The sequence below is a fragment of the Xenorhabdus sp. SGI 60 genome, assembly GCF_056632175.1.
The window spans coordinates 2,469,201-2,526,303 of the sequence record NZ_CP196860.1; the positions used below are offsets into that span (position 1 = coordinate 2,469,201).

58 protein-coding genes, 4 tRNA genes and 6 pseudogenes (1 of these 68 running past the window's edge) are annotated in these 57,103 nt (G+C 43.9%); 22 read left to right on the forward strand and 46 right to left on the reverse strand.

The window, feature by feature from the left end:
• From mgtA to cspE, 3 genes and pseudogenes are all read right to left on the reverse strand, one after another.
• Positions 1–858: pseudogene (gene mgtA, locus ACSJJG_RS11290) on the reverse strand (magnesium-translocating P-type ATPase) (it extends 1,779 nt beyond the left edge of the window).
• Positions 859–1,063: 205 nt separating this feature from the next.
• Complete coding sequence (locus ACSJJG_RS11295; protein ID WP_481089419.1) at positions 1,064–1,762, reverse strand: MgtC family protein; 699 nt, start codon at positions 1,760–1,762, stop codon at positions 1,064–1,066.
• Positions 1,763–2,578: 816 nt separating this feature from the next.
• A complete protein-coding gene (gene cspE / locus ACSJJG_RS11300; RefSeq protein WP_047766586.1) occupies positions 2,579–2,791 on the reverse strand; it encodes a transcription antiterminator/RNA stability regulator CspE in 213 nt (70 codons plus the stop codon).
• A 507-nt stretch (positions 2,792–3,298) separates the two neighbouring features.
• Between cspE and ACSJJG_RS11305 the strand changes: the two genes are divergently transcribed.
• The 9 genes and pseudogenes from ACSJJG_RS11305 to ACSJJG_RS11345 form a co-directional block, all read left to right on the forward strand.
• The gene (locus tag ACSJJG_RS11305; RefSeq protein WP_481089420.1) at positions 3,299–3,808 is read left to right on the forward strand and encodes a YlaC family protein; all 510 of its coding nucleotides are present in this window, start codon (positions 3,299–3,301) and stop codon (positions 3,806–3,808) included.
• Between the two features lie 140 nt (positions 3,809–3,948).
• Positions 3,949–4,024, forward strand: a tRNA-Asn gene (locus ACSJJG_RS11310).
• Between the two features lie 438 nt (positions 4,025–4,462).
• Positions 4,463–4,538, forward strand: a tRNA-Asn gene (locus tag ACSJJG_RS11315).
• On the forward strand, positions 4,506–4,778 hold the full coding sequence (locus ACSJJG_RS11320) for a hypothetical protein (RefSeq protein ID WP_481089421.1): 273 nt from the start codon (positions 4,506–4,508) through the stop codon (positions 4,776–4,778). Before ACSJJG_RS11315 ends, ACSJJG_RS11320 begins: the two co-directional genes overlap by 33 nt.
• Before the next feature lie 23 nt (positions 4,779–4,801).
• Positions 4,802–4,877, forward strand: a tRNA-Asn gene (locus ACSJJG_RS11325).
• 293 nt (positions 4,878–5,170) lie between these two features.
• Positions 5,171–5,246, forward strand: a tRNA-Asn gene (locus tag ACSJJG_RS11330).
• A 231-nt stretch (positions 5,247–5,477) separates the two neighbouring features.
• Positions 5,478–6,530 (forward strand): dihydroorotase, encoded by a 1,053-nt coding sequence (gene pyrC / locus ACSJJG_RS11335; protein WP_481089422.1) that lies wholly within the window; start codon positions 5,478–5,480, stop codon positions 6,528–6,530.
• 235 nt (positions 6,531–6,765) lie between these two features.
• Entirely contained in the window at positions 6,766–7,020 is a 255-nt protein-coding gene (gene bssS, locus ACSJJG_RS11340; protein ID WP_099131256.1) for a biofilm formation regulator BssS, read from the forward strand.
• A 465-nt stretch (positions 7,021–7,485) separates the two neighbouring features.
• A pseudogene (locus ACSJJG_RS11345) lies at positions 7,486–7,682 on the forward strand (helix-turn-helix transcriptional regulator); the annotation flags it as partial.
• A gap of 129 nt (positions 7,683–7,811) precedes the next feature.
• Here ACSJJG_RS11345 and trhO read toward each other — a convergent pair.
• Entirely contained in the window at positions 7,812–8,870 is a 1,059-nt protein-coding gene (gene trhO, locus ACSJJG_RS11350; RefSeq protein WP_481089423.1) for an oxygen-dependent tRNA uridine(34) hydroxylase TrhO, read from the reverse strand.
• A 347-nt stretch (positions 8,871–9,217) separates the two neighbouring features.
• Here trhO and ACSJJG_RS11355 point away from each other — a divergent pair, with 347 nt between their 5' ends.
• From ACSJJG_RS11355 to ACSJJG_RS11365, 3 genes are all read left to right on the forward strand, one after another.
• Positions 9,218–10,159 carry a Kdo(2)-lipid IV(A) acyltransferase gene (locus ACSJJG_RS11355; RefSeq protein ID WP_481089424.1) on the forward strand — a complete coding sequence of 314 codons (942 nt, stop codon included), beginning with the start codon at positions 9,218–9,220 and terminating at the stop codon, positions 10,157–10,159.
• A gap of 229 nt (positions 10,160–10,388) precedes the next feature.
• The gene (locus ACSJJG_RS11360) at positions 10,389–11,324 is read left to right on the forward strand and encodes a LysR family transcriptional regulator (protein ID WP_481089425.1); all 936 of its coding nucleotides are present in this window, start codon (positions 10,389–10,391) and stop codon (positions 11,322–11,324) included.
• A gap of 102 nt (positions 11,325–11,426) precedes the next feature.
• A complete protein-coding gene (locus tag ACSJJG_RS11365) occupies positions 11,427–11,960 on the forward strand; it encodes a LysE family translocator (protein WP_481089426.1) in 534 nt (177 codons plus the stop codon).
• 298 nt (positions 11,961–12,258) lie between these two features.
• On the opposite strand, the gene ACSJJG_RS11370 is transcribed toward ACSJJG_RS11365, so the two are convergent.
• From ACSJJG_RS11370 to ACSJJG_RS11380, 3 genes are all read right to left on the reverse strand, one after another.
• Positions 12,259–12,720 carry a hypothetical protein gene (locus ACSJJG_RS11370; protein WP_481089427.1) on the reverse strand — a complete coding sequence of 154 codons (462 nt, stop codon included), beginning with the start codon at positions 12,718–12,720 and terminating at the stop codon, positions 12,259–12,261.
• A gap of 114 nt (positions 12,721–12,834) precedes the next feature.
• Positions 12,835–13,092 (reverse strand): hypothetical protein, encoded by a 258-nt coding sequence (locus tag ACSJJG_RS11375; RefSeq protein ID WP_481089428.1) that lies wholly within the window; start codon positions 13,090–13,092, stop codon positions 12,835–12,837.
• 81 nt (positions 13,093–13,173) lie between these two features.
• The gene (locus tag ACSJJG_RS11380) at positions 13,174–13,500 is read right to left on the reverse strand and encodes a hypothetical protein (RefSeq protein WP_481089429.1); all 327 of its coding nucleotides are present in this window, start codon (positions 13,498–13,500) and stop codon (positions 13,174–13,176) included.
• 174 nt (positions 13,501–13,674) lie between these two features.
• On the opposite strand from ACSJJG_RS11380, the gene ACSJJG_RS11385 reads away from it, so the two are divergent.
• Positions 13,675–14,463, forward strand: a complete 789-nt coding sequence (locus tag ACSJJG_RS11385) for a PhzF family phenazine biosynthesis protein (RefSeq protein ID WP_481089430.1) — start codon at positions 13,675–13,677, stop codon at positions 14,461–14,463.
• 175 nt (positions 14,464–14,638) lie between these two features.
• Here the strand turns inward: ACSJJG_RS11385 and lldD are convergent, their stop codons facing one another.
• From lldD to ACSJJG_RS11415, 6 genes are all read right to left on the reverse strand, one after another.
• Entirely contained in the window at positions 14,639–15,781 is a 1,143-nt protein-coding gene (gene lldD, locus ACSJJG_RS11390) for an FMN-dependent L-lactate dehydrogenase LldD (RefSeq protein WP_481089431.1), read from the reverse strand.
• Between the two features lie 340 nt (positions 15,782–16,121).
• Positions 16,122–16,724: an RBBP9/YdeN family alpha/beta hydrolase gene (locus ACSJJG_RS11395; protein ID WP_481089432.1), complete on the reverse strand. Its 603-nt coding sequence runs from the start codon at positions 16,722–16,724 to the stop codon at positions 16,122–16,124.
• Positions 16,725–16,828: 104 nt separating this feature from the next.
• Positions 16,829–17,074 (reverse strand): hypothetical protein, encoded by a 246-nt coding sequence (locus ACSJJG_RS11400; RefSeq protein WP_481089433.1) that lies wholly within the window; start codon positions 17,072–17,074, stop codon positions 16,829–16,831.
• A gap of 311 nt (positions 17,075–17,385) precedes the next feature.
• A complete protein-coding gene (locus ACSJJG_RS11405; RefSeq protein WP_481089434.1) occupies positions 17,386–17,928 on the reverse strand; it encodes an NADAR family protein in 543 nt (180 codons plus the stop codon).
• 205 nt (positions 17,929–18,133) lie between these two features.
• Positions 18,134–18,586, reverse strand: coding sequence for a DUF2335 domain-containing protein (locus ACSJJG_RS11410; RefSeq protein ID WP_481089435.1), 453 nt, complete (start codon positions 18,584–18,586; stop codon positions 18,134–18,136).
• Between the two features lie 110 nt (positions 18,587–18,696).
• The gene (locus tag ACSJJG_RS11415; RefSeq protein ID WP_481089436.1) at positions 18,697–18,894 is read right to left on the reverse strand and encodes a Cro/CI family transcriptional regulator; all 198 of its coding nucleotides are present in this window, start codon (positions 18,892–18,894) and stop codon (positions 18,697–18,699) included.
• Between the two features lie 98 nt (positions 18,895–18,992).
• Here ACSJJG_RS11415 and ACSJJG_RS11420 point away from each other — a divergent pair, with 98 nt between their 5' ends.
• Both ACSJJG_RS11420 and ACSJJG_RS11425 read left to right on the forward strand, forming a co-directional pair.
• A complete protein-coding gene (locus ACSJJG_RS11420; RefSeq protein WP_481089437.1) occupies positions 18,993–19,706 on the forward strand; it encodes a LexA family protein in 714 nt (237 codons plus the stop codon).
• Between the two features lie 96 nt (positions 19,707–19,802).
• Positions 19,803–20,003: pseudogene (locus tag ACSJJG_RS11425) on the forward strand (Rnf-Nqr domain containing protein); the annotation flags it as partial.
• Here the strand turns inward: ACSJJG_RS11425 and ACSJJG_RS11430 are convergent.
• Positions 19,968–21,065 (reverse strand): ISAs1 family transposase, encoded by a 1,098-nt coding sequence (locus ACSJJG_RS11430; protein WP_282885621.1) that lies wholly within the window; start codon positions 21,063–21,065, stop codon positions 19,968–19,970. The pseudogene ACSJJG_RS11425 and the gene ACSJJG_RS11430 overlap by 36 nt on opposite strands.
• A gap of 289 nt (positions 21,066–21,354) precedes the next feature.
• Here ACSJJG_RS11430 and ACSJJG_RS11435 point away from each other — a divergent pair, with 289 nt between their 5' ends.
• On the forward strand, positions 21,355–22,737 hold the full coding sequence (locus ACSJJG_RS11435; RefSeq protein ID WP_282885658.1) for an IS4 family transposase: 1,383 nt from the start codon (positions 21,355–21,357) through the stop codon (positions 22,735–22,737).
• 103 nt (positions 22,738–22,840) lie between these two features.
• On the opposite strand, the pseudogene cml reads toward ACSJJG_RS11435, so the two are convergent.
• The 7 genes and pseudogenes from cml to ACSJJG_RS11470 all read right to left on the reverse strand — a co-directional run.
• Positions 22,841–24,013, reverse strand: a pseudogene (cml, locus tag ACSJJG_RS11440) (CmlA/FloR family chloramphenicol efflux MFS transporter); the annotation flags it as partial.
• A 412-nt stretch (positions 24,014–24,425) separates the two neighbouring features.
• A complete protein-coding gene (locus ACSJJG_RS11445) occupies positions 24,426–24,848 on the reverse strand; it encodes a YybH family protein (protein WP_189761280.1) in 423 nt (140 codons plus the stop codon).
• Positions 24,849–25,139: 291 nt separating this feature from the next.
• The gene (locus ACSJJG_RS11450; RefSeq protein ID WP_189761281.1) at positions 25,140–25,562 is read right to left on the reverse strand and encodes a fascin domain-containing protein; all 423 of its coding nucleotides are present in this window, start codon (positions 25,560–25,562) and stop codon (positions 25,140–25,142) included.
• Between the two features lie 399 nt (positions 25,563–25,961).
• Positions 25,962–26,656, reverse strand: a protein-coding gene (locus ACSJJG_RS11455; RefSeq protein ID WP_189761441.1) for an IS1 family transposase whose coding sequence is annotated in 2 segments (ribosomal slippage) — positions 25,962–26,407 and positions 26,407–26,656 — 696 coding nt in all. Because the reading frame shifts where the segments join, the coding sequence is not laid out codon by codon here.
• A gap of 63 nt (positions 26,657–26,719) precedes the next feature.
• Positions 26,720–27,757, reverse strand: coding sequence for a DNA-methyltransferase (locus ACSJJG_RS11460; protein WP_481089438.1), 1,038 nt, complete (start codon positions 27,755–27,757; stop codon positions 26,720–26,722).
• Positions 27,758–27,764: 7 nt separating this feature from the next.
• Positions 27,765–28,759: pseudogene (locus ACSJJG_RS11465) on the reverse strand (tyrosine-type recombinase/integrase); the annotation flags it as partial.
• Between the two features lie 238 nt (positions 28,760–28,997).
• Positions 28,998–29,336, reverse strand: a complete 339-nt coding sequence (locus tag ACSJJG_RS11470; protein WP_189761220.1) for a hypothetical protein — start codon at positions 29,334–29,336, stop codon at positions 28,998–29,000.
• A 503-nt stretch (positions 29,337–29,839) separates the two neighbouring features.
• On the opposite strand from ACSJJG_RS11470, the gene ACSJJG_RS11475 reads away from it, so the two are divergent.
• Positions 29,840–30,064 (forward strand): hypothetical protein, encoded by a 225-nt coding sequence (locus ACSJJG_RS11475; protein WP_189761221.1) that lies wholly within the window; start codon positions 29,840–29,842, stop codon positions 30,062–30,064.
• Between the two features lie 272 nt (positions 30,065–30,336).
• Positions 30,337–30,672 (forward strand): annotated as a pseudogene (locus ACSJJG_RS11480) (ORF6N domain-containing protein); the annotation flags it as partial.
• Between the two features lie 552 nt (positions 30,673–31,224).
• On the opposite strand, the gene ACSJJG_RS11485 reads toward ACSJJG_RS11480, so the two are convergent.
• The gene (locus ACSJJG_RS11485; RefSeq protein WP_282885620.1) at positions 31,225–32,043 is read right to left on the reverse strand and encodes a DUF2829 domain-containing protein; all 819 of its coding nucleotides are present in this window, start codon (positions 32,041–32,043) and stop codon (positions 31,225–31,227) included.
• A gap of 252 nt (positions 32,044–32,295) precedes the next feature.
• Between ACSJJG_RS11485 and ACSJJG_RS11490 the strand changes: the two genes are divergently transcribed.
• From ACSJJG_RS11490 to ACSJJG_RS11505, 4 genes are all read left to right on the forward strand, one after another.
• Positions 32,296–32,538, forward strand: a complete 243-nt coding sequence (locus ACSJJG_RS11490) for a hypothetical protein (protein WP_481089439.1) — start codon at positions 32,296–32,298, stop codon at positions 32,536–32,538.
• A gap of 375 nt (positions 32,539–32,913) precedes the next feature.
• A complete protein-coding gene (locus tag ACSJJG_RS11495; RefSeq protein WP_189761399.1) occupies positions 32,914–34,011 on the forward strand; it encodes an ISAs1 family transposase in 1,098 nt (365 codons plus the stop codon).
• Positions 34,004–34,639: a hypothetical protein gene (locus ACSJJG_RS11500; RefSeq protein ID WP_481089440.1), complete on the forward strand. Its 636-nt coding sequence runs from the start codon at positions 34,004–34,006 to the stop codon at positions 34,637–34,639. Before ACSJJG_RS11495 ends, ACSJJG_RS11500 begins: the two co-directional genes overlap by 8 nt.
• On the forward strand, positions 34,611–35,000 hold the full coding sequence (locus ACSJJG_RS11505; RefSeq protein WP_481089441.1) for an ASCH domain-containing protein: 390 nt from the start codon (positions 34,611–34,613) through the stop codon (positions 34,998–35,000). Before ACSJJG_RS11500 ends, ACSJJG_RS11505 begins: the two co-directional genes overlap by 29 nt.
• Here the strand turns inward: ACSJJG_RS11505 and ACSJJG_RS11510 are convergent.
• The 24 genes from ACSJJG_RS11510 to ACSJJG_RS11625 all read right to left on the reverse strand — a co-directional run bounded on the left by ACSJJG_RS11510 (position 34,963) and on the right by ACSJJG_RS11625 (position 57,028).
• On the reverse strand, positions 34,963–36,345 hold the full coding sequence (locus tag ACSJJG_RS11510) for a phage tail fiber protein (protein ID WP_481089442.1): 1,383 nt from the start codon (positions 36,343–36,345) through the stop codon (positions 34,963–34,965). The genes ACSJJG_RS11505 and ACSJJG_RS11510 overlap by 38 nt on opposite strands.
• Before the next feature lie 27 nt (positions 36,346–36,372).
• On the reverse strand, positions 36,373–39,978 hold the full coding sequence (locus ACSJJG_RS11515; protein ID WP_193836419.1) for a TipJ family phage tail tip protein: 3,606 nt from the start codon (positions 39,976–39,978) through the stop codon (positions 36,373–36,375).
• Positions 39,979–39,999: 21 nt separating this feature from the next.
• Positions 40,000–40,608, reverse strand: coding sequence for a tail assembly protein (locus tag ACSJJG_RS11520; RefSeq protein WP_189761097.1), 609 nt, complete (start codon positions 40,606–40,608; stop codon positions 40,000–40,002).
• Positions 40,609–40,661: 53 nt separating this feature from the next.
• Positions 40,662–40,997, reverse strand: a complete 336-nt coding sequence (locus tag ACSJJG_RS11525) for a hypothetical protein (RefSeq protein WP_189761098.1) — start codon at positions 40,995–40,997, stop codon at positions 40,662–40,664.
• 44 nt (positions 40,998–41,041) lie between these two features.
• Positions 41,042–41,749, reverse strand: a complete 708-nt coding sequence (locus tag ACSJJG_RS11530) for a C40 family peptidase (protein ID WP_189761099.1) — start codon at positions 41,747–41,749, stop codon at positions 41,042–41,044.
• A gap of 2 nt (positions 41,750–41,751) precedes the next feature.
• Positions 41,752–42,510, reverse strand: a complete 759-nt coding sequence (locus ACSJJG_RS11535) for a phage minor tail protein L (protein WP_189761100.1) — start codon at positions 42,508–42,510, stop codon at positions 41,752–41,754.
• Positions 42,507–42,842, reverse strand: coding sequence for a phage tail protein (locus ACSJJG_RS11540; RefSeq protein ID WP_189761101.1), 336 nt, complete (start codon positions 42,840–42,842; stop codon positions 42,507–42,509). The genes ACSJJG_RS11535 and ACSJJG_RS11540 overlap by 4 nt, the downstream gene beginning before the upstream one ends.
• Positions 42,839–46,225 carry a tape measure protein gene (locus ACSJJG_RS11545; protein WP_282892753.1) on the reverse strand — a complete coding sequence of 1,129 codons (3,387 nt, stop codon included), beginning with the start codon at positions 46,223–46,225 and terminating at the stop codon, positions 42,839–42,841. The genes ACSJJG_RS11540 and ACSJJG_RS11545 overlap by 4 nt, the downstream gene beginning before the upstream one ends.
• 10 nt (positions 46,226–46,235) lie before the next feature.
• Positions 46,236–46,508, reverse strand: a complete 273-nt coding sequence (locus ACSJJG_RS11550; protein ID WP_189760966.1) for a phage tail assembly protein T — start codon at positions 46,506–46,508, stop codon at positions 46,236–46,238.
• Complete coding sequence (locus ACSJJG_RS11555) at positions 46,508–46,915, reverse strand: phage tail assembly chaperone (protein ID WP_189760963.1); 408 nt, start codon at positions 46,913–46,915, stop codon at positions 46,508–46,510. Before ACSJJG_RS11555 ends, ACSJJG_RS11550 begins: the two co-directional genes overlap by 1 nt.
• Positions 46,916–46,918: 3 nt before the next feature.
• Complete coding sequence (locus ACSJJG_RS11560; RefSeq protein WP_189760962.1) at positions 46,919–47,392, reverse strand: phage tail tube protein; 474 nt, start codon at positions 47,390–47,392, stop codon at positions 46,919–46,921.
• 59 nt (positions 47,393–47,451) lie between these two features.
• On the reverse strand, positions 47,452–47,787 hold the full coding sequence (gene gp17 / locus ACSJJG_RS11565) for a tail completion protein gp17 (protein ID WP_189760961.1): 336 nt from the start codon (positions 47,785–47,787) through the stop codon (positions 47,452–47,454).
• Positions 47,784–48,233: an HK97-gp10 family putative phage morphogenesis protein gene (locus tag ACSJJG_RS11570; protein WP_282885617.1), complete on the reverse strand. Its 450-nt coding sequence runs from the start codon at positions 48,231–48,233 to the stop codon at positions 47,784–47,786. Before ACSJJG_RS11570 ends, gp17 begins: the two co-directional genes overlap by 4 nt.
• A complete protein-coding gene (locus tag ACSJJG_RS11575; protein ID WP_189760960.1) occupies positions 48,230–48,550 on the reverse strand; it encodes a phage head closure protein in 321 nt (106 codons plus the stop codon). Before ACSJJG_RS11575 ends, ACSJJG_RS11570 begins: the two co-directional genes overlap by 4 nt.
• 9 nt (positions 48,551–48,559) lie before the next feature.
• Positions 48,560–48,862 (reverse strand): head-tail connector protein, encoded by a 303-nt coding sequence (locus ACSJJG_RS11580; protein WP_189760959.1) that lies wholly within the window; start codon positions 48,860–48,862, stop codon positions 48,560–48,562.
• 84 nt (positions 48,863–48,946) lie between these two features.
• A complete protein-coding gene (locus tag ACSJJG_RS11585) occupies positions 48,947–50,170 on the reverse strand; it encodes a phage major capsid protein (RefSeq protein ID WP_189760958.1) in 1,224 nt (407 codons plus the stop codon).
• Between the two features lie 9 nt (positions 50,171–50,179).
• A complete protein-coding gene (locus ACSJJG_RS11590; RefSeq protein WP_189760957.1) occupies positions 50,180–50,779 on the reverse strand; it encodes an HK97 family phage prohead protease in 600 nt (199 codons plus the stop codon).
• Positions 50,772–51,992: a phage portal protein gene (locus tag ACSJJG_RS11595; protein ID WP_189760956.1), complete on the reverse strand. Its 1,221-nt coding sequence runs from the start codon at positions 51,990–51,992 to the stop codon at positions 50,772–50,774. The genes ACSJJG_RS11590 and ACSJJG_RS11595 overlap by 8 nt, the downstream gene beginning before the upstream one ends.
• Positions 51,982–52,143, reverse strand: coding sequence for a hypothetical protein (locus ACSJJG_RS11600; protein ID WP_189760955.1), 162 nt, complete (start codon positions 52,141–52,143; stop codon positions 51,982–51,984). The genes ACSJJG_RS11595 and ACSJJG_RS11600 overlap by 11 nt, the downstream gene beginning before the upstream one ends.
• Complete coding sequence (locus ACSJJG_RS11605) at positions 52,140–53,870, reverse strand: terminase large subunit (RefSeq protein ID WP_189760954.1); 1,731 nt, start codon at positions 53,868–53,870, stop codon at positions 52,140–52,142. Before ACSJJG_RS11605 ends, ACSJJG_RS11600 begins: the two co-directional genes overlap by 4 nt.
• Positions 53,867–54,361: a phage terminase small subunit P27 family gene (locus tag ACSJJG_RS11610; protein WP_189760953.1), complete on the reverse strand. Its 495-nt coding sequence runs from the start codon at positions 54,359–54,361 to the stop codon at positions 53,867–53,869. The genes ACSJJG_RS11605 and ACSJJG_RS11610 overlap by 4 nt, the downstream gene beginning before the upstream one ends.
• 866 nt (positions 54,362–55,227) lie before the next feature.
• Positions 55,228–55,584 carry an HNH endonuclease gene (locus ACSJJG_RS11615; protein ID WP_189761315.1) on the reverse strand — a complete coding sequence of 119 codons (357 nt, stop codon included), beginning with the start codon at positions 55,582–55,584 and terminating at the stop codon, positions 55,228–55,230.
• A 4-nt stretch (positions 55,585–55,588) separates the two neighbouring features.
• Positions 55,589–55,891, reverse strand: coding sequence for a hypothetical protein (locus ACSJJG_RS11620; RefSeq protein WP_189761314.1), 303 nt, complete (start codon positions 55,889–55,891; stop codon positions 55,589–55,591).
• Positions 55,892–56,242: 351 nt separating this feature from the next.
• Entirely contained in the window at positions 56,243–57,028 is a 786-nt protein-coding gene (locus tag ACSJJG_RS11625; RefSeq protein ID WP_189761313.1) for a KilA-N domain-containing protein, read from the reverse strand.
• Between the last annotated feature and the right edge of the window lie 75 nt (positions 57,029–57,103).

Genomic DNA, 57,103 nt, shown 5'->3' on the forward strand with positions numbered 1-57,103 from the left:
CATTGATTAACAATACAATCGGCACCATAACCAACATAAAACGGATCAATAGCCAGCTAACACTATTAACACCGTAATCAAATGCGGTTTGTGCTCGTGTTCCTACGATAGCTTTTGCCAATGAACCAAAGTAAGTTTGCTTTCCTGTCGCTACAACCACCGCAGTCGCAGTACCACTGGTTACATTGGTTCCCATTAAGCTGACATTAAAAAATTCAAGTAACGCTGTTTCAGATACATTATCAGGACGAGCTGTCTTGGCTCTCACATGAGCCATCGTGTCATATTTTTCGACAGGGATCGCTTCCCCCGTCAAAATTGCCTGGCTGATAAATAAACAATATCTCCCGGAACCAGATGCCTGGTTGGAATTTCTTTTTTCTGTGATTTAGTATTATCCGAAGGGCGTCTCAAAACGGTTGCTGTTGTATTCACCATCGATGTCAAGGCTTCCGATGCCTTATTTGTTCGATATTCCTGCTAAAACCGAAGTAATCCACTTAATGTAACCATTATTAGAATAATAATGACACCCGTAAGCTCTGTTTCTTCTCCGTTGAGTGAGGGCAACAAATATTCAGTACAAAAACTGATAGCAGTTAATAATAGCAATACATAGATAAATGGATTGTGGAAAGCGGTAATAAGTTGTATCAAGGCACGAGGTGTTTTTTCATGTGCAACTTCATTAATACCATACTGTCCTAAACGTTCTACGGCATCATCATCAGTTAAACCCAATGTACTGCCGTTGAGATCAGTAAGAATATGTTCAAGGCTTTGATTAGCTCGTTTCGCGACGATAAATGCTTTTTCCTTGAAAAAATTGGCGGGTTTATTGGTGTATTTCTCAGTCATAACGCTTTCTCTATATTCAATTTACAATAGCTATCATTCCTTTTCGCAAGGGATAATTTCCATATAAAGCTTTTATGCGTTGCCTATCTGAGAAACAAAATGACTTACTCCATAGGCAACATCTCATTTAGTGTAGGGGGAGGGGCATCGTCCATATTGACTCCTTATTGATATAATATTATGGAATTAAAAATAAAAAAATATTCTAAGCTGGCAATTCAGCCGCAATTTTCCAATTAACTGAAGTGACGCTTTTCTCCAAACTTACTCGACAAACAATCGATTCGATTTCTTTTTGCTCCGCAGGTGTTGCTAATATTTCCGCACAAACCTCAAGCCTGTCAGGCTGAATAGCATCCGCACTGCTCAATGACTGCAATCTGACATCTAAGCCATTGAGGGCTTGTAAAATCAAAGTTCTTACCAGAATTTCATCATTTATGTCGCAAATAATATGGATCTTATAACGCTGTTCTAAATCTAAAGCGTGCTGGTGAGGCTGAGTATTAATTCGTTGTGCGATCTCCCGCAATAAAATGTTCGCACAGAGAATAATTGCTGTAGCAATCCCAGCTGCCCAGTATAGCCCCATACCACATAACTCCCCTATTCCCGCTGAACACCATAATGTCGCTGCTGTATTTAAACCACGAATGCTCATTCCCTGACGCATAATCACACCAGCACCAAGAAAACCAACTCCAGAGATAATTTGTGCAGCAATACGATCAGGATTTCCCTCAGAAGCGTTCATTGCAGTAACCATGAAAAGTGCAGCACCTGTTGATACCAAAGCGTTGGTTCTTAATCCCGCCATACGTTGACGCCATTGGCGTTCGGCCCCAATCAAAGCCCCAAAACACAGCGCAGATAATAAGTGCATTGCAATAGATGTTAACAACATGGCATTCTCCATAACATCAAATGGATAAAAATACTCTAAGTCTCTCAAGTTGTTGATTGTGAACTTGATTGATTAGTGCAAACTTGAAACCTGTTAGGTGCAGAAAATCATGTACATAAAGGCTGGCTCATTTAATTTTATTTGCTGAGCTTTTTATTGGTTGAGTTTTTTAATTCGTTTAAAACTAATACGCAAAAAATAGCCTGAAGAGATCATCTCTTCATCGTACATAGAATATTCTGACAACAAGTCTTTAATCGATTATTCGAATGTTCCCGGAGGGAATAAGGAGTGAATATATGACCACATCATGTATACCCCGATATACCTTCAGTTAATACCTTACTAAGAATTCCAACTCAGTAGATCCTTAATATCGGATGATTTTTCTTCAGGTGGGTACAACTCATGAAGTTAAAGTAGCACCGCCCACCATTCACAGGTAAGCAGCAAATCGAAAGGATATGAACAACTTACCAGATTATTTTTTATTTAACCAAAAACTTTGACTGTCCAATTAATTGTTCTCCAATAGGATTTTCGGGGGAGTATAAACAGTTAAAATTAACAAGTAAAGGCCTTAAACAAGCAGATTGTTCTACAAGACAGAAATGGCTTCTTGTTTTTCCCCCAAGTTACTTTCATTATGTGATTTTTTATCAACTAAACAAATAAACCGCGGAAATTTTAGGATTGAACATATAAAATGAGATTCGTGAAATAAATTTTATGGTATAGAAAACACAGGTGCAGGAAAACAAAAAGCCCGCCACGGCATTTGCACTGGCGAGCTTAAATAAGGCATAAAGGCAGAAATTAGATAGCAGTCACGTTTGCTGCTGCTGGGCCTTTGGCACCATTTTCAATGGTGAATTCTACGTTCTGGCCTTCTGTTAAGGTTTTGAAACCGTTACCTTGAATGGCAGAGAAATGTACGAATACGTCTTTGCTACCATCAGCTGGAGTGATGAAACCAAAGCCTTTAGATTCGTTGAACCACTTCACTTGACCTTTCATTTTGTCAGACATTTGACTTTCCTATATATCAAAAAAAACTCGCCACCTCGGGCATGTGTTGGCCAGTATCAGCTATTACTTATGGAGGCACTAAGAAGGAAACGGTCAACAAAGGCTACCAGAGGGATAGCACTTACACATAACGCATTAACTCAATATGTCGTACATAAAGTAGGTCTGTTAATCAGGCCAAACGCATTAACGCATGACCGCACACGAATATCAACCTTTTTATGTATTATCGTTTTAAAAAAAACTCAGGCGCTCAATATTAGAACAGAATAATATAATAAACAGGTTTTTTTATAATTTTATTTGATTTATTCAACTTTTTCTTAGCAAGAAAAATACAAGATATTGCTTACCAACAATAACAATTTGCCAAATAAATTAAAGCAATTGCTATACAGATATCGGTTCAGGACATGCTAACCTTGAAAATGCCATAACTTTCAATTCGATCACGATTTTTACAGCATTTTTTACGACACAATTTCTACAAATGAGTGGGTTAGTATTATGAAAATCATAAAACAGATATTGATTCAGGATCTTGAGCGGATCAATCTTAAAGAGCATCGTGATGGTAAAGTACATTTCAACAGCATTTTTATTCGCCATCATCCCTACTTGTGTCTGGCGATGGTCATTGCCTATGCTTTTCTTGCTGTGCTCATGTGGTACGCACCCTATTTCGGCATCTGGTCTCTTTTTGCATTTACTCTAGCCTTTATTGCTATGGCAGGCGTTTTGCTGTTTGATATCAAGCCAGTCTATCATTTCGAAGATATTGACGTACTTGATTTACGGGTATGCTATAACGGTGAATGGTTTGTCAACGAGCAAGTTTCTAAGAAAGCGATCAATAAGATACTTACTCATCCCCAAGTGCCAAATATAATCAAAGATGACATCAAATATATCATGCAGAAGAAACAGGGGGTTTGTTTTTATGATGTGTTTATGCTCGCTTGTTCGGAACAATCACCCTATGCTCAATCTATTAACATGGTTAATAAAAGTGCATAAATCTAATAGATTCAATAAAATAGTACAATGATAAACCAAGAAGTTCATATGATGAGCAAACAGTAAGAAAAAAGAATTTTTGCGTTGACACTATTCCAGTTCATCGCTAACATTCGCCCCGTTCTCAAGAACAACCCGATTCCTCCATAGTTCAGTCGGTAGAACGGCGGACTGTTAATCCGTATGTCGCTGGTTCGAGTCCAGCTGGAGGAGCCAGATTCAAATATCTCGCTAGACAAGTCGGCGTGATGTTAAGGTTGAGAAAAGTAACTTAGCCTAAGCCTTTTCAAGCGGCTTCCCAATCGGGGAGCCGTTTTTTTTACCCTGCCGTCTGCACTTGTTGCCAGCATCTATTAAAAACCAATCCAGCACATATCTACTTTGTAATATCTTGTATTTTCTACTTAGAATTCAATAAAACAGAGATAAAAGCAACGAATATAAAGTAAGTTGAATTTTTCCAAGATAAACAAAAAACAATAAAGATATTAAAATCAATAAAAACTCAAATTATTAGATATTTTTTAAGCAAAAAACAGCAAAAAAAGCCATTTTGGCGAAAAACAAATCAATTGGTTTTATTTTTAATTTTTTTACTTTACAACATTAAACCATTCACTGTATTATCCGCTCCGTTCTCAGGAACAACTCAATTCCTCCATAGTTCAGTCGGTAGAACGGCGGACTGTTAATCCGTATGTCGCTGGTTCGAGTCCAGCTGGAGGAGCCAAATTTCTGGAAATCCCGATTAGCTTTGCTGGTCGGGATTTTTACTTTTGAGCACACTGTTATCCATCCCCTTTTATCTCCATCTCTTTATTTCCCGTTTCTTCTCTCAAATAGCCTTGCCGACGTGATTACCTATGCTAAAAACACCAAAAGATCAAAAACAGCCCAACAAGCGCATATTACGAGCAATCAAACACTTATTGTTATTTTCTGCTTTGACAAACGCAAAAAATGCCGTTAATATTCGCCCCGTCTTGAAGGAGTTCCTCCATAGTTCAGTCGGTAGAACGGCGGACTGTTAATCCGTATGTCACTGGTTCGAGTCCAGTTGGAGGAGCCAAATATTTTGAAGAACCTGATTAGTTAAACTAATCAGGTTTTTTGCTTTCTGGTCTCCTGTTTTTTATCCTTCTTCTCTTTAGTATCTCCATTTTTCAGGGATCCTTCTTCTTGTTTTCCTCTTCGGTTACTTACTCCTATGCCCCATTTCTGCTCCCGATTTACTATCACCCGTCAGTTTTAGTCAAAAAACACACATAACGCACAGATTCTCAGCAATCAAACAGTTGTTACTATTTTCTGCTTTGACAAACGCAAAAAATGCCGTTAATATTCGCCCCGTCTTGAAGGAGTTCCTCCATAGTTCAGTCGGTAGAACGGCGGACTGTTAATCCGTATGTCGCTGGTTCGAGTCCAGCTGGAGGAGCCAAATTCAATTCACCCTCGTGTTGTTACTTCTATTTTTTCCTTTTTTGATATGATAATTTCCTCTACGTACCCTCATCCCGAATAAACTTAAAATTCTAATTTTTCAAAATTTAGAGAATATTATCATTCAATAATAGCTATTTAGCTATTTTCACTTTATCATTCTCCTCCGGCTTAAGGATTGCTGAATCAGCATCCATCATTTTTCACTTATTATTCTGGAGCCGGTTCCATGACCACTAAATCATATACAATTAAAATCCGCCGCCCTGACGACTGGCATGTTCATTTTCGTGATGGTGATATGCTAAAAACCATTGTACCCCATACCAGCCGTTTTTTTGGCCGAGCTATCGTCATGCCAAACCTCGTCCCTCCAGTGACAGATGTTGCCAGCGCCAAAGCCTATAAAGAGAGAATAATTGCAGCAACACCGTCAGATCATCATTTCCAACCTCTTATGACTTGTTATCTGACAGATTCAACAGACAGCAATCAAATTGAGGTTGGCCATAAAGAAGGCATCTTTACCGCCTGCAAACTTTACCCCGCCAACGCAACAACAAATTCTAGCCATGGTGTTTCCGATATCAAAAAGATTTACCCATTATTGGAAACCATGGAAAAAATAGGTATGCCATTGCTGATCCACGGGGAAGTTACCGCTTCTCATATTGATATTTTTGACCGTGAAGCGCGCTTTATCGAACAGGTAATGGAACCATTACGTCAGCAATTTCCTGAATTAAAAATTGTTTTCGAGCATATTACAACCAAAGAAGCCGCAGAATATGTTCTAGAAGGCAACGATAAATTAGGCGCGACATTGACACCACAGCACTTAATGTTCAATCGCAACCATATGCTGGTTGGTGGTATTCGTCCTCACCTTTACTGCTTGCCTGTACTAAAACGCAACATTCATCAAGAAGCCCTCCGAGCAGCAGTTGCCAGTGGTTGTAACCGCTTTTTCTTAGGCACGGATTCCGCTCCTCATGTACTGCACCGCAAAGAATCTTCTTGTGGCTGTGCGGGCGTTTTCAATGCTCCAACCGCCCTGGCGGCTTATGCTACTGTTTTTGAAGAAATGGGTGCAATGGAATATTTTGAGTCCTTCTGCTCCCTGAATGGCCCTGCATTTTACGGTTTGCCAGCTAATGATGGCTTTATCGAACTCACCCGCAAACCAACCCCCGTTGTTGAATACATTGAGTGTGGTGACGAAAAGTTAATTCCATTCCTTGCAGGGGAAGATGCAAGATGGGATGTAAGGGTATGTGAGTAACTTTAGCACGCTCTTTCGTGCGGAAATTGTTCTTTATTTCCGCACAATTCTGTGCCTGATAAAAAGCAGAAATAACTCATCATGGTTCTTCTCAGTGCTGATGCAAAAAATCCTGCTTTTTTCACTTCTTAGATTGCCAAAAAGGTTTATACTGCTAAAGGCTTGTCTTAGACGAGGCCTTCTGCTCTTAGTCAATTATATCAATAATGATTCTGTAGTCTGATTAGGAGGTTATATGGGAAAAGAAAATGAAATAATTCAAACACATCCTGTTGTAGGCTGGGATATCAGCATTGTCGATGCCTATGACGCCATGATGATACGCCTTCATTACTCATCCACCCAAGATCAAACAACAGAAAATGTCAGTGTTGACAAAACGTTATGGTTAACAACAGGCGTAGCCAAACAGCTTATCCTCATTTTACAAGCCGGGATTGAAAAAATAGAATCCTCAGAATACAGCCAACTTGATCATATTAAACATTAACAATAACTAAATTTAACACCTCCAACACATTGGGACACTCAATATATTGAGTGTCCCAAATGAACAACTGAACACATATCAACCAATAAAATTATCCATATGGTTTATTATCCTTCAAATATTGTCTTATACGCCCGTGTTCACCCGCCTAATGTTTAGCTATTAAACTGATTATTTAAATATAACCACAGCAGAACAAGGATGTTCAAGTAATGAAACTGTTAGTCATTGATGAATGCTATTATACACGTCTGGGAATTATTGAACCCCTAAAAGAAAATACAGATATCCTCTCTTTAGACACTGCATCAATACGTGATACCATAAATATTTCACCCTCCTTCTATCTAGTTGAAAAATAATAATTTTATACTATCAAAGAAAGATCTACTGATATTATTTGAACACCTAAAAGAAATGGCATCATATGATATTCAATGTTATTTCTCTAATTTTAATACTCATGGTTCTATTTTTAGTCATCAGGAAGATCGTATCATCTATTATTGGATGTTAGAAATGGATACTCATAAAATTGCCAAAAAATTAAAAATTAGCATTAGTACAGTTTATTCCCATAAGAGGCATATTATAAAAAAATAGGCGTATCCAACAAAATAGAGTTACTTTTTATTTACAATATCTTCAAGTATTTTTGTTAGCTTTTTGAAAAACCTATTTTAGTATAAAATTCCCATTCACATAACAAATTAAATTATGTGAATGGGATAAGTAAGCACAGAGAATAAAGCTACAATTTGAAAGGGTGGGAACAACGACTTAAAGTACGACTATTTAATAGATTGCAGTGATGTAATATTCAAACCATCATTTAATCGATAGCGGGACTTATTAAAAATCTTAGCGCCATTCTCTCTTCCTGCACGACGGGTACGCTGCTCTTCTTCTGGTAGTTTCATCTCTTCACGGCAAGCATCGCTGCAACAGCCTTCGAAACGTGCTGCACAAGATGGGCACTGGATAAATAACAAATGGCAACCATCGTTCTTACAGTTGGTATGGCTATCACACGTCGCTCCGCATTGGTGACAGTGAGCAATAACATCTTCAGTAATACGCTCACCCATACGCTCATCAAAGACAAAGTTCTTACCAACAAAACGCACTGGCAATTCTTGTTCTTTCGCTTTGCGGGCATACTCAATAATGCCACCTTCTACGTGGTAAACTTTGCTAAAACCGTTATGCAACATATAAGCACTTGCTTTTTCGCAACGAATTCCGCCAGTACAGTACATAACAATATTTTTATCTTTATTATCCTTCAGCATTTCTACAGCCATTGGCAGCTGTTCACGAAACGTATCTGATGGAACTTCAATCGCGTTTTCGAAATGCCCAACTTCATATTCGTAATGGTTACGCATATCGACAAAGACGGTATCAGGATCATCCAGCATTTGGTTAACCTGCTCCGCTTTCAGATATTCGCCTGTTTTAGATGAATCAAAAGTTTCATCTTCAATACCATCTGCAACAACGCGCTCACGCACTTTCATGCGCAGGACCCAGAATGATTTACCATCATCTTCTAAGGCAATGTTAAGACGCAGATTATATAATACCGGATCGGTTTCATCCAATAATGCCTTCAACGCATCGACATTCTTGGAAGGCACACTAATTTGTGCATTGATACCTTCTTTGGCGATATAAACCCGCCCAAAGACAGATAACTCGGTAAACTTTTGATACAGGCTATCGCGAAAAGTCTGTGGTGCGGAAATGGTGAAATATTTATAAAAAGAGATAGTAGTGCGCGGCTCAATTTCAGCCAACATGCGCTCTTTCAACTCTTTATTAGAAATACGGTTATGTAACACTGGCATGGTGTACTTTCCTGAATTTCGATTAAAAAATGAAAACTTCAATGGTCGTTCCATTGATGGCGGGATATCATAACGAAAATGGCCGTTAGCGGATAGTGATTTATGCTTTTCCATCACGCCGATACAATGAGATGGTGGCTACGATGATCAGAGGCAGCAAAACCTTGCCAGACAGTAAATCTGGCAAACGAGTTATTACCAGATTCAATATTTAGTGCCGCAAAATTTCGATATTCCACTAAAAAATGTCACAATACACCAATACGATTTTTAGAGTCTATCTTAGGCATCTATAATTCAGACAAATTGAAACCGATTCAAAATAACAAATAACATACAGAAAACACATGATACAAGCACCTCCTTTTTGTCGTTCGCTTTTACATCCCCGTTACTGGCTGACTTGGCTAGGTATTGGCATACTTTATTTACTGGTTTTGCTACCTTATCCAGCGATTTATTGGATGGGAACCCGGCTTGGACGACTTTCACTACGTTTCTTAAAAAAACGAGCCAACGTTGCAGAGCGCAATCTGGCACTCTGTTTCCCTGATATGCCAGCAGAGAAACGACAGGAATGGCTAGTCAGAAATTTCGAATCTGTTGGCATGGGCCTGTTTGAGACAGGAATGGCCTGGTTTTGGCCTGACTGGCGCATCAAGCGTTGGTTCAAGGTCACCGGAAAGGAGCATATCCAACAAGTGCAATCCACAGGACAGGGGATTATTGTCATTGGTATCCATTTTTTAACACTGGAATTGGGAGCACGTATTTTTGGTATGCTGAACCCAGGTATTGGTGTTTATCGTCCAAATGACAATTTTGTCATGGATTGGCTACAAACTTGGGGGCGTCTCCGTTCCAATAAATACATGCTGGACAGAAAAGATGTTAAGGGCATGATCCGATGCCTAAAAAATGGTGAAATTGTCTGGTACGCCCCTGATCACGATTATGGCCCCCGTAACAGTGTATTTGCCCCATTATTCGCTGTTGAACACGCTGCAACTACGACCGGAACCTCCATTCTTGTCCGTTTGGCCAAACCTGCGCTAATCCCTTTTACTCCGCGAAGGTTACCCAATGGAAAGGGTTATGAGTTAATTATTCAGCCCGCGATAGAAAATTTTCCTCTGCAAGATGAAACAGAAGCAGCAACATTCATGAATAAGGTGATCGAAAAGGAAATTATGCAGGCACCCGATCAATATATGTGGTTGCATCGCCGTTTCAAAACTCGCCCTAAAGGTATGCCATCTTTGTATGGTGACAACGATAATATTCACTGATAAACATCATCTGGCTGTTATTTCCTAAGTAACAGCCAATATCTTCCCCTTGTCTGAGTCAGGAATATTTAGTGGTATTTTGTCCAGGATTCACATTAGTGACACAAAATTATTATATACTCGATAAACTTCAAGTTGCAACCTGCAAGACGACGTGGGGAAATATAACACGCATTTTGAAATTGGATTGGTATAATCATTGGATGATTCATTCCATGGAAAACACATCTTGAATAATTACAAGTTATTACCAGCTTTAGTATCAATATTGCAAACCCTTAACCTAACTGAGTCTTCAAAGCAATTAGGTGTTACACAATCAGCAATGAGTAAAATATTACATCAGCTGCGTGAAGATTTTCATGACAAAATTATTGTGAGAGAGACAAATCAATTTATGCTCACCCCAAAAGGTGAAAAACTGAAAGAAAAGCTTCCAGCATTGATGCAACAATTAGATAACCTCTATACACCAGAAATAATGGAACCAGACCTTTGTAAGAGAAAATTCACCTTAGCATCCAGTGATTATGTCGCCCAGGCCATCTTGCCATCTATAATTTATAATATTGAAGTTGATGCTCCTAATGTGAGTATTGAATATAAATTGTGGCATAAAGACAATTTGAATAAGTTTGCTGAACAAAATATTGATTTAGTCGCAACCATTGCCGATACGATACCTGATAACTTATACGGTAAAATGATGGCTGAAGATCAACTTGCCGTTGCATTTAGAAATATACATGCCAAAGCTAATAGCGATATGACTCTTAACGACTATATAGAAGGCCGACATATTTTGATTAGTGGCGGCGGAGATAAAGACAGTTTTGTCGATCACATGTTGGCAAAGATGAACCTAAATCGTCACATTTACACTACTGTTCCCTTTTTCCAGGCGGCCATTGAGTTATTGTTAAAAACAGACACCATGCTAACTATACCACTGCATATTGCTGCTGATTTTGCTCAAGACTATGATTTACAAATAAGACGCTTACCTATTGATATTAAAGCACAACAATACTACTTGCTATGGCATGCGAAACATCACCAAGATCCAGAACATAGATGGTTTAGGGATATCTGTTTTCCTCTGATCAAAGCTCATCTTGAAAGAACTATCGAACATGGTATGAAATTAATTCATACCTACAAGTAGATTTTTCGTCTTTTATAGATGACCTTGTTACATTAATATAATCAACACTTTTTCATATAGATGGTAACATCGGTTATTTTAAATTTTATAATGGTAATAAATATGCTTTCTATAGAAACACTTGTTACATTTATCAGTATTTCAACTTTCCTATGTTTCTTACCAGGCCCTGATAATCTTTTAGTTTTAAGTCAGTCTGCAATAAATGGATGCAAATCAGGCATATTAATTACCATTGGCCTATGTATTGGATTAGTAATGCATACCTCTTTAGTTTCATTAGGCATTGCAGCAATAATACAAGCTAATACGGTGGCCTTTGAAATTATCAGGTTATTTGGTGTGTGTTATTTAAGCTATCTGGCTTGGGGAGCCTTTAAGGCAAAACCTATTCATCTCAAAAACAATACCAACAGTTTTAATGATGCAAAAAAACTCATTAAAAAAGGTTTGTTTATGAATTTATCAAATCCAAAAGTAATTATTTTCTTTTTGGCTTTTCTGCCTCAGTTTACTACTGACAATACAATCGCTATTCCAGTATCTCTTCAATTATTATATCTAGGTTTAATATTTGTCGTAATTGCTTTTATTGTATTTACGATCATATCCTATTTGTCCGGCTTTTTAAAATAAAATGATATCCAGTAAACCATCAGTACAAACTATTCTTAATAGAATTACCAGTTTGATATTTATAGCATTAGCCATTAATTTATGTATTGATCAGCATCTACCCATCGTTTAATACCTTTTGTGTCAGCCTCACATTCTTGATGATATGTTGGTTAATATCAGTTGCTGCTAAATTTGCGAATCCTTTCGCTATTTTTAGCATCCTTGCACACTATTTCGCAGCTTTTGTTACATTTATGAGGCAGTTTTAAACCTGTGTTAACTGGCAGTTAACTCAATTAATTTCAATTAATCTCAATTAATAGTAAGAACGACAGGCATCGGCAATATCAGCATAGGAATAACCATTCCCCTGCTCTTTCTCTAATTTCTGCTTTGTTTCCCTATAGCAACGACGTTTATTCTGCTCTCTGAAATGATGCATAAAGTTGTCTTGTGGCTTATGAGAGAACTTAAGCTGTTGCTCACTCCAATCATAAGAAAGCTTCCAGCTCTCTTTATCAAGTCCATTGTGATGCTTGTTAACTCTATCATTATATTCTTTAAGTTCATTTTCCTGCTTCTCGACTAACGCATTGTCTTTAGCCAGTTTTTCCGTGTTCCAATTCCCACGATCCAGTGTGTCCCTCTTTTTCAGGTACTCTTCTGAAGGTTTATTATCCGCGGGGATACCACTTTGGTAGTTTAAATCCAATGCCAGAGCTTGAAAAAACCACACTGACAAAATTAAAAATAGGCAATGGGATCCTTTGATTTTCATATCTTTCCTTAATGGGAATATAACAATGACGTTTAGTTTGCTCTCTGAAAACGTTCAGACTGCATCCTGAAGCGTTGTATCTCTCGCTAAAGGTCTTGTGCATTGGGAGGATAATCATAAATGGGAAAGTGTTGTTGTAAATACATTATATTCTTTAAGTTCATTTTCCTGCTTCTCGACTAAGGCATTGTCTTTAGCCAGTTTTTCCGTGTTCCAATTCCCATCATGCAGTGTGTCCCTCTTTTTCAGGTACTCTTCTGAAGGTTTATTATCCGCGGGGATACCACTTTGGTAGTTTAAATCCAATGCCAGAGCTTGAAAAAACCACACTGACAAAATTAAAAATAGGCAATGGGATCCTTTGATTTTCATATCTTTCCTTAATGGGAATATAACAATGACGTTTAGTTCTGAAAACGTCAGCACTGCATCCTGAAGCGTTGTATCTCTCGACTAAAGGTCTGCTGCTGCATATGGGAGAATATAAGAACCCTGCGGATACCAATCATGAGGAAAGCTCAGGTTCTTTGTCCCAAATCTATCATTGTATTCTTTCAGTTCCTTCTCCCTCTTCTCAGCTAAGGTATTACCTTTAGCTAGTTCCTTAATGTCCCAATTTCCGTAGCCCGAATTGCCCAGGTTGAGCCTCTTTTTCAGGTATTCTTCTGAAAGTCTGTTATCTGCGGGGATATCATTTTGGTAGCTTAAATCCAAAGCCAGTGCTTGAGAAAACCACACCGACAAAAGTAAAAATAGGCAATAGGATCCTTTGATTTTCATATCTGTCCTTATTGGGACTATAACAACGAATCATTATTTAATAACCATTATCACCTAAGGTCAACACTACAATTTCTGTGTATTTTGCAATCAAACAAAATAACTATTTACAAATCAATGAGTTTTCAACATTCTATATTTTTCTTTTTATTATAAAAATTAAGTGAGCTTCTGATGCATTCATACCCTATTTATCATGTCGATGCCTTTACGGAAAAATTATTTTCTGGCAATCCCGCTGCGGTTGTATTGCTGGATAAATGGCCAACAGATGAAACGCTGATTGCTATCGCTGCTGAAATTGGCCTGCCGGAGACCGCTTTTTTAGTAAAAAATCATCTACGCTGGTTTACACCTAAAGTCGAAGTCGATTTATGTGGACATGCAACGCTGGCGACCGCGTTTGTCCTCATAACCCACCGCAACATCCAAGAGAAATTACTCACATTCAAAAGTCGCTCCGGTGAACTCCGAGTTTTTCATCAAGATGGTGTTTTTACATTGGATTTCCCTGTCGCCGATTGCCATGAAGAAAATGACCTCATCCCTGTCATACAAGACGCCCTGGGACAAAATGTTTCCGCAGTATTAGCTTCACATGATCGTTATATTTGTGTTTTAGATTCCGTAGAACAAATCATCAATACCCACCCCGATTTTAATAAGATTGCGGCCCTGCCCTTGCCAGGACTTACCATTACCGCTCGCGGTGATTCGTCCGCTGATTTCGTTTCTCGTTATTTTGCACCAGCTAAAGGTGTCAATGAAGATCCTGTTACAGGCTCCAGCCATTGTGTTCTTGCTCCTTTTTGGGGAAAGCGGCTCAATAAAACTGAGCTTCATGCCCGTCAATTATCAGAACGAGGCGGGGAGCTGTTTTGTCGAATAGATGGAGATCGTATTTATCTGACAGGTAAAGCAAGACTCTTTTCACACGGTGAGATACTGCTTGAGAATATATAATCCTTTATTTTTGATAAATAGGAAAAAATGCCTCAATTATACATGTTAGCTGAAAATCCTCACGGTCAGCCGGATAAACCTGCATGGCAGGGATATCATCCTATTGGTATTTAAAAGATTAACTAAATATGGTCAGCAGGATTAATTCTGCTGACCAACATAGCGCCATCTACCACTAACCTTGATTAAGTGCCAACAAATCTGAATTAATCTCCGAGATTGATCTCGCTCCGGTCAAGGTCATCGCTACCCGCATCTCTTTCTCAATCAGATCCAGCAAATTAGAAACGCCCGCTTCACCTGCCGCTGCCAACGCATAAACAAACGCTCGCCCCAGTAAAACACTATCTGCGCCCAAGGCAAGCATTCTCACCACATCTAATCCTGTCCTGATACCGGAATCAGTAAGAATGGTAATGTCGTTTTTGACTGCATCTGCAATCGCAGGTAAAGCTCGTGCCGTTGATAAAACACCATCAAGCTGACGGCCGCCATGATTTGAAACCACAATACCATCAGCGCCAAAACGGACAGCATCTTTAGCATCTTCTGGATCAAGGATGCCTTTGATAATCATCGGCCCTTTCCAGAAATCACGGATCCATTCCAAATCTTTCCATGAAATGGATGGATCAAAATTACTTCCCAACCAGCCAATATAGTCTCCCAATTTAGTCGGTTTGCCACGATACACAGAAATATTGCCCAGATCGTGTGGCTTACCCCATAATCCTACATCCCATGCCCATTGAGGATGAGTCATCGCCTGCAAAACACGGCGCATGGCCGCATTCGGACCACTCATACCGGAACGGGCATCACGATAACGCGCTCCAGGAACCGGCATATCAACGGTAAATACCAGATTTTTGACTCCCGCAGCCTGTGCCCTTTCCAATACATTGCGCATAAAACCACGATCTTTTAGCACATAGAGCTGAAACCAGATTGGGCGATCGATTGCAGGAGCGACTTCTTCAATCGGACATACTGATACCGTCGACAAAGTAAATGAGATCCCCTTTTTAGCTGCGGCACGTGCAGCTTGCACTTCACCACGGCGCGCATACATTCCTGTCAGTCCAACAGGACCAAGTGCTACCGGCATTGACATTTTCTCGCCAAATAAGCGGGTTTCCAGACTTAACTCAGACATATCCTTCAACACACGCTGGCGTAACTCAATATTGGATAAATCGGCAGTATTACGTTTAAGGGTATGCTCTGCGTAGGCTCCACCATCAATATAGTGGAACAGAAAAGGCGGTAACTTAGCTTGAGCTGCATCCCGATAATCAGTTGAAGCGGAAATAATCATAATACCTACCCTAATGTTGAAAAGTTATTCGCACATTTTTAAGATACCAGAATCAAGGCCATGACAGCCGCAACCCCACAGCCTAGCATTGGTAAAATTGTCTTTTTCATAATCTGGCCTTCTGCGTTGGTGATCCCAAAAAAAAGGCATTCAACCCGGAAAGAGTATTTTATCCCCCAAAAGTTAAAAGGGAAACCGTTTTAGGGCCTGAGAAAAATGATAGTCAACCCTAATAACGGACAAATAAAATTTAAAAAACCCACCGGGCCTTTTTAAATAAAAATTTCCCCCCAGAAAAAAAAGAAAAAAATGGGGGGTTAAAAAAAACCATTTTCTATATTCATTCTGATAGCATATTTTCCAGAATATCATAAACAGGTAACAAACGATTGAAGCCATCCCTATCAAGGAAATGTCCACCATTATCAATATTAATCACTTCCGTTTGCAAAGAATGAGCCAGAGCCAGGGAGAACTGTGGAGAAACAATTTCATCATTAGATGAAATAAGTGAAAAACGGTGTTCGGTTACCTCACGCAAGAAAGCATAATCTAACGGCTCAACAGTAAAAGAATCCAATTCTGGTAAAGTAATTTGAGGAGAGCCAAATCCAGAAACCAAAATATATCCACCAATACGAAGATGCTGAGAACGCATCAATGCTAAATGTCGCAATAACGTGATACAACCGAGACTATGACCAACAAAAATTGAGTCTTTATCTGCCTCAGGCACGATATCCATCAACATCTTAGCCCAGGCTTCTGGTTTAGGAGATGATGTATCAGGCATTGTAGGTATGATAACTTCCGCACCCTGTGCAATAAGTTTCTCTTTTAACCAAGGGAACCAATGTGATGAAGGCGAAGCTGTATATCCATGAACAATAATTATTTTTTTGCCAGAAAACCGCCCCTGACCACTTATTCTTTCTGATATCACTCATTTCCTCCTATTTAATAATTTATCTATTTATGGAGTCAACCATCTAATCATTAAGAGCTTGAAACTGAGATAAGTCAATAATAGTGTACATGACCTTAGTCTTATCCTGCCAGCTCTCTGGCCTGTTTTTCGAGCCAAGAAACCACCGCATGATTATTGAACATGTAAAAATGCCCTCCTGTGAAAATTTGTTGTTCTATTGGCGCAGTTAACACTCGCCACCATTCCGCCAAACGAGAAACAGGAACTCTATTATCCCGATCTCCTCCTATCACATAAGCGGGGATATTCAACTTTACTTTCGGTAATAAAGACAAAGAATTCAATAAAATGAGATCATTTTTCATTGAGCAGATTAAGAAATATCCCATGAATTCTTCAAGCTGTTGCTTTGTTGTTTACAACTGTAACTTAAAATCGATTGATTATAAATAACTTTGAAAAATATTCATTAGGGAAAGAATAATAACTATTTATTTCTTTTTCTATAACAGAAAAAATTGATTATTTTATAATTATTAATTAACTCATAATGTTAGATTTGATGCGATTACGTACAAAGCAAAAGAAAATCAGTAAATGCCTAAGACATAGATAACGTGATGATTACAATAGAAAGTTAGTATAGAACCTATCAGATTAGACTCTATACTTAAATTTATATCTTTAATTTATCGCGCACAGCCATTAATGCAAACCCGAGTAAGTTGAGGCCATCCCACATCAAAGGATTATTAATGTTAGCAGTGTCTTCTGATAATCCAATCCCCCAAATCCGGTCAACGGGACTAGCCTCAACTAATATTTTATCCCCAGTATTCAATAAAAACTCGGCCAAGGACTTGTTTTGAGAAAACTTAGCTAAGTTTCCTTTAACCACTATATTTAACCGATGTTCATCCCAAATCGACTGATTAAACCCACATATTTCACGCCCATATGCTTTTGCCGCCCCTGGGTTTTTAGCATTGATAATTTTTTTCAGCACTTCGTGATCATTAAACAAACGAGCTTTACCTGCCATCATATAATGTTCCGCACTGACATAGTTTATGTTATCAACAATAAATGGAGCTGGATACCACTGACTTAAACAAGCTTTAGTTATGTGGTTGGAATGATTGGTTTTATGCCCCCAGAAATAAAGATATTTCAGTTTTTTTCCTGTCTGGTGCAAATCACATAAGGTTTTAATATCCATATTAACTCTCTATAACATGCTAATTTAGCTTTAATACATAAATATTCCCTATCATACAAGTTATTTTATGTTTGTCGATGCATATCACATTAGTTTAACTAATGTAACATAAAAAAAACTAAAAAAATAAAAAATAACTAATGTAAAAGATAGAAAGTAAGAATAATCACATATTTTTTGAATAAACCTTCATATTATTCTGAAATTATTTAATATTCAATTTACGACCAATGGCAAATACAGAAACCAATCCCACCAAATCTATAGTGATTAAAGTACCAGCAAATAATATTTCGCCTCTAAAAGCAAAAACAGTCGCAATGATTAAGATAAATATGGTAATGAAAAAGCCCATCCATTGCCCTCGTCGATCTCTGTTTATCACCCCATTCAATGCTTTATTCTGCTTTTCATGTTGAAAAACCTGCTCTTTTTCTCTGAGAGTAAATACTCTTTCGGCGTAACCTGGTAAAATTGTTTCATAACTCTTCAATACTTCAGGGGATGGAAACGAATCAAGACAATGAGATATCTCTTTATTTTCGAGTAAATATTCATCTGACGAATCAGCATCTAAAGCGTTGTGGTAATCATTTACGGGCATAATATCAAGAATGCTCCCTATCGCTCTGAAGTAATGACCAATGTTAAAGTTCACGTTTTCTCCCCCGACAATATACACAAAAAACACTTTAATAAAATCAGTGAGATAATTAAGTTCAACCTATAATAAAGATGAATTAATCGTACTTCTGATATCTTCGTTATTCACAATACACCTTGCTTTTGGCTAGGGAACGGACGGCATTCTTCAGCTTTGTAGGTTCCATCTTCTTGACGAATCAAAAATATTTTCCGGCCTGAACGCAATGCCTTACTGATCGCTGTTTGATGAACACCGACTAAACGTGCTGCTTTAACTTGGCCATTCAACTTTACATACTCTGATAATGGGATTTTTTTCATAACGATTTCTCCTTCTCTCAAAATAATATCTAAAGTACTAAATATTTCAATACTTTTAGTACTTATCATTTCAATAGCGTTGGTATTAAAATGAGTCCATGAAAAAGAAACTTACAGCAGAACAAGTTGCAGATTCAGCACGTTTAAAAGAGATATTTGAATCCAAGAAAAAGCAGCTCGGCATCTCTCAGGAAACGCTTGCAGAAGACATCGACAAGACACAAAGTGCAATTTCACACTATCTCAACGGGATAAACGCCCTTAACTTGGAGATGGCGGCCTATTTTGCCCAAAAACTGGAAGTCAAAATTGCAGATTTCAGTCCATCGCTGGATAAACAAGCAAGAAAACTTGTCTCTGTTCTCTATGGTGATAATGCTGCATTTGCCGGTCATCTGCTCCTGCATAGGCAATATCCATTACTCGACTGGGTAAATGCAGGTCATTGGTGCGAAGATCCCGCACCAAAATACCAAACAAGCCGCACTGCAAAGGCATATGAAACCTGCATTGAATGTTCACAACATGCTTTTTGGCTGGAAGTAAAAGGTGATTCAATGGTATCGCCGAATGGACTAAGCATACCGCAAGGCATGATCATTTTAGTTGATCCAGAAGTTAAGCCGACTCCGAACAATTTAGTCGTAGCAAAACTCGATGGAGAGAAGGAACTGACTTTCAAGCAACTGATTACAGAAGGATATGATACATTTTTAAAGCCATTAAATCCCCAATACAATATGATTTCTCTTAGTAATCAAGTACATATTATTGGCGTGGTTGTGGAAGCGAGGGTTGGGAAATTACCTTAAAAATAATGAACTAGACTTACCCGTTATCAAATGACACGACCAGTTATAAAAACAGCATTGGCCATAATGAACAGGGTATTATTTTTTAATTTATGTGGTATTGGCTGGATGCTCGCGATTATTGCCCTAGCCGGGTTACGAGAAAAAATGAAATATTCCAATATACCCAAAGGATTAAAGGGATTAGGCATTACTTTTATCACTGTCGGCCTTATGTCACTTGGATTTATGTCCAGGGCGGGATTCCACTTTGTATTTAATTTAATCAAAGATAAGCTGACTACGGAATTCTGCTGACCACGTTGCTCTTCGACGTTTAGCCACTTGACTATCTTTTATACTGGTATTTTGTTTAATCACATTGAGTGCTATACGATTAAAAAGCGCCATTTGTGCCGCACCATCAGGATCTTTAAGCGAAATAGCATCTTCCCTAAAGGTGACATCCAAAACCCAATGCAGCTCATTTTCCACCGACCAGTGTCTTCTTATTGCTGTGGCCGCCAGTTCCGCATCTAAAGGCAATGAACTGACATACCAGCGTGAGTCACGATGGGGGGCTTGGCCTTTCACTTTGCGTTCACTGACTACTTCTATAACCGATTGTATTGAAGGCCATTTTTCCTGAAGCCCTTCGGGTAATGCCACAGGAATTTGCATAACATGACGGAGTTCTTCTCGCCCATGACCTCTACTTTTCTCTGTAAATTCAACAAGCTCATGACTTTCATAATGCGCAGCAAAATGGGATTTAACAAACTCAGCCAGACTTTTCTGATTACCTTTAACGGCAACAATAAAGTCGCCCCCCCGCTGAGTAATTAACTCAAGCGTTTCTTTCTGGCAATGCAGCGCATCCATCGTGACGATCGTATCATCAAGCGCCAATAATTCAATCAGTTGTCTTGCAACCGGACCTTCTTTGCCTTTACTTTCGGCTGTCCGATGATACAGGGCAACACCGGAGTCCACATCATAAGCACTGACTATATGCAGGGCTTCAAACAGAGTCCCTTTACACGTCCCTTTCATCGTTTTTCCATCAATAGCGATAAGGCTTTTTCCTGCTTTGAGCCGGCGCTGATTTACCCAGCTATAAAAGGCTTCAACCAGGGCATCTTGTTCTATCATTTTGATAATATTGGCAATACAGTGACGACGAGGAATACCATGAGTAAAGCGCGTATATTTTTTAAGCCACTCGATTTGTATCTCACCAAATTCTTGAATCGATTTCCAACCTGATGCACCACATAACACGGCTGCAAAAGCCAAAAAAATCACATCCATCAATTCATGTTTTTTATTGATGTCAGAACGTGGGTCATCTATCTTGCTGATAAAATAAAAAATACTCATTGTTATGATCGCTATTTTTATGGAATAGCGTGATCTTAGCGTTTTCATGGGAGAAATAGCTATAAAAAGTCATATTCTGGTCTTTATTTAACCTCAATAACCTTGCTAAAAATGTGAGATCTCGCCCTGGATTTATGTCATTCTCTGGGATATCAATTTAATAAAATTAAAAAGCCCCGCAAACGCCTGTCTCTTCTACACAAATCCCTCGATTGAATCGAGGGATTTTTTTGAACCTTTTTCTACCTAGCTGATCTCAATAAGAAATACGACGTTGAGGTAACGTATGATGTTTTCAACAGATGCTGAGCAATGGGCAAAAGAAACTTTTCAATATGCTGATTTAGGGGATAGTCGCCGCACTAAGCGCCTGATCAAACTGACTTCTTCTCTTGCAAATCATTTAGGACTGTCTCTCGTGCAATCTTTAAAATCACCTGCGGATATCGAAGCTGCTTATCGTTTCGCTCGCAATCAAGCCATTAATCCTCGCGCTATCGCAGAAGCTGGCTTTGTCGCCACCGCTGAGCAGGTTAAGCACTATGATTGCCTCCTCGCGCTTGAAGATACGACCTCGCTGGAATTTACCCACCCTACGGTTCGAGATGAGATGGGGCACACCACATCCAATAAGCGTTCCAGAGGTATGCATGCGCATTCCGTTCTGCTCTTTGCTCCTGATAAGCAACAGGTCGTTGGGCTGATTGAGCAGACTCGTTGGACCAGAGACCTCCAAGCTTACGGGCAAAATCAACATCATGCGAGCAGAGCTTACAAAGACAAAGAAAGCTATAAATGGGAACGGGCTTCACGCGCAATGGAAACCCGCCTCGGTGCTGACATGCGGAAAGTTATCTCTGTCTGTGACCGAGAAGCGGATATTATTGAGTATCTGACCTACAAGGTCTCAAATCATCAGCGCTTTGTCGTTCGCTCTATGCAAAGCCGTTGCATAGAAGAAAGTCCCGACAAGCTTTATCATTACAGTGGCGCCTTGGTGTATGCGGATACGAGAACGGTTCAAGTGAAGCAAAAAGGTGGGCGAAAAGCACGTGATGCCCACTGCGAAGTTCGTTATGCGGCGGTGACCGTAAAAATCCCGGCAAATAAAACCGGTGACGCCGTCCCACTGTACTATGTCGGTTGTCAAGAAACGGGAAATCATGGTGGCTTGAGCTGGCACATTCTGACCTCAGAGCCAGTGAAAACAAAAGAAGATGCTAAGCGTATTCTCGATTACTACGAAAAACGGTGGCTGATCGAAGAATTTCACAAAGCATGGAAAAGCGGCGGAACTCAGGTTGAAGAGTTACGCATGCAGAGCAAAGAGAACCTGGAACGCATGGTGGTGATACTCGCGTTTATTGCAGTCCGTCTTCATCAACTGCGTTACCTGGGGCTCAATAAAGAGGAAGCAGAAAAGCAGAGCTGTGAAATGCTCCTGAGTCCGCTAGCGTGGAAATTACTGTGGTCAAAGCAAAACAAATCGAAGCCACCGAAGAAAGCCCCAAGCCTCTACTGGGCCTATATTAACCTCGGCAAGCTTGCAGGTTGGTACGATTCAAAACGTAATGGTCGAGTAGGATGGGAAAGATTATGGGAAGGATGGTTCATATTACAAACCATCCTGGAAGGTTACCTGCTTGTACAGTCTCTTGAGCTAGAGATGTGATCAAGAGACAGCGCAAACGCGAGGCTTATAATCCTGTCACGGTATTCGCAAGTCAATCCACTTAACAACTTTGATCCAACTGTTTTTGCCTTCCATGGTCAATAAAGCAGGACAGGCAAAGTACGACTATTGCCAGAACCAGACAATAAGCAATAATCGGCCAGGTAGTAGCATTGGATAAAAGTGTAATGGTGAGCGTTCCACCTATTCCCAACAATACCCCACCCAAACAGGAGTAGAATGCCGTTGCTGTTCCGGCCATATGATCAAAACCTTGTAGTGCGCCATTAGGTGCTACTGAAATCGCCATAGAGATCCCAACACCAACAAGCCACATTGGAACAATAAAGCCAACCACCGACTCAGGTATGAACGTTTCCCCAACAGATAGCAGCAACGCTCCTGCCATCAGGCAAAACATTCCTACCCGCAACGTATTTAGAAGCCCCCAGCGGGTAATCAAACTACCCACACTTTTCGCAGTCACCATCATTGCGATAGCCACAGTTGCAAATAGCAAACTGAAAGTAATTTGTGATAATCCTTGTCGATTCATCATTATCCAAGGGGCCGTTGAAAAGAAGACGAAGAAGCTTCCCAGCCCTGCACTATAGCAGAGTGTATACATCCAGAAATTCCGGCATCTTACAGGAAGAAGTAATTGCGACCACTGTAAGTCTGCTGTCGGTTGCCGTCTGGTTTCTGGACAGAATTTCCAGACCACAATAACCGTAACCGCCATCGCACAGCCTAATAGAGCAAAGATTGCGCGCCACCCCAACCAAATATCAATCATCGTTCCGAGCAAAGGAGCTACTGCCGGAACCATAGCAAGCATAGAACCGAGCAAGCCATAGATTACGTTGATTTCTTTACGGCCCGAATAGATATCACGTACAGCCGCGAACATGGCTACGAGACATGCTGAAGCTCCACAAGCTTGAATAATGCGAAAACCCAAAAAAGCTTCTGGTGATGAAGTAATGGCAAGGCCGAATGAAGCAACCGTATAAGCAATTCCACCGCTAAGCAAAACAGGACGGCGACCTAACCGATCTGACAGCGGGCCAAATAGAAGCTGGCCGACGCCTAACAGGATCATATATACAGTCAGCGTTAGCTGGATCGCTCCCGCTCCAGCCCCAAGTTCATCAGCGATGAAAGGCATTACGGGCAGATACATATCCATAGCCAGTGATGCCAATAAGTTGAATGGGGATAACAATAATATTGTGACGGCAAGAGAATATTGCCAGAAAAAATCTTTTGAGTGCACGAATCCATCTCCTAAAGTTAAGGATTTGGCGGCATTCTTATAGAATTAAATGCTTCTTGAGAACGCCGCAACAACCGAAAAAACTGTGATTGCTGCGGCTTATCTATCTGTTATGTGCATTTTGAGGGTACTCATATATGGGTTATCCTGTAGTCTTAAATTACGGGGGTACTTTATAGATAGTTTTTCATTAACTAAATACGATATTCCTTTTAACCCCTATGTTACCTGCGTATATTAGCAGGGAAATCAAGTTTTACTGTATTTCCCGCTTTTATCAAGCTGATTATACGGCTTTCTAATACTGATTTAGCTGATTTTCTTTCAACACAGTGTAACCCTGAGTTATCTGGTCAGGCTACAATGTTGCGAACTACGGGTTTTTACTCAATAAAAATGAACTTTAACATCGCTATCTTCCTTCACATAATAAATCCGTTCCATAAGAATTATCTATGGCGCACAACCAGTTACCATTGACCAATTTAAATACATATGTTGCTTTTCTTATCGTATCAAATGAAGCTTCGTTTTCTAATTTAGAAGATAAAATCGTTTCTGCTAATACCAGAGCACAATCTTCACCAAAAATGACTTTAATTTTACCCTGAGATACTTTTAATGAGTGATTAAAATATTGTGCAATAGTCAAAAATGCTTTATGTAAAGCGGGCTTTCCAGATACAGTGAAACCATCTCGAACAACTAACGAACCATTTTCTGTATAAAAATCCATTAGAAAATCAAAATCTTCCTCAGTAATAGCTTTATCAGCCTTTGCTATCAAGCTTATTAATGTTTCAGTGTGCTGTCTACATTCATTCTCTGAATACATATTTACTCCTTGGTTGGATAGGAATCAGCTAAAAAGCAATAAAAACCCGCTTAACTGAAATAAACTTCGAAATTTACACATTATCAGAACTGTTAAAAGTATAAAATAGTATTACTGTATATATTTTGTTGCACTTTTTTTATGAATTTTCGCTTTTTTTCTAATGAACAGCATCTGACAAGTTTGTCTGCTTCGCTGGATAAACAGAAAAGTGGCCCCATTATGCGGCCACTAAACTAAATATATAAACTTATTCGTTCCAGTTAACAAGAAAAATAATAATTATCTTCACTATTCAACCAAAGTTACTACTCGAAATTGACAATAGACATCCAAAACAACTTTATCAGGTTTGATATAATCAACATTATTTATTGTAATTCGGCTAAGATAGTTACCCGTGTCAGCTTTCAATGCAATTATATTACAACCGACATCCACGACAGTGAAAACAGAGTAAATATCCGCCGTTGGTTTAATAGCTTCGATAAAATTACCATTTGATTCAGCTATTCGGCTGAGATAAAGCTTGTTATCTCCATAAAGTGCTATTTTATTAGGATTATCTGGATCAAGATAGACAACAGTAAAACGACAATATTCATCTATACCAGATTTTGCCGCTTCAATATATTGAATTCCATTCCTATTAATTCGACTTAAATAAAGACCATTATCTGCTTGTAATGCAATAGTTACTCTTCTAAGTCCCATAATGAACCTCTAATTAATTATAAAATCTATTCATTATTAAACCACCACTCCATTCGTTTCTCATATTTATAATTTCAAGCCATAAAATAAATATGATGCTCCTGCTGAGCAGCATACTATTCCGTTTAAAAAACCAAATAACAAAAAATATTCATTTCATATTAAATAGCATGTAAAAATCGTAAAAAACTTACTCACCCCTTGCGATGCCAAGAGTAAAGAATCTTCTCAACTTTGGTATTTGTCAGATTCACATATTTAGTTGCCTGTTCCATTTTTATGATAGAATCATTAAATCTTTCCCGTCACTATTACCGCCGCCACGTTCTTTCGTTCAGTTCAGGCAAGTAATGTCATGTTGACAATTATCCGGTCACGTATTCAAAATGTTGATTGGTCTTAAATATAATATTCTCTTTCGATAAAAGTCCCGATGACTTTGTCATGCATTTCCGGTGATTTTGAATAGCCTAATGTTTTACGATTCAGCCGCTTAATTCGGTTTCTAAGGGTGAGGTTTTCACGTTCAATACGCTGCGTAAAACTTTTTCCGATGAGGTGTTTATCCGTGGGCAACAAGGTGTAAGCCTTGAATTTATCGGTACACCAAAAAGCGACGTTAAAATGCGATAATTTTTTGAGCAGTTTCTTCAACGTCTTTTTGCTTCGTCGGCCGAAAGTATGGGCAATAATACGCTTCAGACGAGGCTCCCAAGCATACCATAACCAACGTTGTTGCTTTTTATTCCCAACAAATGACCACATCTCATCGACTTCACAGATGAGCTCAATTTCCACCTGTTCCAGCGGTAATGTGGTTACACATCGTGGGGACAATTTTTTAAAGTGCGAACGACAGCATTAATACTGATATGTAGTGCCCGTGCAGTGTCACGGATACCGGCATTATTCATGGCAAGATCCACAACTTGTTCTTTTATGCCCGTCCGGCAAGCACGATAAGCATATTCAAGCTGAAAAGTACGGCGACAAGACAGGCAACGATAACGCTGACGTTCACCTTGACCCGTGCCATGTTTTCTTACCGATTCGGTTTGTTGACAAAATCGACATTTCACTTCTACCGTTGCCATCTGATTTCCTGAAAAAGTGAGGAGTATACATGAGAAACAACAAATTGAATACGTGACCAAAAATTATGTTGACAACTGATCGTTAATCTCTTGTTCCGTCTGCTGAAACCGCGCTTCTTCCAGCTCCACACCTAGTACGCGACGATTGAGTTTTAACGCTGCTTTCAGGGTTGCACCAGAACCCATAAAGAAATCCGCCACCAGCTCCCCCTCCCGGCTACTGGACTGGATAATATGCGTCATTAGATCAGCAGGTTTTTCGCAGGGATGTTTGCCCGGATAATATTGCACCGGCGCAAATTGCCAGACGTCGGTATAAGGTACGGCGGCGGTAACAGTAAACGAACGGCGCATTAAGCCATATTCCTGCCGCAATTCGTCATATTGACGCGACAGGGTTAAGTGGGATTCCACCAGCTCAGGATAAGGAGTGTTCAGTTCGCCCCGTTGATGCTTCTCGTTAGCGATACGCTCAAACAGTGCCTGTAACTTTTGGTAATCTGTTTCAGTGGGTAATTGCCATTGGCTGTCGCTGAACCAATGACTGGCCATCTGCTTACCGGTTGCGGTATTAATTTCTTTCGCCGTGACACCTAATACTTTCCGGGCATCACGAAAATAATCCACCAGCGGCTTAAACACTGACTGTTTCAGTTCGCGGCACTGACGGGAATAACCGTCCCCTTTCGGGTGATAAGGCCCTTGGTAATGTTCAGCAAAGATGATCCGCTCGGTTGCCGGAAAGTAGGCTCTTAAACTTTCTTTGTTCTGCCTGCGCCACGGGCCAGACGGTTTCGCCCAAATGATATGGTTCAACACATTGAATCGTTCACGAACGAGGAGTTCCGTATCTGAAGCCAGACGGGAACCGCAGAACATATACAAGCTGCCGTTGGGTTTCAGTACCCGCCAGAACTCGGCCAGGAGTTCATCCAGCCATGCAAGGTAAGCCGTCACATCGTGCCACTGGTTATCCCAGCGACAGTCTTTCACGCGAAAGTACGGCGGGTCAGTAGCGATTAAGTCGATGCAGTTGTCCGGTAACGTTTTGATAAATCTCAGCGAGTCGTCGTTAATTAATGTGATACCACTTAAATTCACAGGCTATTCCATGCCCCGTAGCTCTACCGCCATACCCCATACGCTTCATCATCATGGTATTCATAGCCATTTCACTGAGAGGTTTTTTATAATCAGTTCGACTAGGGAATACATATTGGTATTCACCACTAATTGGGATTAATTGCTGAAACAAAGTCACCACCTGATCTGACAAAGGTACGCTGTGCGGCCTACGCATCTTCATTCTTTCCGCAGGGATTTGAATAACCTTCTTTTCTAAATCAACTTCACTCCACTCTAATTTTCTTAATTCACCAGGGCGCAATCCGGTAATAATTAAAATTCTCAGTGCATGTCTAACAACCTGACTGCCCATGTGCTTATCAATGGATTTTAGGAATTCGGGTAACTCATCAACATCAAGGTGAGGGTAGTGCTCTCTTTTGTGGGGAATAAAAGCACTGGCAAGATCGGGGGCTGGATTATACTCAGCTCGACCGGTGATAATTGCGTATTTCCAAACTTCGCCACAACGTTGACGGACTTTTTTTAACTTCTCAGTCGCCCCACGTTTTTCCATTCTCGAAAGAACATCCAGTAATTCCAAGGGCTTTATATCTGCTATTGGTCTATTGCCAATATAAGGAAAGACGTCATTTTCAAAAGCACTCATCATGTCAGCGCGATACCCTGCCGACCACCTATCTTTGCGTTTTTCGTACCATTCAAGAGTAATTTTTTCAAAAGTATTTTCAGACATGATAGCGCTTTCTCGCTTCTTCTGCTTTCTATCTTCAGAAGGATTAACGCCATCAGCAATCATAGAGCGGCACTCTGCGGTTCTCTTCCTTGCTTCCGCTAAAGATACCTCAGGGTAAGTACCTAAAGAAATCATCTTCTGTTTACCGTCAAAACGATAACGGAATCGCCAACCTCTAAATCCATTGGTTCTATCAACAACCAAAGCCCATTTCCGTCAGATAGCGTATAAGACTTTGCTTCTGGCTTGGCTCTCTTAATTGCCACGTCTGTTAGCTTCATCATTTCACCCATGTGTATAGGAAGATATGTATAGGAAAAACTATACACAAAACTATACACAATTTCATGTCGCTTTCAGGAGACGTTAGGAGATATTAGGAGACTTGGGTTTATTGTTTTGGAGGAGGGAGCAATACATAATACTTAACATAATGATATTAAATAATTAATTAAATTCTATTTTTAGTCCTATACAAATTTCTATACAACTTACATTATACTAAGGCATCTCACCAGCTTAATTGTATAGCTGATGTGTTTTTAGTCCGTGATCTGGTATTTCCACACTCAATAAAACGAGGTCAGTACTTTTTACGTCCCAACCTTGTGAAGGGTGACGACGAATTTCGTCGGAACCTATGGAGCGATTGAGGAAGCAGCCAACTGATAGCCCTGCCAGTAAGAAGCCTTCCCGCGACTGTAATCGTCTGGCCTTTTGTGCAATAACATCACCGATAGTGTCACGGTGATCTTGCCTGTGACTCTGGCAGCTGTCGATTGTGCGTTCTTCTTTTGTCTTCGTGCCATTTTCCACCGCCTGTATATGGTTGGTTTTTTCAATCATTATAATAATCAATAAGTTAAACCACTACGAACGTAATACGTACTCAGTTACATTTAGTAACCTTGTGCTGGACGGCTTAAACTCAAGCCTACCTTCATTGTGATAATCCAATGGAGGGTAATACATTGCCCTATCTCACTCTTTTGCGCACCTCTTAAAGAGTTGTGCAAATTTGTGAGTCAGTATCACTGACGCTCAAATTGTGAGTAAATATTATTTATGCACAACGTCATTTGCGAGTAACTAATAGTTACGCACAAAGTCCGATTATCGGACATTGGATTTTGCATACCGATATTTTCGGTACTCAAACTGAACCTCTTAAAGAGGGGCAGTTCTTGCTCCATGCAATGAGGCAGGCAACCCAAAATAATTGGGGAGCCTAAACTATGACCAAACGCCAAATCTGGCGTCTGGATATTTATCAATGAGTTATCATCTAAGCCCGAATTCGGGCTTTGCTCTGCTATCAGGCTGACAGTTAGTCCCTGAGTTACAATACGGGATAATCCCGCATGTACATAAGCAAAAGGTATGGTGGAAATCACCATACCCAAGGTGGAGTGTCACACTTTGAAGATGGTTGGAATTTCAACCATCATAAAAATCAGCATGTTAGTGTAGTTGATGGCTTAATTGCCGTTATTGATAACCGCGGCTATATCTCTGAGTTTTTGCTCGACCGCCGCCACACAGAAATTCTTATCACTGGTTACGACGAATTTCGTCGTCAGTCATAACTCACATTTTTGTGCCAAGAACACCAAACTCATTTCCATGTATAACCATAATTTTATTTTCCCTGAATATATACATTAATAAAAAAGTGTTGTCTCAGTTGTCTCGGTTGTCTCAATTTATTTAACATGTTGTTTTATAATGACTAATCTCTAAAAATTGAGACAACTTACCCTATTTTATGTTGTCTCAGTTTTGCTTTTTACTCTGCAAACAAATAATAACCAATTGATAAATAATGATTTAATCTTGAATTTAATGTTGTCTCAGTGAGATCGTAGAATATCGCGGTCAGCGTGTTGTGACTACTGAACAGATGGCGGCAGGTTACGGTACAACCGTTGATCGCATTCGTCAGAACTTCAACCGTAACAAGTCCCGGTTTGCTGAGGGAAAACACTACTTTCAAATTGAAGGAGAAGAGCTGAATGATTTGCGCGTATCTTTTAGCGACGCGCAAATTTCTTCAAAAACTCGCTCACTGACCCTCTGGACAGAACGCGGCGCCGCGAATCACTCCAAGATGCTGGAAACTGACCAGGCTTGGAATTACTTCGACGACCTGACCAAGTTCTACTTCACTCGTCGCGACAATATCACGACAGAAGCGGAACTGTTAAGCAATCCGGCAAAACTGCGTTCAATGCTGTCGGTTTATGCCGAAAACGTTGAGCGGCTTGAGGGTGAAAATTAAGTGCTGAGGATATAGGAAATTCCAACGGTTGCCATAGATGGCTCCAATCTGAGTCATTCAACTATGGTGATTTCCACCACGGTTGCGAGTAACTAATAGTTACGCTCAGATTTTGCTCGACGAACTTTATTGCCCGAACTGCACCTCTTAAAGAGGTTTAGTTCTATCGTGATAAGGCAACCCAATAATTTTGGGTCAGCTAACTTACCCTCTTAAAGAGGGTAACCTCTAAGATTGAGGGTTTCTTAATCTAAAGGAACTTTCACACCTCCGTTTGAAACGGAAGAATCAATGGTCTTTATTTATCGTGACGCGTCACGAATAAAGCAATCGGTGAGTAACGGGTTAAAAGGTGAGAAATCCCGCCTTTATCTAAGTCGTTGATTTTATTTATTTCTGGCACAGAGACAGAGATTAGGAATATCAAGGGGCTAGGGGAAGGCCACGCAATGCGCGGCCTTGAAAAGATTAATTATACCACTTACAATGGAAACGGTATGTTTTTCCTTCTTGTTTTAATAGTTCAACCACTTTCTCTGATTCACTATTCTCGTATCGATAAGCCACCTTATTGGAGTCAGGCCTTATTACACTTGCTTTTCCGAGATTATATTCTTTGTCATTTATACTAATTATCAAAGCATTATTACCCAGATCTTCAAACCACTCTTTATCCTTACTTTCGTTGGTAAAATGAAGATTTAAATCATTATAACTTAAGTAAGACCAGACTAAAGGAAGAGGCCCACGCTTGGTAGTATCATTTTCAATAACGTCTAAGGCTTCCTTAACCTCTGTATTGAGCATATTGCCACCCGGTTGACGGGTTATATCAAAAACTAAATTATACTTCGGAGTCTCTGGAGTAGGTTCAGGTGTTGGCTCTGGAATAGGTTCCGGCTTCGGCTCTGGCTTCACTGGCTCCTCTTCCTTCTCTTCCACAAACTCCCAATCGCACGCCATCATATCTTCCTGTGTCGGTTGCCACGGTACGAAGTTACCGTGTTCATTGCGCAGATCGATGTGAGTCAGATAATCGTACTGAGTCCCAACCGCTACACCATCAACCGCGTAAGCACTGCCTTCTTCTACGATTAAGTTACTCACACGTGGTGTAATCGCCAGATACATTCCTTTGTCACCCCAGACAGAACGGGTAACACGTTTGCGGAGTTTTAATTGAATCAACGCCCAAGAGAAAGAACCTACTGGGGCAATAAAGCAATCACACTGATATTGTTTTGGATCGAATGGACATTCACATTCGGGCTTAATAACGTCAGACATACTATTTCCTTGTTTAATTATTAATTGCTGGACAGCCTGAATATATTAACGAATGGGGAGGGTTGAATGAATTGATGGGGATTGTGTGGGGAGTGGGACAAGTGGGGAGGTATAAGATTGTAATAATAAATAATAAAAACAATAAATTATGTAACTAGATGTACAGATCACAGTTTAAGGGATTTCCGATCAACGGATTGGTGAGAGTTGTTTAGTATGGTTATAGTAGCGCGCTAATGGTAGAGAGGAATTATGGATAATTTAAAATATTTACCTTTTAGTGAAATTAATATTAATGATGATTTTTTTTCATCTTTAAAATCTGATTATGAACATGGATTTGTTGCATGGTTTGACAAGAAATCAAGTAACCCCTCTGAGCAAGCTTACGTTTTATTCAATGAAAATGAAAAAATCGATGGCTTTATGTATTTAAAAATAGAAAATGGAATTATAGATGATGTTACTCCTCCAATATCTTCAGGAAACATTTAAAAATCGGAACATTCAAATTTAATCCAAAGGGAACGCTACGCGGTCAGCGTTTCTTGAAAAAAATATTTGATAACGCACTCTCATATAGAGTTGATGATATTTATGTTACGGCTTTTGATAAACACAACTACTTAATAAGATTATTTAAATTATATGGTTTTAATGAATGTGCGATAAAAGAAACAAAAAATGGAAAAGAAATTGTTTTATTTAAATGTATGAAAGACACGTATTCAACTGGGAATGCAGGGCGAGATCTCACATTTTTAGCAAGGTTATTGAGGTTAAATAAAGACCAGAATATGACTTTCTATAGCTATTTCTCCCATTAAAACGCTAAGATCACGCTATTCCATAAAAATAGCGATCATAACAATGAGTATTTTTTATTTTATCAGCAAGATAGATGACCCACGTTCTGACATCAATAAAAAACATGAATTGATGGATGTGATTTTTTTGGCTTTTGCAGCCGTGTTATGTGGTGCATCAGGTTGGAAATCGATTCAAGAATTTGGTGAGATACAAATCGAGTGGCTTAAAAAATATACGCGCTTTACTCATGGTATTCCTCGTCGTCACTGTATTGCCAATATTATCAAAATGATAGAACAAGATGCCCTGGTTGAAGCCTTTTATAGCTGGGTAAATCAACGCCGGCTCAAAGCAGGAAAAAGCCTTATCGCTATTGATGGAAAAACGATGAAAGGGACGTGTAAAGGGACTCTGTTTGAAGCCCTGCATATAGTCAGTGCTTATGATGTGGACTCCGGTGTTGCCCTGTATCATCGGACAGCCGAAAGTAAAGGCAAAGAAGGTCCGGTTGCAAGACAACTGATTGAATTATTGGCGCTTGATGATGCGATCGTCACGATGGATGCGCTGCATTGCCAGAAAGAAACGCTTGAGTTAATTACTCAGCGGGGGGGCGACTTTATTGTTGCCGTTAAAGGTAATCAGAAAAGTCTGGCTGAGTTTGTTAAATCCCATTTTGCTGCGCATTATGAAAGTCATGAGCTTGTTGAATTTACAGAGAAAAGTAGAGGTCATGGGCGAGAAGAACTCCGTCACGTTATGCAAATTCCTGTGGCATTACCCGAAGGGCTTCAGGAAAAATGGCCTTCAATACAATCGGTTATAGAAGTAGTCAGTGAACGCAAAGTGAAAGGCCAAGCCCCCCATCGTGACTCACGCTGGTATGTCAGTTCATTGCCTTTAGATGCGGAACTGGCGGCCACAGCAATAAGAAGACACTGGTCGGTGGAAAATGAACTGCATTGGGTTTTGGATGTCACCTTTAGGGAAGATGCTATTTCGCTTAAAGATCCTGATGGTGCGGCACAAATGGCGCTTTTTAATCGTATAGCACTCAATGTGATTAAACAAAATACCAGTATAAAAGATAGTCAAGTGGCTAAACGTCGAAGAGCAACGTGGTCAGCAGAATTCCGTAGTCAGCTTATCTTTGATTGAATTAAATACAAAGTGGAATCCCGCCCTGACTGGGAGTATACTTTCAGATTACCCATTTATTCTAAATACAGATAAACAAAATAAATTTTTGTTAGCTATATATCCAGAGTTCCATACTAACCTTTTTCCTGATTCCCGCTTAATAACGGAGTCACCAGATATATTAAAAGATATATCACATACAAATAGTATTAGGAAAGTATACATATGTGGAATGAAAGCTACACTATCCTTAAAACCTTATGATATTTTAGTAATTTATAGGACGTCAGATGGAAGATCGGCAGCCTATTATAATTCAGTAGTTTCATCAATTTGCGTTGTTGAAAATGTACAAAATATCGCTGATTTCTCATCTGAAGATGCTTTTATTGATTACTGTATAAAATATTCCGTATTTACAAAAAAACAGTTGCAAGCATTCTACAGACATAAGAAATATCCATTTATAATAACGTTTACTTATAACTTAGCATTGCCCAAAAGATTAAATAGAGCCTCACTCATTGAAAATGTAGGGCTTGACCCTAAAGATCGGTGGGGTATACTAAGATTAACCGATGAACAATTTCGTAGAATACTAACCTTAAGTGAAACAGATGAAAATATTATTATCGATAAAGCCTGAATTTGTTGAGAAAATACTAGAAGGCACTAAGAAATATGAATTCAGGAAAGGAATATTCAAAAACTCATCTGTCAAATCAGTCGTAATTTATGCAACCAAGCCTGTAGGTAAAGTTGTTGGTGAATTTAATATCGAACATATTTTGGAAGATACTCCATCATCTTTATGGCGCATAACAAAGCAGAACTCAGGTATAAGTAAAATTTTTTTTGATGAATATTTTAAAAGAAGAAATAAAGCATTCGCAATACAGATAGGCTGCGTACAGAAGTACGATTGTCCAATTTCATTAGATGAGCTTAATGAACAATTAGGAAAGCGAATCACTGCACCTCAATCTTATTGTTACCTACCAACTTAATCTCAATCAGCCCTCCCCGCGAGGGCTTTTCCACAATTTCCCCAAGGATCTGAACCACCAATACCTGTTTCTGGTTCCACACTGAATCTTCCGGCATCTGGACACGGACGTCTAACCGACAACCTTCGGGAATATCACACGGCTCACCCTCAGCGTAGTAAACCTTTTCACCGTCCACGAGGGCTTTTATCCGCCAGTTCTGGAACTGCTTAGGTAAATGCGTGTGCTGACGGTGGAATGTCTTGATGGTGATGCAACCGTCCTTTTGCACCTGGTCATCAATATAGATGAGTTCCAGTCCGTTATTGTTCTTAGGCGACGAGATGCCGCCGTGAACACCCCATGCCCCGTCAGCGTTATAGCCCAGCACACCAGATATTTGATAATGACCGATGCCGAGTTTAGTGACGGTAGCACCTTCGGATTCGTCGTTGGTGGTGAACTTGCCATCGGGGTGGATTTGGATGATGGGGGAGGCTTTTTTCAGAAAACCGTTATTATCTACCGTTGTATTCCTGGTTCCCCACAGGTCAACATTACCATAATAATGTGTATCACCCTGGCTATAATAATACGCATAGCTAATACCTGCATTGCCGTCTGGTGTAATAAACCACCGAGAGCATGCGGTTACGCCGGATTTATCAGGCCAACCTCTGATATTCAATAAGCTGACATAACCGTATTGGGGTTTGTCGACTTGTTTTCCTGTTGCAATACCAGCACTGATACCCAAGGGGTAGTTATCCGGTATCGCCCAGCTCACAATGCTTCTGAAATCAACGTGTGACTGCACTGCGACAGGTTGACTGCCATTAAAGAGAGGGCCGCTGACAATATTTTTCGTTGCTGCTGAACCTAACCCCAGATTATTCATAAACGCCGATTTATCCAGAATATCCGCCCCATTCTTGGATTTATCCAGCTTCCCCTCCACCGCCGCCTGCAATGCCCGTATCGACTGCAATGACACGGTCTGTCCATTCGGTAAGGTCACATCAACCACGCCATTCTGTGACATCCATTTGTCCATGTTCTGGAGAAATTGAGTGATGTAGGTGGTGTTGGCCACAATATGCCGGACGGCATCGGAGGCGGAATCAGGAACGGTCACCTGAATCTGGTATTTCACATTATTCAGGGTGACAGCAACATTATCAGCCAGTACCAGTTCGGTATCCGAGTTCACCGCCTGTATCATGTGGATTAAATTACCGTTGCCGGACTGGATTAATATAATCTGCCCAGGGGCAACGCCGTTAATGTTCGAGATAAATTTGGTGCCCGTGCCGCGGACAATAGCCGAGCCGGACACGGTGGAAATCGTGCCTTGTTTATAGAGCATAGTGTGTTCCTGTTAATCGTAGAGTGCTTACGCTTTGAAAGCCAGAATAGTTATCATGAACGAGGCGCCTTCCTGATAATATGTAATTTCACCTTGTACATTTTTTGGTAATGTTCCATAACCCGTGATGATCGATGGGACATATTCTGTTCTGAGTCCACCTGTAGAAATTGCATATGTCCTCGCCCGGCATATTGTATTTCCATTTAGCGCTACCCACGCCTGTTTGCTGGAGCTTGCTGTAATTTGCAATGCAGGGATAACAATAACGCGGTCGAACGGTGACGGGGGGATGGTTAAATTTCCCGGGTTCATTGTGTAAACCTTCACAATGTCGCCAACGATATTATTCACTGACAACGTCCCTTTTATTTCGCAGTCCTCTTCGATGGTGACATTTCTCAGGGAGCCTGACGTCGCGTTAATCTCTCCCCGCGCCTTGATGTGACCAAATTCAGCAAAACCAGATTTATCAATTTTCCACCCTGTCCGACCTGCAACATAATTTCTGGATTGAATGAAGTTGCCAATTTTGGCATTCGTGATACTACCGTCTTCTATGAACGTATCCCTGATAAACACCTGACCATTCTTAATTACAAATACCGGTTCCATCTTCCCATTGGTCGGATTCACCACGGTAAGCTGATTTGCCCGGACGCCGAAATGCGTTTCGACCCTGCCATTTTTTACCTCAGCCCCAATGACCATTCCCGCGCCATAATATTGTCCCCTGTAGTTCACTCCTGCCCCGATATCTTTAATAGCATAACCGTTACCGTCGATATCAAAGACGGCTGTCGCTTTCTCGCGGATGATGGCCTGCTGTTCCCTGAACTGCGCCTGAAACTGCTGTGTTGATTCAGCCACGGCTTTCTGTGTATTGGATACTGCCTGCTTGTTGTCTATTACATCCGCTGCAATCCGGTTGACGCTGTCGTCAGTGTTCCCGATATTGGTACGCAATTCCGTGAGTTTCTGCGCCCACGCCTCATTGTCCGTCGCCCTGACCTGCCACAATTCGCTAATCTGCGCTTTATTCTCCCCATCGCGCACCATCAGCTCTCGGGATAGTTGCTGCTGGGCGTCGGCGAGAATAAGGGCGGTTTCATTGCTCCAATTCATGTCGGATTGCAGGCGTTTTCCGGCCTGAGCGGAAAAGAACTGGTCACCGGCTGCATCAATAATCCAGCTGGCATCATCGGACGACTCACCCCTGACAAACGCTGTCCACGGGGATTGATTGCCGGATTTATCCACCAGACGGGCACGAAACCAAAATGCCACCCCTGCCGCCAGCCCCTGCATAGTATGCGTGCGTTGTGGGTAGGGAATGTCGGCCAATAACATCAATCCCTCACCGTCATTAGTCCGGCTGTACTGGATTTCCGTTTTCAGCGTGTCGTCAGTCTGGGCGGCAAAGCCCCAATCGAGCTGAATACCGAAGATAATCGGCGTTGTTCTGAAGCCTAACGGTGTCGGCGGGTTGCCCTCTTTCCCTTTCAGATGGGTTTCCGGTGCATTCGCCCAGATACTGGATATCTCAGCGGCATTAATTGCCCTGACACGTGCCTGATAGCGACCGGCGTAAATGTTTGGCACTTCAAACGACGTTGTTGAGCTGCGCGGCACACTGATCCAGTTTCCGTTGTCACGCCTCCATTGCGCTTCGTATGCAATCGCGTTATCTGCGGGCTGCCACTGCACACGCATTGTTTCAACACTAATACCTTGATGAACCACAGAATAAGAGTCAATAATTATCTCTTTCGGCGGAAACTGGTTGCCGGGTGGAATGACGCTGATTGGCCGCTCATCGAGCACAGCGCCGGTATCAATCCGGTCATATTTGTTTGGATCATGCATCGCTGCTGAAATTGTAAATGTGCCATCGTCATTTTCAGTCACGCTGACAACGCGGTACTGTTGTGTATATAACTCATCGGATTCAACAACCCACACGCATTCAGGCTCTGGCGTTTCACTGTAGGCTGTCGTCACTGTGACAATGCTATCAGTCACCATTTGGATTGTTCTGACCTGTGATTTACCGGACGGTAAATTTAGCATCAGCTGGTCGCCTGGGGCGGCATCGGGTTTACGATCAAGTGTGATACTGCGACCATCGACAGCACTCACGCGGCCACCGGTGACTTTCCCAGATAACATTTCATCAGCAACAGCGATGACATAGCCTGGTTGTGGGATATTTCCGTCTAATCCCACAGAAAATGTAACAATTCGGTCTTTGTTGTTTGTCAGTATTCCCCAGCGACCTTTCCGATTCGCTTCGGATTGACGGGTGCAGCCTATCGCGGTTACTTCCAATTGATTAAAACCGAAACGCTCGACTAACTCGGATTCAAATACAGGCTCCATGGCATCGGCGTAGCCGTTGGCTGGATCTGAATAAGAGACAAGCGCAGATGAGTAACGTGTTTTACTGCTACTACCCGAGTACGCGAATTCTCCATCAATGACATTGGCACGGGTATAGCTGTAATCAATATCGCGAGGCATATCTGCAAGTGTGATTATCTGGTTTCCACCCCAGTAAGTCATTCCCCTGAAGATGGCCGCAAAATCACGTAACACCGTGTATGCTTCGTTACGGTCCTGAACATAGACGTCACACACATAGCGTGGCTCTGTACCACTCCCCCCTTTCCCATCAGGAACAGGCTGATCGCAATACTGAGCAACGCGATAAAGCTCCCATTTGTCGATGTTCTGAATTTTGATGCGGTCACCAAGGCCGAAACGATCAGAAATGACGATATCGTAAAAAACCCAAGCAGGATTGTTTGTCCACGCCCATTTAAATTGCCCTGACCATACACCGGAGTACGTGCGACTTTCCGGATCATAATTATCGGGCACGCGGATAATACGCATCTTGGGTTCACACGAGATTTGCGGCGTAGAACCGTTAAACTGTTTTGCATCAAACTCAATATATAGCAACGCGGTATGTGGGTATGTGAATTTAGCGTCGATAACTTCCGTATAGCTTTGTAATACAACTGTATCACCGATTTTGGCGCTGTTTGCATCTACTGTAATTTTTCGCACTCGCAGCGTCCATAATGTTGCTGATTGAGGCAAATCAATACGATGAGTGCGCTCATAACCCGATGTTGTTTTCCCTTTTACGGCACTATCAACAACAGTTTTCCAGCTCCCACCATCGGTTTGTAAATCAATCGCGTATTTCACTTCATTACCAACCAGATCGCCATTGTCCTCTTGCCTGAAAAGTGATGGAAATTTTAAGCGAACCCGGATAGCCGATAATTGTGAGTTAGTGAATGTGTGAACCCATGCCGTGTTACTTGAAACAGCCGTGCCGACATTGATTTCATTTTCAGCACTCGGCATACCCTGAATATACGTTTGCGCCTGTGTCCCTGCGCGGAATTCCCACGAAACACCGCTAAAATTTTTGGAACCATCGGGATTTAACAGCGGCGTGCCATCAAGAAAGATGTTAGTGCCGTTTAGTTCGCCCGCAAATTCGCCTTCACCCAGCGCCAATAGAAGTTTCGCTTTTGCTGTGGACTGGAGATCGTCAGGTTGCTCAATGGGGGTGCGAGAGCTTCCGCCGCCGCCTTTTTGGCCTGTGATTTTATTCATTGGATTACCTACAGAAAAGAATTATTGCTGGTCTTCGACGTAGACGCCAGCAGAAATGATCGCGCCACCGATGCGGCGTTTACCGTATCCAATCGGAACTGGATAACCTTGTGAAACGGTGTTTGTTGGTGAGCCAAAAGCGTATGAAGGTTTGTTTTCGCCCTGATCTTTCATTGCAAGACCTCCGGGCTGTGGGGATAGCATTTGGATTACGCCGCCAAGCATCATTGCCGTCCCCATTTTTACCATCCCGCTACCTATTGCGCCACCAACGCCAGTCCAACTGGTATAAAACCCAACAACAGCGCCAACAACAACCAAAACGGCACCAAAAATTGTCTGTAACATCCCAGCCTTTTTACTACCAATGACTACCGGAACGATACGAATCACCTCATTGGTTACTGGAAATCCCATATCATCAACACCAATGTTTTTCTTTCCACGAAAAACAGCATAAGTCAGACCTCGGGATTTGCTTGAATTTAGATATTGTTCAAAACCATCCAATGTACAACAAAGCGCTCTTATGGATTCACCTGTTGTGCTGATTAGTCTTTGATGGGTTTTACCGAATGTTTTCCCCAAAACTCCACCCAACTCTATTGTTGCAAGAATTTCTTTTTGCATAAAAACCCCATTAAAAAACCCGCCGAGGCGGGTTAATTATTATTAAATTTTTATCACATGCACTGACGAGCAGCATTTCCCCATGGGTCATTTGTACCTTTAGATGCAGCATAGACTTTCACAGTTGAACCGCCTCCACCTTTTTCATTTATCACAGCGACAGAAAGTGCTCCAAAGATATCGTCAGAAGATACTAATTTATACCCTGTTCCAGTTGGTATTGAATTGCTAGATGCTCGTAACTCAATCCATTTTGGGGCTAAACACTTATTAACCTGCTCAGCACTCTTCGTAGTTTCACCAGCATAGATAGGGTCTTGGGATTCTAGAGAAGTTGTTGTGCAACCTACAGATATAAATGAAAATACGATGAAAAGTAACTTTTTCATTACGATACCCCCTTCAAAATAAAAACAAAGGTAGCTGCCGGTTCTTAATTTGTCATGAAATTTTTATGTCTCAGTATCATAACTGTGCGGTCGCGCCAGTAACCACCATACGGTGTGCGCTGACTTAAATGCCCGTAAAGGTGATGGAGTAACATATTACCATCAAGCAGAATACCTGCATGATTAGCCACATTAGCCTGCACCTGCATAATGATCACATCACCAAACTGGGGGATATCGACTTGAACAAATCCGGCACTTTGCCAGTTCTCAATGTAGCGATTTTCACCTTGTTCCCACCATAGATAATTCACGCGGTAATCCGGTAACTCGATACCATGCTCTTGTTTGTAGTAATCCATAATCAGGCCGTAACAGTCCGTGAAGCCAAGGACAAACGGTCTACCGATCAATGGCAGCTCACCCCGTGGCTGTATTGTCCTGAAATCACCTTCCGGCCAACTCACAATATGCCAGGGGACACCCAACGCGTCGCACTGTGCTTTATCCAGTTCGGAGGGCTGCGTGGTTGCATCAGGATGACTGTGAACGATACCAATCACGGTTCCCCAATCTTCCGCCCCTGCGTAGTCCTCAGGTGATAAAACAAAATGTTCAGTTGGTTCGAGGGCGATATTGTGGCAGGGAAAATACTTCACGACGCGGGATTTTTGGACGATTACCCCGCAGCACTCGCGGGGGTATTCACGTTCAGCATGCGCAAAGATAGCATCCTGTATTTTTTTACGCATCGCTATCGCCTCAATAGTGACGTACCAGAAAAGCCACCAAATGGGATAGGGTTATTTCTCCCGAATCGTGGGAAGCATCCTGTTTTTAGCATACCACTACACTGGTCTTGTGCTGGGTCATCAACAGGGTTGCCATGCTTATCGAAATAGCCGTTTTGCCCTGCATAATCACAACCATCACCCGATTTATACTTTCCACGAATGCACCACGTACACATCGAATGCAATTGCCGCGTGGGTATCATCACGCCCTGTAAATCCATTGGACTTGCAAGTTCAAATTCAACAGCTTTATTGGTTTCTGAGCTTTTACTGTCAATATAGAAAACAGATAGGCGTTCCTGCGTAGAGTCCGCAGTCCGATTTCCATCAGGAAAATTTCGGGCATCAAGATAATGTGCCAGAGTGTCATGTATTGTAACTTTCGCTTTCAGCATATCGTCATATGCGATACACAATGCAGTGATAGATCCGTCAAGATTGGCGACTAATAACTTCGGTTGCGCACCGGAACCAGTTGTCGATGCTTCGAGTCCTTTTATCTGTACGGGCCATGCGATATATTCAGCACCTTGCCACCAGATTGATTTGGCAGGTAACTTACTCTCGTCACCACCTGCAATCTGTATTTCCGCCTCAGTGTGTGGGATGTTGTAAGCGTGAAAGCGAAGTACGTCCGGCATGCCGAACGCAGTCCCGTCTACTTCAAAAAGCCGGACAGCATTGCCCGGTTCTAATTTTTGATAATCAGATGTGATCATGGTTTAAATGCCTGAATGAATACAAGAGAAAGAGTGTAATTCCCCCCACCAATCGGTGTTAATTTATGCTCATCGCATCGATACAGACCGAGTGGCTCAAGTGGAGGTTTCCATTGAAAAGCCTTTATTCCACCGTGGCTATCAATAAACTGACGGATAGCGACGATATAAGATTCCTTACCGACAAATTCGAGCGTCCATTTCTGGCTGCGTGAATTAATACCATCACCAGACACTTGCTCGTAACCATCACCAAATCTGACCTTGCGCGTCTTGTAGGTGATGTCCTCAGTGGGATTTACTCGAGGATACCAAGTAAAAGTCTTAATCATCTTCCCCCCTTCGCTATATTCCAGATTGCCCCGCCCGGACGCAAATCTTTATCCCGCTCAGCTTGATAGACCTGGGTAAAGGCCCGCGCCAAACGCTCACCAAATGCCGCATCGGCCCCATTGGCGATCTGGCTTCTGCCACCGGAATCTGTGATATAAACCTGAATATTCGGTGCACCGCCTCCCCGATTCCCTGTGGGGAAAACGGCCCGCACACCGAGCGAGCCATCCGCACTACGCTTAAGCGGCATAATTGCCTCGGGACCTGCCTCACCCATTAGCCCTGCGCCTTTAGCAAACGCAAACAGAGTCGGACTGCTGACAATCTGCCCGCTGTACTGACTCAGGTTTGCCGACTGATAGACACCCCCTTTCGCGTTAGGGATAAAATCACGCCAATTAGTAGATAACCCCATCGCTCCCGTATTGGCTGCTGTTCCCGCCGCAGCACTTCCCACGCCTGCCATTGCACCGCCCATTCCCATCATCCCCTTTAAGACGGTATTGGTCAGAATGGCCTGCGCGGCCATGTCCATCAGGTTCTGGATAATGCTTTGCGTCAGGGAAGCAAACAAACTGGTCATCCCTTCTTTAAATGTCTGAGTGCCCGTTAACATCCCCGTTAACGTGTTGGTCATACGCTCCCGGGTGACATTGAATAAGTCGATGGTCATTTTCTGCATCTGTCCCTGAGCGGAATACAGTTGCATGGCGGCTTCATAGCGACGTTGATTAGTGTCATTATCGGCGGCAATCAGCAGTGCATTTTTGCGCTGCTCGGTGATGATTTCCTCCGTCGCATAGGTCTGAATCAGCGCTTTGCGTTTTGCCAGCTGGTTTTGCAGGTCTTGCAGGGGATCAACATTGCCTGCCAGTTCCGCTGTGGGGGATACCGCATAACGCTGATTGGCCTCCGCGACACTGCTCAGGTATTTGACCGCGATAGCCTGCTTACGACGCTCAACCTCTTCGGTACTTTGAATGGCGTTGGCCGCCATCTGGCGCTGCAACTGATCTTCGGCGTCCTGGCGAGCATGAAGAGCCTGTCGATAGGGATCGGCGGCGATAGCATCCTGCAAATCTTGGGTGCGTTGTTTTGCCAGAATACTGGCCTGACTGAGTTCAATCAGCTCCTCACGCTGCTTTCCGGTGTATTTTGCGCTGATTTCCATTGAGGCGGCAAAGAGCGAAGCGGCAACTTCCCCCTCTTTCATACGCACCTGCTCTATCTGAATTTCCCGATTTAAATCAGCGACTTTGTTTCGGTAGCTTTCCTGTGCGCTGGCAGCCTCCCTTGCCGCCCTTGCTGCATCACTGGCCGCTTTTGATGCCGCCGCCTGCGCCGCTTTGGCTTTTTCACCATTTTGATAGATGGCTATCGCATTATTGATATATTTTTGATAATTATCATGATGCTGTGGCTTATTTAGCCCCTGATCGGCGGCGGCAAATTCCGCCTGCTTTCGGATTCTGGCCTCACCCTGCAACGTTGACAGTTCAAGGTCGCGGGCCGATCTCTTCAAAAAATCCTGTTGCTTATCGTCCAGTGGGGCTTGAGGCAGCGCAAAGGGAACCCGAGCATATTGCTGACGTTCTTCAAGCAAGCGGTTACCCGCAGCTAACACCTTATTAAAATCCGAGCCTGCCAGCGTCAGCATCGGCAAAATATCGCTCGTTCTGAGCATTTCCACATAATTATCACGCAACAGACCTGACTGGCTGGCCTGTAACATATTGAGTTCTTTTTGTTTGCTATTTAACCCCTCCTGCATAATAGCGAGGTTGTTCAATTCGTTGTTATAAACCCGGATAGCCTCCGTGAGCTGCTCAGTCGGTGAGGCGGAATACAGGGTTTTTACCCCTTTTTCAGCCACAATCCGCGCCCGCTCCATATCCATTTTTCGGGTTTCGACTAACTTTTTTTGCGCCTCTACGGCTTTGTTCTGATCGGTTATTTGGTCTTGGGTGTCAAAAATTCGCTTTTTAACCTCCAGCGAATTCATGGTCTTTAAAGATTCAATCAACAGATCGGTATTTTTCCCCAATTCCAGGGCGGATTGCTTGGCCTGCTCCTGACTCTGGTGAAGGTAATAGATAGCAGCGCCTGCCAGCATCGCGGCACCAAAAGGCCCGCCAATCAGTCCCAGCGCACCGCCCATCACACGCGTTCCCAGTGAGGTGACTTTATTCAGCCTGTCCTGTGCTGCTGTCCGGGCATCAATATTACGCGACAGAGTTGCCTGCGTTCGGGACAGGCGCTCTTCCGCCTGCGTTTGCCTGTCGGTGCCTTTTGCGGCTGCTAATGCCTGCTGTGCCCGATAGACCGCAGCCCGTGCTCTGGCAGTCGATATCTGGGTTCCCCTGACCTGCTCATTCGCCAAATTCACTTCCGCGCGGTAGGTTTTCCAAATGTTGCCTGTCGCCGTCACAGCCCCAGAAGCCATATTGCCGAAGAAACGGGCTGCGCCGACAGCGACCAGTGCCCCGCCTGCCACGGCAACGGTATCAATATTTTTCGCGACCCCATCCAGTACCCCGGATAAGGTGGCGGTGACCGAGGTGGTCCGGTTGGTTTCGCCGACCCACTGTTGAAAGGCGTTCGTCACCCGTGTTGACGCCGCACTCACGCTGTTCGGCATCGAATCAAACTCTTTGCGCAAGGTTGCCAGCTGACTGACCAGGGCGGGCACAATCTTAGGTGTGGTCAGCTCACCCGCATCCGCCAGTTCTTTCAGGTCCTTCTGTGCTACCCCTAACCCATCTGACAGCGCTTTCATGATCCGCTGCCCGGACTGCGCGACGGAGTTAAAATCCTGCCCCCTGAGTACGCCGCGTCCAAGTGCCTGGGATAACTGGACAATCAGGGACGAAGTTTCAGCCGCCGTTGCCCCCGAGACTTGTAATCCGGTCGCTAACGCATCCGTCAGGGACAGGATATCCTGAGTCGTATAGCCATATTCACGCAGTGAACTGGATACACGGGAAAAGAGAGCGGCATTGGACTCAAAGGTGGAGCCGGTATACTGGCTGATTTGCAGCAATCCCTGCTTGGCGTGGGTAAAATCTTCCACTGAGGTTGTCGCCAGCTTGATACGGGCATTTAATGAGTCGTAACTGTCCGCCAGGTTGATAAGCTGTCCGGTAGCAAACATCCCCGCAAAGGCGCCCGTCATGCCGACCGCTGACGCCTTGACCGAAGCCAGCTGGCTATTGAGTTCCCGCAACGCCTGCTGACTGTCACGGCTGGCCGCCGCTGCCCCGCGCCCGCCCTTTTCCATTGTTCGGTAGTAATCCGCCCCCATCCGTGAGGCACGGGCAATCTCAGCCTGAAATGAAGATGAATTGGCTGAGATTTTAATAATCAGTTCACGCAGTTTTGCCATAGAAAATCACTCAAGACAGGTTAGACAGGAAAGCTTCCAAACCGGAGTTATCGTTATCGCTGTCTTCTTCGGGTTCACCCCATTGCAGCAGGATATCAGGCAGGGCGACTTTGCCGCCTTGCGATTGGTACACGGCGGTCGCAATCTGGGCGGCCTGAATATCACTGCGCCGATCCCCTATTGGGCTGATGGTGTCATACGCCAGCCAGTACAGTAGCTCACTGGCGCTCATCTCCCGTTGCAGCTCATGCAGGGTCTTACCGAGCCGCAATGCCAGTGTCATCATGAAGAAGGTGGCGGGGTCTTTGACTTTTTTTCTGCATCCGCCTGTGAGACCATGAGTTCCAGGGCCTGCTGTAACAAGCGGCTGTGAACCGGTCCATAAATCCCCGCCACGGTATCGATATCTTCATTCGTGAATACGGGATCGCCGTTCTTATCCCGCAGCACATCAATAAACAACACGACATCACCGCGGATATTACGGTGGGTTTTCTCAGCAATGGACAGGGTGCCGTCTTCCTCCCCCTCTTTGGGGGATATGATGTCCTGCCAGAGTCCCCATGCCCCCGCAGAGGGTTCGCGCAACGTGACTGTCACATCATCCCATTCCGGTACGGTGATCAGTTTGCTGCGAAAGCCGGCATTGGGAGCCAGTGCCAGTGCTCTGAGGTTCATTTTTTTAGCCATAATTTATTCTCCCTGGGGGGTATTTTTGGTTAACGGGACGGGTTTCAGGGGAAGTGGCTTGCCTTTTAGCCGCAAGGTAAATGACGCGGTCACTACCCCACTGGTGGCGACACTCCATGAGTTTTGGCGTACCTCGGCGAGAAAGGCGTAACCGTTCCCGGTCGGAAATTCCACCTTAAAGGCATGCAGCTCATCGGTATCGTAGGCATGACGCAGGGTATTTTGCCCCACCTCATTCGCTGACCAGTTGCCGGACAGGGTAATTTCCCCCGGTGCGGCAAGGCCGTTCGTCATTTCCTGTTCCGTGGAGCACAGGGTAGTGACCTCAATGTCCGACTTTTGTCCGCCGGTGTAGCTGATCTCCTTGGTGGTACAGTCAATCGCCTGCCAGACGGCATTGGCGGGATTCGCCTCAGTGGCAGGATGGGCCGAAATACTCACTTTCGTGCCCTGGGTTTTTTCGTATTTGCTTGACATAGCTATTCTCCAGAAATAAAAAACCATCCATGATGGATGGCCAGGTAAAACGGTGGGGGTTATTGCCAGAGCTGGCATTCCAGTGTGGTGCGGTACAGGGCCGTATCGGACTCGTAGCTGTTGGTTTCACTCAGTTCCGTGGGGTGCAGTCCGGCAAGGGCGACCCGCGCCTTATCCCGTATCGCCCGCGCCTCATCAATGGTGTTAGCATAAACATCAATTTGCAGGGTGGTGAGGTTTTCCGCCTGCCCGCTCAGGACATCCTGATCGAGGCTGTAGAACGAAAAGACACACCACGGCGGCATAACAGGCGGCTCCCGTTGCGGTGCTACGTAAGGAAAAACCTTATCCGGCAGTACCGGGTCCAGCAGCGGGAAAATGTCAGCCTCGGTCATTTCGACAGCACCTCATCAATCGCCTGATTCATCCGTTGTATCGCGGCGTCAGTGGCAGCCTCCGATTTCGCATCAAACGCCGGGCGGATAAATGGCTGCGGTGCCATTTTTGATGTCCCGTTCTCCAGAAAACGCCAGTAATAGGCATTACGGGGATCGTTTTTCTTCATGGTGGTGTCGCTGTTGGTGCCGGATGGGTTTGAACCCCGCACATACACCCCCGCGGACGCGGTGCCGTTTTGCGTTCGCCGATTGGCCGCCACGATATTACGCGTCAGCTTGCCTGCCCGTTTGGGGGCCTTAACCCGCGCTTCATCGCGTAAAACACCCGCCGCTGCATAGGTAGCTTTTCGCAGGACCTGATTATTTTCGGCTTTGCTGAGCAGCTCTAAATCTTTCGCGATGGCCTGCAAGCCGGAAAAGTCCAGATCCGTATGAATACTCACGGTTTCACCCCCTGTTTACATAACAGTTCAAGCTGAGTGCGTTTGGGGTCAGGAATGACAGCCTGAATATCGTAAACCTGTCCCCTAAACACCATACGAAATGCACTGGTCACATCGGCACGGTAACGCAGCCAGACACGGACCGTGGTTTCTGACAGATTGGCGCCAGACGCCAGTAATTCCCGCCCGCTAATATGCCTGACCTCCGCCCAAACCGTCGCCACATCCTGCCATTCCTGCCTGCGCTGGCCTGACGGTAATTTGATCTGGGTAAAATTCTGTAGCGTGATGCGGTGACGCAGTCGTCCTGCTTGCATATTAATCTCCTAGAGTGGAATGAAACGATACGGTTCTAATAGTGCCTTGAATCCGGTAGGTAGGGACTGGGCTTCACGGTTTTCGTACCAGTACCCCACAGTCAGCATAATCGCCAGTTCAATATCATCAGAAATCATTAAGCCATCCGGATCGATTTCTGGTATTTCATCTTCATACAATGTCCGGTTGAGGTAGTTTTCTGCCCGCTTCTTTGCTGCCCCCCGATAGGTCAGCAGCAAATCATCGTCAAGGTCATTACCCCCATCAATCCGGCACTGTTTCCTGAGTTTTTCCAATGTCGGTAACGGCATAAAATCTCCTGAGTACCCGCAACCCTTGCAGATTGCAGGCACAAAAAAAACCGCTATGAAGCGGCCTAAGTTCCTCACTGAGAATTAACCCGCAGAAGCGGTGCCCTTGCCGATCAGCGCCTTGATGGCAGCGGTATCTTCCAGAATGCAGTCAAAACGGTGGAAGGCTAGGAAGGCGGTCTGATCGTACTCAGCATAACGCTCAACCAGCCGCTTCAACGTCATGTAGGCCACGCGGCGCACGATAAAGCGGTTAAAATCCCCGCAGTAGATGAATTTCTTACCCGCGCCCATATCCGCAATCGCTTGATCAATCACATACGGCACACCCAGCACGGTAGACGGCACCACGCCCGCGATTTCAGGTAACCACAGCGGACGCCCCTGTGCATCTTCCATCTCGGTGATGAGTTTCAGCGTGCTGTCATTGAACGCCCAGCGGAAGGTCCCGACATTGCGGTACGCGGGGTCAAGGGCGTGCTTCAGGGCATTCATGTCTTTCCAGCTAAATTTGGCGGCGGCATCCACCGTCCCCGTCACCGAGGTTTCCAGCCCCTTGGGTTGTTGCGGACTGCCCGTGCCGGTGCCTTTGACCAGATACCGGGCTTCACCGCGCCCGATACGTTGGGCGATGCGTTTCGCCAGATAGGCTTCCATATCAATACCGGAATCCTGCAACAGCTCATTGGAGACCCGAATAATTTTGGAGGACAGTTTTTTCGCCCCCAGAGAATCAGTACCGAACGTGGTGTCTTCTTCACTGGCTGCGGTGTTTTCACCCAACAATTCACCTTCTTCTGTCGTGCCATCGGCGGTCGCCCATTCGATAGTTTGCCCGGTAGACGTACTGAGGATTTGCGCCACACTGGCGATCCCCCCGTAGGCTTTCATGGCCTCAACCACCTTGTTCAACATCTGGGTGGGGACGGTGTAGCCGCCTTTTTCATCGGGGGAAACACCCTGTGCGCGCAACTCTCGCAGCGCCTGACGCTCTTCGGCGGTCATTTCCCCCAGACCGTGACGCAGGAACTTGTCAAAGGCGGCTGCGCGTCGCTCCTGCTGCTCCGTTTCGGGGTGAGTCGGCTGCTTGCGCTGTTCCGGTTCGGTGTTGTCCACCAATTGTTGATCCAGACTGCGCAACGATTCTTCGCGCTGGATTTGCTCGTTGAGAGTATCCAGCTCCGTTTTAGCTTTGTTCCATTCGGTGCGTTGCTCTTCCGTCCAGGCGTTATCCCCGATTTTCTCATGCAGGGCACGCATTTCAGTAGCGATGGTGTTACGGCGTTGTTTCAGTTCATGTAATTTCATGATCCCATCCTAAATATTGAGTAAAGTTAGCAGGCGTTCACGGGCCTGTTTTTGATTGATAGCTTTGGTTAAATCGCCACTGGCGCGAGCTTCTTGCCATGCGGTCAGCGAGCGCACAGCAGAATCCGCCTCCTGATACGCCGGATAGGTGACCGGACTCACGTCATACAAACGAGAGAAGCGGCTAATTTCCCGGATAACGATCCCTTCTTCATCCTCGTACCAGTGATCGCCGTCACGGGCGACCCGAAAGGCAAAGGACGACTGGGTAATGTCACCCCGTTGCATAGGGGCCAAGACCAGATCGCGGATAGTCTGGGTGTCCGGAGCCTGAATGGTGTATTGCAGCCCGCGCTCATCCACAGAGAGCGACAAGGTGCCAGCGGTGCTGCGCCCCAGAATAAAGTTGGGGTCATGGTTAAACAGCCCGCGCACATCGTCATTCAGTACCTCATCAAAGGCACCGGGTTTGATGATTTCACGAAAGCCCCAGAGCGGCTCAGAGCGACTGTTAAACACCGAACCGTAACCGACAATGCGCGTCGGCTGGTTTTCCTGTGTTTCTGTGCGCACCTCACCGGGGTAACAGCGCATTTCCCTGTCACACATCAGTTTTATCCTCCTGTTTGGGTGGAGTCGGGTTAGTAGGGTGAGCCGCATTGACACTGACCAACATCTCGTCCAGTCCCTCAACTGGGTTCATGTCTTCAAAGGCACGGGCCTCATTGCGGCTCATCCAGCCATCGGTGATAGCAAAATGGTAGAACTGAGCGCGCTCCTGGGGGGTACCCCGCAAGAGTCCCGCCAGATTGAACCGCACATAAAATCCGGCCAACCGCTCCTGACGGGTAAACAGACGGCGGTTCAGCTCCTGTTCCCAGTTTGTCACCCACGGCATCACCGTATAGCGGACAAACTGAATGGCCTGTTGACTGATATTGGAAAAAGTTGCCTTCTCCAAGTCGTTGATCATATGAGCGGGCACATTGAAGATACCGGCTATCATGGAACGGTTCAGTTTCATCATGTCGATAAGCTGAGCATCGACTGGGGAAACCGTCAGGGCTTTGTAATCCAGTTCCGCCGGGATCAGCAAGGTCTTATTTTCCTCACTACGCAGGGCGGCAGCGGCTTTTTTCCACAGTTGCTTGAGCCGTTCCCAGCCCTCCGGCTTCATCTCTCCCTTAACGGAAACAATCCCCGCCGGACGGGCATTGCCGCCAAAAAAGGCACTGGTGTATTTCTGCCCGCTCATCCCCATACCGATAGTTTCCGCATGTTGCAGGATGGGGCTTAAGCCCATTTTTCGGTTATTACCCAGGGCGCGAATGTGGATCATGTCATCAGGGCTAATCGCAAAGCTGCCGTCTTCGTTATACACGCCATAGGTATAGCGCCCGCCCGTGTTGAGCAAGGTGGTTTCCCACGGCATACAGGCCTCAATCGTGGTCACCTCCCCGCGGCGGTTACGTTTTACCCATGAGTAACCATTCCCCCAGCCGAGAATATGGCGTTGTTTCAGCTCCCGCCATTTATAGCTGGTCTGCCAGAGGTTCGGCTCATCATGCACCAGGTAAAACACCGGATGGTCACGGGCCATTTCCACCGATTGCCCCGTCTTGCGCATCACATGCAACGGCATCTGAGCGACCGACGAGGACAATACATAGATACAGGCATACACGGCGGCCAGTTTCATGGCGGTTTCGGGACTGACATACACATCAGCATTAAACAGGCCGTCATAATCCGCCGCTTCGGTCGTCAGCGGGGTTTTCGGGTTTTCCAGCGGTTCACTGCGAAACAGGGCATCAAGCAGCATGTTTCCCCCTTCTGGCGACCGCCAGCGCATAGGCAATCAACAGACCGCCACCAATAATCAAGGTATTTGCCAACCCGTATTTCAGGTAACAGCCTGCCAGCACCGCCCCGACGCCCGTCAGTGCAGTGATATCAATCAGTAAATTTTTCATAACATTAACAGGTCATCCGGGTCGAGGTTAGAAAGAAAGTCGGGTTCTTCGTGTAAAATGGCACGCCCCATCGCCATAATCAGGGCGACGGCGCCATCAATTTTGCTGTCCTTTTGTTCCTTGATAGGGCGCACAATGTCATCATTGCCGCCCAGGGTTTTTCCCACCACATTACCGATACACCAGGACAGTATCGAATTGCCGTCATGATGGAAGCGACCGGACTGGATAGCCGCCTCCAGCTCCTTCATCGGATCACTCATATGGGTAAAGTTCTGGGTCACGATAATGGGGTTAATCCCCTCATCCGCCAGGGCATGGGATAATCCTGTCGCCCCATAGGGATCAATCGGGGCTTCATTAACCGGGTTCAGATGGCAGGCAAGTTTGGCTTCTTCCAGGATATAACGGTAATCCACTTCGGCGCCTTCCGTGACGGTCAGTAACCCCATTTCCACCCACTTCTGGAATCGTTCAGCACTGCGACGATTCTCATTCTGCTCTACACTGTAAACGGTGTCATACGGCACCCAGAACCGCGGGGCAATACTGTAGAAATGCCGCTTGCCGTCAATCTCACGCACAAAGAGCCGTGCCATGCTGTTCATATCCAGCTTACGGGCGAGGTCAAAGGCCAGAAAACAGGGCTGCCCCTCGAACTGCTCCAGCGTCAGTGAGGTATCTTCGCACTGTTTCCAGCTCACCATATTGAAGTAAGCCTCCCGCGCAGAGACCCAGATATTCAAGTGCTTGGTCTTGAACACGCTGGCTAAACGCGGGTTATTCAGGGCGCGTTGCTGCTGACTCAGTAAAAAATCAGCATAAACCGATACGCCCATATTCGGGTTGGCCTTACGCAACACCGCCGGTGAGGTCCAGTCGTCCCCCTCATCTACGGTGTAAATCACCCCGAACAGTTCCTCATTGGGGACATTGCCGGACAGCATTTCAATGACCTCACGGCGCTTGTCATAACAGGGGCCTTCAATGTTGTAACCTGCCGTCGTAATGGCCCACATCAGGGGCTGACGCCGCGCCCCCATCCCCGTGAGCATGGTGGTATAGAGATCATCGGTATCATGTTCATGGTATTCGTCCACAATGGCGCAACTGGGGGACTGGCCGTCACCGGGATTACCAATTAACGGCTCAAATCGGGCATCGTCTGCCGGACGGTTCAGGTTCGACGCATTCACCTCAATGCCGAATGCCTCAACCAACATTGGAGTACGTTTACACATCAGCCGGGCAGGCCGGAAGACTTCCCATGCCTGTTTCTCCGTCGTGGCGCCGGAATAAACCTCCGCCCCGAACTCGTCATCACAGGTAAAACAGTAAAGTGCCACCCCCGCCGAAATCGCAGATTTGCCATTTTTACGGGGAATTTCGGTATAGACTTCACGAAAGCGGCGTAACCGACTGCCTTTATGCACCCAGCCAAACGCCGAGCAGACAATAAATAACTGCCACGGCTCCAGCGTAATAGGCATCCGCTTAAACGCCCATTCTCCCTTAGTGTGGGGTAATAACTGAATAAACTTGGCGGCCCGTTCCGCCAGGTCTTTATCGAACCGGTACTTAAATACCCTGGTCTTTTCCTGATTCAGGTTATCCAGGTGGCGCTGACAGGCTTCCCTGACATAGCGGCCTGCCTCAATTTTGCCTCGTACCACATCGCGGGCGTACTGGTTGGCCGCATTGACATTCGGGTAGGCTTTACGGCTCATGATGAAATCATCCTCATAAACGGGTTGTCGTTTTTGGCCTGACCCGCCGCCCCGATCAAACGCTGGCGACTGCTGGGATCTAACCCCAGCATCGAACCGGTGGTATCCATCTCAGACTGTTGCTCTTTTTTGGCGGTCAGTTCTGGGTTTTTGATGGGACCCCCTGTCGCTCCGGTCACGGAGTTACCCTGCCGGGCGATATTGGCAACCGCCCGGCGCCAAAACTCATAGGCCACGCACCAGCGTTCCAGTACCGCCAGATCGGTGACACACAATAACCCCTGCGCGCACAATTCCTGACTGGTCAGCTCCCACATCACCACCGCCAGCGGTAAGTCGTTTTCCACAAACCAATCAGGGGGTGACACGCCGGTCAACGGTGTGAAGGTCGGCTCATCGCGGTTCAGTTTTCGTTTGCCTGGATTGCCTGCCAGTTCTTTTCGTGCCGTCGGCTTGGGGCGACGGCCTGACTTACCCGCCGTACCGGCCATACTCAGAACCTCCTGTATTCAGGAAACAGTGAAAAAGGGATACAAAAACACCCGATTTAAATTTCATTTTTCGCGGGTATAAAAAAAGACCTAAGGCGGCGGTCCTTAAGGGTGAGAGTGGTAGAGATTTGACCTCCCCCTACCGCTTCATGACCATTCCTGTTGATACGGTTTTATCGTGAAACTAAATGTGAAATTGGTCACTGTATACTTTCGGCTTCCGTTTGCTAGGCGGGCCACTCTTGCCTATCCTTGGGCTAAATACCTTCTCTATTGCCCACCCTCTATCTAACCTCCATTGCAAGGTTGCAAATGATAAGCCTAGGTATCCAGCCCATTCATTTAAGCACATCGTTTTACCATGAGCAGTGTATCGCCTATGTGAGCGTAGCCGCATAGCGCGTGCTACCTTATGGTGCCCTCTTTTTTGGTTACAGGTCGGACAACTGGCTACAAGATTTTTTGGGGCATTATTCGTTTTGCAATCATCAAGATGATCCACATGCATATCATCCCATGTCACAACAGACTCACACCAATGGCAGCGGAATGGTCCATCACCATGATGCTGATAGTAAACGGCGCGATGCTCATAAACTCTACAGCTATTCCTCCTTAATGGGTGATCGGGTGCATATACCAATAAGTAACCACCAGAGTGCTGTAGCTTGCCCTGTTTTAGTGTTGAACGCCTTTCAGTTGAACCATGACGTCTCACTCTCATGTAGTGTTTTTCACAATAAGGGCTATTGCGAGAACGTACTTTTAATTCACAACCTTCAACCCGGCAAATATTCATCGCGGGTTTATTACAAGCGTGCAGACATCCTGCATCAATTGATCCAGTCACATTCACCTCTAATTATTTAGAATCGCTTTAGACGTTCGCGGGCTGTTTTGAATTTATGGCAACTATGGCAAATCGAGGATAGATTGTTATCCGCATCGGTTCCCCCATGTGCTTTGGGGATGATGTGGTCAACGGTCTTGGCTTCTACTGCTCGCCCAAGTCGTAAGCATGACTGACACAGGTATTTATCTCGCTTAAGGATCCGTTCACGCAACTTGTCCCACTTGCTGCCATAACCGCGTTCATGCCGGTTCTTGCCCTGTTGGTGAGATTGCCAGCCTGTGTGCAGATGGTCAGGGCAGTAGCCGCTGCGGTCAGTAGTCGTCTTAGGGCAGCCACGTTTGCGACAGGCTCTGGGGATACGAGGCGGCATGGCATCACCACCGCGAAAACAACCCGCCGCGCTCGCTCTCACGGACAACGAACTGGCGTATCTCTTCGCGCACTATCTGGCGGAGGTGTTCATCACGGGCTTGATTTATCTTCGCAGAGTCAATAGTGGGCGACTTCACAAAGATCTTGCCTGCAATACCAAATTGTTTTTCCATCTGCTGCGTGCCGACCTCATGCCGTCCATGAATGCGCTCCATCAGTTCAGCGATATGCTCTAACTGTGACTCCAGTTGGCTTAATGCCTCAGTGTTGTATTTGATATCGATGGTGAATGTGCTCTGTGGCATGGTTGTTCCTCAAATCAGAATAATTAACTGCGCGGGTTGATATAACCCCGACAATTTTTGCACTGTGGTGATATGAAATGCTGAAAAAACATTCAGAAAGTGATTTATCGTCCAATATCCGATTATCGGACTTTGCTTTTCTGCATGGCGATCACGACTCTTGAATCATGATGGCAATGTAGGCCGTCTCTCCGGCTGTCACATCTCTTCGTCTGCCTACAGCGGATGTTGCTGATAATGACCCGTCTTCTTCGGGGGCATGGGTTATTTTTGATTCTGTCGGTACGCTCGATGGCAAGGAGACATGTCATAGCTAATACCGACAGACGGCGATAACCCAGCGCAAAGGAATTAATGCCTGACCGCTGAATAACTGAATTCCCGTTCTACCGGCAGGATTAAGCAACCTTGTTCACCCGGCTTGCCAAATGACTGAACGCAACGTGCCTCAAAGTCTTTGTAGTCCACGCAGCCGTTGGCCAATATAGTGACCGCTTTCAGTTGTTCTGTGACCAGTTCCCGGGCTTCCGGTTTCAGGTATTGGTGGATCTTGTCCCCGCTGCCTTTAGCCGCTTCTCTTGCCTCAGCATAAACTGAGTCAGGCAGCACAACCTGATACACCCACTTGGAGGTGATCATGCCAAACAATGACGGGGTGCCGCCAACATGACCGTTGTAGGGCAATCCTGACATGCGGCTGAGTGCTTGATAGAAAGGTTGCTGGAAGCGCTTTTCCCATGTGGTGGGTTTATCCAGAAGAAAGATGGCATTGATACGTTGGTCAGTGAATGTAGGTTGTTGGTGGTTACGAATCAGCTCATCAATTTTTAAATCACACCAAACAGCAAAATCATCTGATAGCCATCTTGCAAAAAAAACCGCTAGCTTTGGATGGATCCATGTTCCGGGATTTAAACCACCTCTTTTAGTTACTATCAGACCAAAGTCCGATTTTCGGACATTGCCCATGTTTAGGGCGTTTGCGAGAGCTTTTATGTAACTTTTAGTACTGGGTAGCTCTTTCCATTTGGCTGGTTTCTTTCCATATCTGGAAGCAATATCCGTTGCATTGATCCAACCTTCGCTATTGAAAAATACAGGGTGCCCTTCATATTCAAATAGAATGATGTTACTCATAACGTATTACCTACATTTGAAATGAACCCTCGTTCACATAGGAAATCAGCCCGTCGAAGCTCGTCAGCTATAACT

Bases quoted from the DNA above. Each gene is read 5' to 3' on its own strand.
- ACSJJG_RS11545 (WP_282892753.1), bottom strand. From the start codon at position 46,225: ATGGCAAAACTGCGTGAACTGATTATTAAAATCTCAGCCAATTCATCT.
- lldD (WP_481089431.1), bottom strand. From the start codon at position 15,781: ATGATTATTTCCGCTTCAACTGATTATCGGGATGCAGCTCAAGCTAAG.
- ACSJJG_RS11450 (WP_189761281.1), bottom strand. From the start codon at position 25,562: ATGGGACTTAGAAGAGTAACTATTGCATTACAAGCAGATAATGGTCTT.
- ACSJJG_RS11525 (WP_189761098.1), bottom strand. From the start codon at position 40,997: ATGAAAAAGTTACTTTTCATCGTATTTTCATTTATATCTGTAGGTTGC.
- ACSJJG_RS11580 (WP_189760959.1), bottom strand. From the start codon at position 48,862: ATGCCGTTACCGACATTGGAAAAACTCAGGAAACAGTGCCGGATTGAT.
- ACSJJG_RS11605 (WP_189760954.1), bottom strand. From the start codon at position 53,870: ATGAGCCGTAAAGCCTACCCGAATGTCAATGCGGCCAACCAGTACGCC.
- ACSJJG_RS11370 (WP_481089427.1), bottom strand. From the start codon at position 12,720: ATGAAAATCAAAGGATCCCATTGCCTATTTTTAATTTTGTCAGTGTGG.
- ACSJJG_RS11535 (WP_189761100.1), bottom strand. From the start codon at position 42,510: ATGATCACATCTGATTATCAAAAATTAGAACCGGGCAATGCTGTCCGG.
- ACSJJG_RS11375 (WP_481089428.1), bottom strand. From the start codon at position 13,092: ATGAAAATCAAAGGATCCCATTGCCTATTTTTAATTTTGTCAGTGTGG.
- ACSJJG_RS11625 (WP_189761313.1), bottom strand. From the start codon at position 57,028: ATGAGTAACATCATTCTATTTGAATATGAAGGGCACCCTGTATTTTTC.
- ACSJJG_RS11590 (WP_189760957.1), bottom strand. From the start codon at position 50,779: ATGTGTGACAGGGAAATGCGCTGTTACCCCGGTGAGGTGCGCACAGAA.
- ACSJJG_RS11540 (WP_189761101.1), bottom strand. From the start codon at position 42,842: ATGATTAAGACTTTTACTTGGTATCCTCGAGTAAATCCCACTGAGGAC.
- ACSJJG_RS11505 (WP_481089441.1), top strand. From the start codon at position 34,611: ATGAAAATATTATTATCGATAAAGCCTGAATTTGTTGAGAAAATACTA.
- ACSJJG_RS11355 (WP_481089424.1), top strand. From the start codon at position 9,218: ATGATACAAGCACCTCCTTTTTGTCGTTCGCTTTTACATCCCCGTTAC.
- ACSJJG_RS11365 (WP_481089426.1), top strand. From the start codon at position 11,427: ATGCTTTCTATAGAAACACTTGTTACATTTATCAGTATTTCAACTTTC.
- ACSJJG_RS11485 (WP_282885620.1), bottom strand. From the start codon at position 32,043: ATGTCTGACGTTATTAAGCCCGAATGTGAATGTCCATTCGATCCAAAA.
- ACSJJG_RS11520 (WP_189761097.1), bottom strand. From the start codon at position 40,608: ATGCAAAAAGAAATTCTTGCAACAATAGAGTTGGGTGGAGTTTTGGGG.
- ACSJJG_RS11400 (WP_481089433.1), bottom strand. From the start codon at position 17,074: ATGAAAAATGATCTCATTTTATTGAATTCTTTGTCTTTATTACCGAAA.
- trhO (WP_481089423.1), bottom strand. From the start codon at position 8,870: ATGCCAGTGTTACATAACCGTATTTCTAATAAAGAGTTGAAAGAGCGC.
- ACSJJG_RS11475 (WP_189761221.1), top strand. From the start codon at position 29,840: ATGTACATAAGCAAAAGGTATGGTGGAAATCACCATACCCAAGGTGGA.
- ACSJJG_RS11430 (WP_282885621.1), bottom strand. From the start codon at position 21,065: ATGAGTATTTTTTATTTTATCAGCAAGATAGATGACCCACGTTCTGAC.
- ACSJJG_RS11560 (WP_189760962.1), bottom strand. From the start codon at position 47,392: ATGTCAAGCAAATACGAAAAAACCCAGGGCACGAAAGTGAGTATTTCG.
- ACSJJG_RS11515 (WP_193836419.1), bottom strand. From the start codon at position 39,978: ATGAATAAAATCACAGGCCAAAAAGGCGGCGGCGGAAGCTCTCGCACC.
- ACSJJG_RS11550 (WP_189760966.1), bottom strand. From the start codon at position 46,508: ATGACACTGGCATTGCGGCTCGGTAAGACCCTGCATGAGCTGCAACGG.
- ACSJJG_RS11530 (WP_189761099.1), bottom strand. From the start codon at position 41,749: ATGCGTAAAAAAATACAGGATGCTATCTTTGCGCATGCTGAACGTGAA.
- ACSJJG_RS11320 (WP_481089421.1), top strand. From the start codon at position 4,506: ATGTCGCTGGTTCGAGTCCAGCTGGAGGAGCCAAATTTCTGGAAATCC.
- ACSJJG_RS11420 (WP_481089437.1), top strand. From the start codon at position 18,993: ATGAAAAAGAAACTTACAGCAGAACAAGTTGCAGATTCAGCACGTTTA.
- ACSJJG_RS11495 (WP_189761399.1), top strand. From the start codon at position 32,914: ATGAGTATTTTTTATTTTATCAGCAAGATAGATGACCCACGTTCTGAC.
- ACSJJG_RS11510 (WP_481089442.1), bottom strand. From the start codon at position 36,345: ATGCTCTATAAACAAGGCACGATTTCCACCGTGTCCGGCTCGGCTATT.
- ACSJJG_RS11575 (WP_189760960.1), bottom strand. From the start codon at position 48,550: ATGCAAGCAGGACGACTGCGTCACCGCATCACGCTACAGAATTTTACC.
- cspE (WP_047766586.1), bottom strand. From the start codon at position 2,791: ATGTCTGACAAAATGAAAGGTCAAGTGAAGTGGTTCAACGAATCTAAA.
- ACSJJG_RS11305 (WP_481089420.1), top strand. From the start codon at position 3,299: ATGAAAATCATAAAACAGATATTGATTCAGGATCTTGAGCGGATCAAT.
- ACSJJG_RS11415 (WP_481089436.1), bottom strand. From the start codon at position 18,894: ATGAAAAAAATCCCATTATCAGAGTATGTAAAGTTGAATGGCCAAGTT.
- ACSJJG_RS11595 (WP_189760956.1), bottom strand. From the start codon at position 51,992: ATGCTGCTTGATGCCCTGTTTCGCAGTGAACCGCTGGAAAACCCGAAA.
- ACSJJG_RS11405 (WP_481089434.1), bottom strand. From the start codon at position 17,928: ATGGATATTAAAACCTTATGTGATTTGCACCAGACAGGAAAAAAACTG.
- ACSJJG_RS11380 (WP_481089429.1), bottom strand. From the start codon at position 13,500: ATGAAAATCAAAGGATCCTATTGCCTATTTTTACTTTTGTCGGTGTGG.
- ACSJJG_RS11435 (WP_282885658.1), top strand. From the start codon at position 21,355: ATGTTTTCAACAGATGCTGAGCAATGGGCAAAAGAAACTTTTCAATAT.
- ACSJJG_RS11620 (WP_189761314.1), bottom strand. From the start codon at position 55,891: ATGCCACAGAGCACATTCACCATCGATATCAAATACAACACTGAGGCA.
- ACSJJG_RS11615 (WP_189761315.1), bottom strand. From the start codon at position 55,584: ATGCCGCCTCGTATCCCCAGAGCCTGTCGCAAACGTGGCTGCCCTAAG.
- ACSJJG_RS11295 (WP_481089419.1), bottom strand. From the start codon at position 1,762: ATGTTGTTAACATCTATTGCAATGCACTTATTATCTGCGCTGTGTTTT.
- ACSJJG_RS11555 (WP_189760963.1), bottom strand. From the start codon at position 46,915: ATGGCTAAAAAAATGAACCTCAGAGCACTGGCACTGGCTCCCAATGCC.
- gp17 (WP_189760961.1), bottom strand. From the start codon at position 47,787: ATGACCGAGGCTGACATTTTCCCGCTGCTGGACCCGGTACTGCCGGAT.
- ACSJJG_RS11445 (WP_189761280.1), bottom strand. From the start codon at position 24,848: ATGTATTCAGAGAATGAATGTAGACAGCACACTGAAACATTAATAAGC.
- pyrC (WP_481089422.1), top strand. From the start codon at position 5,478: ATGACCACTAAATCATATACAATTAAAATCCGCCGCCCTGACGACTGG.
- ACSJJG_RS11610 (WP_189760953.1), bottom strand. From the start codon at position 54,361: ATGGCCGGTACGGCGGGTAAGTCAGGCCGTCGCCCCAAGCCGACGGCA.
- ACSJJG_RS11600 (WP_189760955.1), bottom strand. From the start codon at position 52,143: ATGAAAAATTTACTGATTGATATCACTGCACTGACGGGCGTCGGGGCG.
- ACSJJG_RS11585 (WP_189760958.1), bottom strand. From the start codon at position 50,170: ATGAAATTACATGAACTGAAACAACGCCGTAACACCATCGCTACTGAA.
- bssS (WP_099131256.1), top strand. From the start codon at position 6,766: ATGGGAAAAGAAAATGAAATAATTCAAACACATCCTGTTGTAGGCTGG.
- ACSJJG_RS11385 (WP_481089430.1), top strand. From the start codon at position 13,675: ATGCATTCATACCCTATTTATCATGTCGATGCCTTTACGGAAAAATTA.
- ACSJJG_RS11490 (WP_481089439.1), top strand. From the start codon at position 32,296: ATGGATAATTTAAAATATTTACCTTTTAGTGAAATTAATATTAATGAT.